This is a genomic window from Pseudomonas sp. HN8-3 (assembly GCF_020790195.1).
Lineage (GTDB): Bacteria > Pseudomonadota > Gammaproteobacteria > Pseudomonadales > Pseudomonadaceae > Aquipseudomonas > Aquipseudomonas synxantha_A.
Window position 1 is genome coordinate 3,538,327 of the sequence record NZ_CP086206.1, and the last position, 57,302, is coordinate 3,595,628.

General features: G+C 59.9%; 52 protein-coding genes (1 of these 52 running past the window's edge). 41 read left to right on the forward strand and 11 right to left on the reverse strand.

The genetic code is table 11. The features are described 5' to 3' along the window. Positions 1-144 precede the first annotated feature (144 nt). From aat to infA, 3 genes are all read left to right on the forward strand, one after another. The gene (gene aat, locus LJX92_RS15580) at positions 145-825 is read left to right on the forward strand and encodes a leucyl/phenylalanyl-tRNA--protein transferase (RefSeq protein WP_005789086.1); all 681 of its coding nucleotides are present in this window, start codon (positions 145-147) and stop codon (positions 823-825) included. Positions 826-881: 56 nt separating this feature from the next. Beyond that, complete coding sequence (locus LJX92_RS15585) at positions 882-1,589, forward strand: arginyltransferase (protein ID WP_005789087.1); 708 nt, start codon at positions 882-884, stop codon at positions 1,587-1,589. A gap of 100 nt (positions 1,590-1,689) precedes the next feature. Continuing rightward, on the forward strand, positions 1,690-1,908 hold the full coding sequence (gene infA, locus LJX92_RS15590) for a translation initiation factor IF-1 (RefSeq protein ID WP_002553999.1): 219 nt from the start codon (positions 1,690-1,692) through the stop codon (positions 1,906-1,908). Between the two features lie 247 nt (positions 1,909-2,155). On the opposite strand, the gene clpA is transcribed toward infA, so the two are convergent. Both clpA and clpS read right to left on the reverse strand, forming a co-directional pair. Next, on the reverse strand, positions 2,156-4,426 hold the full coding sequence (gene clpA, locus LJX92_RS15595; protein ID WP_032880624.1) for an ATP-dependent Clp protease ATP-binding subunit ClpA: 2,271 nt from the start codon (positions 4,424-4,426) through the stop codon (positions 2,156-2,158). 29 nt (positions 4,427-4,455) lie between these two features. Next, positions 4,456-4,824, reverse strand: coding sequence for an ATP-dependent Clp protease adapter ClpS (clpS, locus tag LJX92_RS15600; protein ID WP_005789091.1), 369 nt, complete (start codon positions 4,822-4,824; stop codon positions 4,456-4,458). A 224-nt stretch (positions 4,825-5,048) separates the two neighbouring features. Between clpS and LJX92_RS15605 the strand changes: the two genes are divergently transcribed. Next, positions 5,049-5,324 carry a cold shock domain-containing protein gene (locus tag LJX92_RS15605; RefSeq protein ID WP_416309120.1) on the forward strand — a complete coding sequence of 92 codons (276 nt, stop codon included), beginning with the start codon at positions 5,049-5,051 and terminating at the stop codon, positions 5,322-5,324. Between the two features lie 74 nt (positions 5,325-5,398). Here the strand turns inward: LJX92_RS15605 and icd are convergent, their stop codons facing one another. After that, a complete protein-coding gene (gene icd, locus LJX92_RS15610) occupies positions 5,399-6,655 on the reverse strand; it encodes an NADP-dependent isocitrate dehydrogenase (protein ID WP_005789095.1) in 1,257 nt (418 codons plus the stop codon). 493 nt (positions 6,656-7,148) lie between these two features. Here icd and LJX92_RS15615 point away from each other — a divergent pair, with 493 nt between their 5' ends. From LJX92_RS15615 to LJX92_RS15730, 25 genes are all read left to right on the forward strand, one after another. Beyond that, positions 7,149-9,374, forward strand: a complete 2,226-nt coding sequence (locus LJX92_RS15615; protein WP_005789097.1) for an NADP-dependent isocitrate dehydrogenase — start codon at positions 7,149-7,151, stop codon at positions 9,372-9,374. A 204-nt stretch (positions 9,375-9,578) separates the two neighbouring features. Next, complete coding sequence (locus tag LJX92_RS15620) at positions 9,579-10,025, forward strand: NUDIX hydrolase (protein ID WP_032880622.1); 447 nt, start codon at positions 9,579-9,581, stop codon at positions 10,023-10,025. A 59-nt stretch (positions 10,026-10,084) separates the two neighbouring features. Further along, the gene (gene mnmA / locus LJX92_RS15625) at positions 10,085-11,209 is read left to right on the forward strand and encodes a tRNA 2-thiouridine(34) synthase MnmA (protein WP_103734500.1); all 1,125 of its coding nucleotides are present in this window, start codon (positions 10,085-10,087) and stop codon (positions 11,207-11,209) included. Next, positions 11,206-11,829 (forward strand): high frequency lysogenization protein HflD, encoded by a 624-nt coding sequence (gene hflD / locus LJX92_RS15630; protein ID WP_078821666.1) that lies wholly within the window; start codon positions 11,206-11,208, stop codon positions 11,827-11,829. The genes mnmA and hflD overlap by 4 nt, the downstream gene beginning before the upstream one ends. 125 nt (positions 11,830-11,954) lie before the next feature. After that, positions 11,955-13,325, forward strand: a complete 1,371-nt coding sequence (gene purB, locus LJX92_RS15635; protein ID WP_005789106.1) for an adenylosuccinate lyase — start codon at positions 11,955-11,957, stop codon at positions 13,323-13,325. A gap of 83 nt (positions 13,326-13,408) precedes the next feature. Further along, on the forward strand, positions 13,409-14,575 hold the full coding sequence (locus LJX92_RS15640) for a cupin domain-containing protein (RefSeq protein ID WP_005789108.1): 1,167 nt from the start codon (positions 13,409-13,411) through the stop codon (positions 14,573-14,575). Further along, complete coding sequence (locus LJX92_RS15645; protein WP_032880619.1) at positions 14,568-14,990, forward strand: GNAT family N-acetyltransferase; 423 nt, start codon at positions 14,568-14,570, stop codon at positions 14,988-14,990. Before LJX92_RS15640 ends, LJX92_RS15645 begins: the two co-directional genes overlap by 8 nt. Positions 14,991-15,220: 230 nt before the next feature. After that, entirely contained in the window at positions 15,221-15,958 is a 738-nt protein-coding gene (locus LJX92_RS15650; RefSeq protein WP_223018498.1) for a secretin N-terminal domain-containing protein, read from the forward strand. Between the two features lie 494 nt (positions 15,959-16,452). Continuing rightward, positions 16,453-17,778: an isocitrate lyase gene (aceA, locus tag LJX92_RS15655; protein ID WP_003174717.1), complete on the forward strand. Its 1,326-nt coding sequence runs from the start codon at positions 16,453-16,455 to the stop codon at positions 17,776-17,778. Between the two features lie 636 nt (positions 17,779-18,414). Then, positions 18,415-18,828: an NADH-quinone oxidoreductase subunit A gene (locus tag LJX92_RS15660; protein ID WP_228308580.1), complete on the forward strand. Its 414-nt coding sequence runs from the start codon at positions 18,415-18,417 to the stop codon at positions 18,826-18,828. Positions 18,829-18,838: 10 nt separating this feature from the next. Beyond that, on the forward strand, positions 18,839-19,513 hold the full coding sequence (locus LJX92_RS15665; RefSeq protein WP_003174719.1) for a NuoB/complex I 20 kDa subunit family protein: 675 nt from the start codon (positions 18,839-18,841) through the stop codon (positions 19,511-19,513). 72 nt (positions 19,514-19,585) lie between these two features. Further along, positions 19,586-21,370, forward strand: a complete 1,785-nt coding sequence (gene nuoC / locus LJX92_RS15670) for an NADH-quinone oxidoreductase subunit C/D (protein ID WP_228308581.1) — start codon at positions 19,586-19,588, stop codon at positions 21,368-21,370. 2 nt (positions 21,371-21,372) lie between these two features. Continuing rightward, positions 21,373-21,870: an NADH-quinone oxidoreductase subunit NuoE gene (nuoE, locus tag LJX92_RS15675; RefSeq protein WP_003232080.1), complete on the forward strand. Its 498-nt coding sequence runs from the start codon at positions 21,373-21,375 to the stop codon at positions 21,868-21,870. Continuing rightward, on the forward strand, positions 21,867-23,222 hold the full coding sequence (nuoF, locus tag LJX92_RS15680; RefSeq protein ID WP_005789119.1) for an NADH-quinone oxidoreductase subunit NuoF: 1,356 nt from the start codon (positions 21,867-21,869) through the stop codon (positions 23,220-23,222). Before nuoE ends, nuoF begins: the two co-directional genes overlap by 4 nt. 135 nt (positions 23,223-23,357) lie before the next feature. Further along, positions 23,358-26,072 (forward strand): NADH-quinone oxidoreductase subunit NuoG, encoded by a 2,715-nt coding sequence (gene nuoG, locus LJX92_RS15685; protein ID WP_032880616.1) that lies wholly within the window; start codon positions 23,358-23,360, stop codon positions 26,070-26,072. Next, the gene (gene nuoH, locus LJX92_RS15690) at positions 26,069-27,076 is read left to right on the forward strand and encodes an NADH-quinone oxidoreductase subunit NuoH (protein ID WP_003192116.1); all 1,008 of its coding nucleotides are present in this window, start codon (positions 26,069-26,071) and stop codon (positions 27,074-27,076) included. The genes nuoG and nuoH overlap by 4 nt, the downstream gene beginning before the upstream one ends. An 11-nt stretch (positions 27,077-27,087) precedes the next feature. After that, positions 27,088-27,636: an NADH-quinone oxidoreductase subunit NuoI gene (gene nuoI / locus LJX92_RS15695; RefSeq protein WP_003174725.1), complete on the forward strand. Its 549-nt coding sequence runs from the start codon at positions 27,088-27,090 to the stop codon at positions 27,634-27,636. Between the two features lie 9 nt (positions 27,637-27,645). Beyond that, positions 27,646-28,149 (forward strand): NADH-quinone oxidoreductase subunit J, encoded by a 504-nt coding sequence (gene nuoJ / locus LJX92_RS15700; protein WP_003174726.1) that lies wholly within the window; start codon positions 27,646-27,648, stop codon positions 28,147-28,149. Positions 28,150-28,151: 2 nt separating this feature from the next. After that, entirely contained in the window at positions 28,152-28,460 is a 309-nt protein-coding gene (gene nuoK / locus LJX92_RS15705; RefSeq protein WP_003174727.1) for an NADH-quinone oxidoreductase subunit NuoK, read from the forward strand. Then, complete coding sequence (gene nuoL / locus LJX92_RS15710; protein ID WP_046068643.1) at positions 28,457-30,310, forward strand: NADH-quinone oxidoreductase subunit L; 1,854 nt, start codon at positions 28,457-28,459, stop codon at positions 30,308-30,310. Before nuoK ends, nuoL begins: the two co-directional genes overlap by 4 nt. A gap of 55 nt (positions 30,311-30,365) precedes the next feature. Beyond that, positions 30,366-31,898, forward strand: a complete 1,533-nt coding sequence (gene nuoM / locus LJX92_RS15715) for an NADH-quinone oxidoreductase subunit M (RefSeq protein ID WP_103734497.1) — start codon at positions 30,366-30,368, stop codon at positions 31,896-31,898. 7 nt (positions 31,899-31,905) lie between these two features. Next, positions 31,906-33,369, forward strand: a complete 1,464-nt coding sequence (gene nuoN, locus LJX92_RS15720) for an NADH-quinone oxidoreductase subunit NuoN (protein WP_032880614.1) — start codon at positions 31,906-31,908, stop codon at positions 33,367-33,369. A gap of 295 nt (positions 33,370-33,664) precedes the next feature. Beyond that, positions 33,665-33,979 (forward strand): helix-turn-helix domain-containing protein, encoded by a 315-nt coding sequence (locus tag LJX92_RS15725; protein ID WP_032880613.1) that lies wholly within the window; start codon positions 33,665-33,667, stop codon positions 33,977-33,979. 585 nt (positions 33,980-34,564) lie between these two features. Continuing rightward, on the forward strand, positions 34,565-34,969 hold the full coding sequence (locus LJX92_RS27130) for a carbamoyltransferase C-terminal domain-containing protein (protein WP_416309121.1): 405 nt from the start codon (positions 34,565-34,567) through the stop codon (positions 34,967-34,969). Beyond that, on the forward strand, positions 34,917-36,170 hold the full coding sequence (locus LJX92_RS15730; RefSeq protein ID WP_228308582.1) for an MFS transporter: 1,254 nt from the start codon (positions 34,917-34,919) through the stop codon (positions 36,168-36,170). The genes LJX92_RS27130 and LJX92_RS15730 overlap by 53 nt, the downstream gene beginning before the upstream one ends. 151 nt (positions 36,171-36,321) lie before the next feature. Here the strand turns inward: LJX92_RS15730 and LJX92_RS15735 are convergent, their stop codons facing one another. Beyond that, a complete protein-coding gene (locus LJX92_RS15735; RefSeq protein ID WP_228308583.1) occupies positions 36,322-37,074 on the reverse strand; it encodes an outer membrane beta-barrel protein in 753 nt (250 codons plus the stop codon). 125 nt (positions 37,075-37,199) lie between these two features. Then, positions 37,200-38,033 (reverse strand): arylamine N-acetyltransferase family protein, encoded by an 834-nt coding sequence (locus LJX92_RS15740; protein WP_228308584.1) that lies wholly within the window; start codon positions 38,031-38,033, stop codon positions 37,200-37,202. Between the two features lie 120 nt (positions 38,034-38,153). On the opposite strand from LJX92_RS15740, the gene LJX92_RS15745 reads away from it, so the two are divergent. Further along, complete coding sequence (locus LJX92_RS15745; protein ID WP_005789137.1) at positions 38,154-38,390, forward strand: DUF6555 family protein; 237 nt, start codon at positions 38,154-38,156, stop codon at positions 38,388-38,390. 30 nt (positions 38,391-38,420) lie between these two features. Here LJX92_RS15745 and LJX92_RS15750 read toward each other — a convergent pair whose 3' ends face one another. Together LJX92_RS15750 and LJX92_RS15755 are read right to left on the reverse strand one after the other, a co-directional pair. Continuing rightward, positions 38,421-38,615 (reverse strand): DUF6021 family protein, encoded by a 195-nt coding sequence (locus tag LJX92_RS15750; protein ID WP_005789138.1) that lies wholly within the window; start codon positions 38,613-38,615, stop codon positions 38,421-38,423. Between the two features lie 12 nt (positions 38,616-38,627). Continuing rightward, positions 38,628-38,807, reverse strand: coding sequence for a hypothetical protein (locus LJX92_RS15755; protein WP_103734494.1), 180 nt, complete (start codon positions 38,805-38,807; stop codon positions 38,628-38,630). A gap of 115 nt (positions 38,808-38,922) precedes the next feature. Between LJX92_RS15755 and LJX92_RS15760 the strand changes: the two genes are divergently transcribed. Next, positions 38,923-39,444, forward strand: coding sequence for a DUF3087 family protein (locus tag LJX92_RS15760; RefSeq protein ID WP_032880610.1), 522 nt, complete (start codon positions 38,923-38,925; stop codon positions 39,442-39,444). A gap of 29 nt (positions 39,445-39,473) precedes the next feature. Here the strand turns inward: LJX92_RS15760 and LJX92_RS15765 are convergent, their stop codons facing one another. Further along, on the reverse strand, positions 39,474-40,334 hold the full coding sequence (locus tag LJX92_RS15765; protein WP_032880609.1) for a Dyp-type peroxidase: 861 nt from the start codon (positions 40,332-40,334) through the stop codon (positions 39,474-39,476). A 138-nt stretch (positions 40,335-40,472) separates the two neighbouring features. Here LJX92_RS15765 and LJX92_RS15770 point away from each other — a divergent pair, with 138 nt between their 5' ends. After that, entirely contained in the window at positions 40,473-42,089 is a 1,617-nt protein-coding gene (locus LJX92_RS15770; RefSeq protein WP_103734491.1) for an NADP-dependent glyceraldehyde-3-phosphate dehydrogenase, read from the forward strand. 163 nt (positions 42,090-42,252) lie between these two features. Then, positions 42,253-43,314 (forward strand): FUSC family protein, encoded by a 1,062-nt coding sequence (locus LJX92_RS15775; protein ID WP_032880607.1) that lies wholly within the window; start codon positions 42,253-42,255, stop codon positions 43,312-43,314. 227 nt (positions 43,315-43,541) lie between these two features. On the opposite strand, the gene LJX92_RS15780 is transcribed toward LJX92_RS15775, so the two are convergent. Beyond that, positions 43,542-44,273, reverse strand: coding sequence for a TetR/AcrR family transcriptional regulator (locus LJX92_RS15780; RefSeq protein WP_032880606.1), 732 nt, complete (start codon positions 44,271-44,273; stop codon positions 43,542-43,544). Between the two features lie 356 nt (positions 44,274-44,629). Between LJX92_RS15780 and LJX92_RS15785 the strand changes: the two genes are divergently transcribed. The 4 genes from LJX92_RS15785 to LJX92_RS15800 are packed head-to-tail and all read left to right on the forward strand — an operon-like array spanning position 44,630 to position 49,247. Beyond that, complete coding sequence (locus LJX92_RS15785) at positions 44,630-45,337, forward strand: ABC transporter ATP-binding protein (protein WP_148853516.1); 708 nt, start codon at positions 44,630-44,632, stop codon at positions 45,335-45,337. Continuing rightward, positions 45,334-46,533, forward strand: a complete 1,200-nt coding sequence (locus LJX92_RS15790) for an ABC transporter permease (RefSeq protein ID WP_032880604.1) — start codon at positions 45,334-45,336, stop codon at positions 46,531-46,533. The genes LJX92_RS15785 and LJX92_RS15790 overlap by 4 nt, the downstream gene beginning before the upstream one ends. Next, positions 46,526-48,004, forward strand: coding sequence for a TolC family protein (locus tag LJX92_RS15795; protein ID WP_032880603.1), 1,479 nt, complete (start codon positions 46,526-46,528; stop codon positions 48,002-48,004). The genes LJX92_RS15790 and LJX92_RS15795 overlap by 8 nt, the downstream gene beginning before the upstream one ends. Further along, positions 47,994-49,247 (forward strand): efflux RND transporter periplasmic adaptor subunit, encoded by a 1,254-nt coding sequence (locus LJX92_RS15800; protein ID WP_228308585.1) that lies wholly within the window; start codon positions 47,994-47,996, stop codon positions 49,245-49,247. Before LJX92_RS15795 ends, LJX92_RS15800 begins: the two co-directional genes overlap by 11 nt. 168 nt (positions 49,248-49,415) lie before the next feature. Here the strand turns inward: LJX92_RS15800 and LJX92_RS15805 are convergent, their stop codons facing one another. Beyond that, entirely contained in the window at positions 49,416-50,810 is a 1,395-nt protein-coding gene (locus LJX92_RS15805; RefSeq protein ID WP_228308586.1) for an FAD/NAD(P)-binding protein, read from the reverse strand. A 22-nt stretch (positions 50,811-50,832) separates the two neighbouring features. Then, complete coding sequence (locus tag LJX92_RS15810; RefSeq protein WP_032880600.1) at positions 50,833-51,396, reverse strand: helix-turn-helix domain-containing protein; 564 nt, start codon at positions 51,394-51,396, stop codon at positions 50,833-50,835. Between the two features lie 92 nt (positions 51,397-51,488). On the opposite strand from LJX92_RS15810, the gene LJX92_RS15815 reads away from it, so the two are divergent. The 4 genes from LJX92_RS15815 to LJX92_RS15830 all read left to right on the forward strand — a co-directional run. Beyond that, on the forward strand, positions 51,489-52,418 hold the full coding sequence (locus tag LJX92_RS15815; protein WP_228308587.1) for a DMT family transporter: 930 nt from the start codon (positions 51,489-51,491) through the stop codon (positions 52,416-52,418). Between the two features lie 204 nt (positions 52,419-52,622). After that, complete coding sequence (locus LJX92_RS15820) at positions 52,623-55,544, forward strand: monovalent cation/H+ antiporter subunit A (protein ID WP_032880597.1); 2,922 nt, start codon at positions 52,623-52,625, stop codon at positions 55,542-55,544. After that, entirely contained in the window at positions 55,544-55,888 is a 345-nt protein-coding gene (locus LJX92_RS15825) for a Na+/H+ antiporter subunit C (RefSeq protein WP_005789164.1), read from the forward strand. The genes LJX92_RS15820 and LJX92_RS15825 overlap by 1 nt, the downstream gene beginning before the upstream one ends. Further along, on the forward strand, positions 55,885-57,302 hold the 5' portion of the coding sequence (locus LJX92_RS15830; RefSeq protein WP_032880595.1) for a monovalent cation/H+ antiporter subunit D. It continues 265 nt past the right edge of the window; 1,418 of the gene's 1,683 nt are visible here — the first part of the coding sequence; its start codon is at positions 55,885-55,887; its stop codon lies beyond the right edge, outside the window. Before LJX92_RS15825 ends, LJX92_RS15830 begins: the two co-directional genes overlap by 4 nt.

The following is a 57,302-nucleotide window of genomic DNA, read 5'->3' on the forward strand; positions in this document are numbered from 1 at the left end:
AGAGTTGCAGAAACACCCGCTCATGCTAATCCGGCCTCACGGCTTAATCGGGCTGGCCCCTTGGCGCCGGGTCGACAATAATCAACGCTTGTGCGGCAGACGCCTTGCCTGCCACTCCCCTCCCCTTCCATAAGCCTGGATGCCATGCTGACCTGGTTACAACGCGACAACCTGACTTTCCCGCCCCTGGCCAAGGCCATGCGCGAACCCAATGGCCTGCTCGCCGCCGGTGGCGACCTGTCGGCCGAACGCCTGATCCAGGCCTATCGCCATGGCTGCTTTCCGTGGTTCTCCGAAGGCCAGCCTATCCTCTGGTGGTCACCCGACCCACGCACGGTGATCTTCCCCGACGAACTGCATGTGTCCCGCAGCCTCGGCAAACTACTGCGCCAACAGCGTTATACCGTGACGTTCGACCAGGATTTCGCCGCCGTCATCCAGGCCTGCGCTGCACCGCGCGCCTACGCGGACGGCACCTGGATCACCGAGGGCATCCAGAACGCCTACCTGGCGCTGCACAAGCGCGGCTACGCCCACTCCGTGGAAGTGTGGGACCAGGGCGAACTGGTAGGTGGCCTGTATGGCCTGGCGATGGGCCAGCTGTTTTTTGGCGAATCCATGTTCAGCCGCGCCGACAACGCCTCGAAATTCGGTTTCGCCACATTGACCCGTCAATTGCAGGCGTGGGGCTTCGTGCTGATCGACTGCCAGATGCCCAATGACCACCTGCACAGCCTGGGCGCCCGCGCCATACCGCGCAGCGACTTCGCTGACTTGCTGCGCAAGCATTTGGACCAACCCAGCTCTGGACCGTGGGTTTCGTAGGCGACTTTCGCCTACCTGGCTTACACTTATTCCAAAGCTTATCCCGAGGGTTGATCATGACCGAGCTGGCGCGCTTGAAGTTCTATGCCACTCAAGCCCACTCTTGCAGCTATCTGCCCGATGAGCAGGCCACCACGCTGTTCCTCGATCCCAGCCAGCCGATGGACGTGCATGTGTACGCCGACCTCTCGGAGATGGGGTTTCGGCGCAGCGGCGATCATCTGTACCGACCTCACTGCCAGAATTGCAACGCGTGTGTGCCGGCGCGCATCCCTGCCGCGCAATTTTTGCCCGATCGCAATCAGAAACGCATCCTCAAACGCAACGCCGACCTGACGGTAAACGCGGTCAAGCCGCAGTACAGCGAAGAGTATTTCGATCTTTATCAGCGCTACATTGAGCAACGCCATGCCGATGGCGACATGTTCCCGCCCAGCCGTGATCAGTTTTCCACCTTCCTGGTACGTGACCTGCCGTTCTCGCGCTTCTACGAGTTCCGCCTCGATGGACGGCTGCTGGCGGTGGCGGTGACCGACCTGCTGCCCAACGGCCTGTCGGCGGTGTACACCTTCTATGAACCCGAAGAGGAACGCCGCAGCCTCGGGCGCTTTGCGATCCTCTGGCAAATAGGTGAAGCGCTGCGCCTGGAACTGGAAGCGGTGTACCTCGGATACTGGATCAAGAACTGCAAAAAGATGAACTACAAGACCCAATATCGGCCCATTGAGCTGCTGATTAATCAAAGATGGGTCACACTTAACTAGAACCCCTTGGCTTGAACCCTCTTTTTCGGGCACAATGCACGCCGCTTTTGCCTGGCGCAGTTGCACCGGGCCATTCACTGGATACCGAGGGCTTTACTGCATGTCGAAAGAAGACAGCTTCGAAATGGAAGGCACTGTCGTCGACACCCTGCCCAACACCATGTTTCGTGTGGAGTTGGAAAATGGGCACGTCGTAACCGCGCATATCTCCGGCAAGATGCGCAAGAACTACATTCGTATTCTTACCGGTGACAAAGTGCGCGTCGAGCTGACGCCCTATGACTTGAGCAAAGGGCGCATCACTTACCGCGCTCGCTAAGCAAGTCAATACAAAACGCCCGGTTATGCCGGGCGTTTTTGTGTGTGCGCCATTTGCCCCAACAACACAAATCCCTGTGGGAGGGGGCTTGCTCCCGATAGCAGTGGGCCAAGCAACTAATCTGTTGCTGAACCACTGCTATCGGGAGCAAGCCCCCTCCCACATTGGATCTCGATTGTTCTGAGAATTGCATTTCAAGTCAGCAAAAAGGCGCCTTTCGGCGCCTTTTTGTGTTGCTGCAGAACGATCAGGCCATTTCTGCCGTGGTCTCGAACTCGAAGGTCAGCTCGCCGTCCTTCAGGTCGATATGCACCACGCCGCCATGGTCGGAGAGTTCGCCGAACAGGATCTCTTCGGCCAGCGGCCGCTTGATCTTGTCCTGGATCAGACGCGCCATTGGGCGAGCGCCCATTGCCGCATCGTAGCCGCCCTCTGCGATCCAACTGCGAGCCGCTTCCGTCACATCCAGCTGCACGCGCTTGTCTTCCAACTGCGCCTGAAGCTCGGTGAGGAACTTGTCCACCACGCTCTTGATAACCTCATGGCTGAGGCGACCAAATTGGATAATGGTGTCCAGACGGTTGCGGAACTCCGGCGTGAAGCTCTTCTTGATCACTTCCATTGCATCGGAAGAGTGATCCTGATGCGTGAAGCCGATAGACGCTCGCGCAGCAGTTTCAGCACCGGCGTTGGTGGTCATGATCACGATCACATTACGGAAGTCCGCCTTGCGCCCGTTGTTATCGGTCAGCGTCCCGTGATCCATGACCTGCAACAGCAGGTTGAAGACTTCCGGGTGAGCCTTTTCGATTTCATCGAGCAGCAGTACGCAATGCGGCTGCTTGGTGATCGCTTCGGTCAACAAGCCGCCCTGATCGAAACCGACATAGCCCGGCGGCGCACCGATCAGGCGCGACACGGTGTGACGCTCCATGTACTCGGACATGTCGAAACGGACCAGCTCGATACCCATGGCCTTGGCCAACTGCCGCGCCGCCTCGGTCTTGCCGACGCCGGTAGGCCCTGCGAACAGGAACGAACCGACCGGTTTGTCCGGCGACTTGAGGCCCGCACGGGACAACTTGATCGCAGTGGACAGCGAGTCGATCGCCGCATCCTGACCGAACACAGTGAGCTTGAGATCGCGCTCCAGGTTACGCAGCAGCTCCTTGTCGGAACTGGTGACGTGTTTTGGCGGAATCCGCGCGATTTTCGCCACGATGTCCTCGACCTGAGGCACATCGATACGCTTCACACGCTTCTCGACCGGCTGCAGCCGCTGGTAGGCGCCCGCCTCGTCGATCACGTCGATGGCCTTGTCCGGCATGTGCCGGTCATTGATGTAGCGCGACGCCAGCTCAGCCGCCGCACGCAGGGCCTCATCGGTGTACTCGATGCCGTGGTGCGCTTCAAAACGCCCCTTGAGCCCACGCAGGATGCCAATAGTGTCTTCAACCGAAGGCTCGGACACGTCGACTTTCTGGAAGCGTCGCGCCAAGGCACGGTCTTTTTCGAAAATGCCGCGAAACTCCTGGAAGGTGGTGGAGCCGATGCAGCGGATATCACCCGAAGACAGCAATGGCTTGAGCAGGTTGGAGGCGTCCATCACCCCACCGGAGGCCGCACCGGCACCAATGATGGTGTGGATCTCGTCGATGAACAGGATCGCCTGCGGGCGTTTTTTCAGCTCGCCGAGCAGCGCCTTGAAGCGCTTCTCGAAATCGCCACGGTACTTGGTCCCGGCGAGCAATGCGCCCAGGTCAAGGGAGTAGACGACGCTGTTGGCCAGCAGGTCCGGCACCTGGTTGTCGACAATGCGCTTGGCCAGGCCTTCGGCAATCGCGGTTTTACCCACGCCTGCCTCACCCACCAACAACGGGTTGTTCTTGCGACGCCGCGCGAGAATCTGCGCTACACGCTCGACCTCGCTCTCACGCCCGACCAGCGGATCGATCCGCCCCTGTCGCGCCATCTCATTGAGATTGCTGGCATAGGCATCCAGCGGGTTGCTTGAAGAAGAAGACTCACCGCCCTCGTCGTCCTGCATATCCTGCTCACCCTCGGAATGATCGCCGTGCCCGGGCACCTTGGAGATACCGTGGGCGATGTAATTGACGACATCAATACGGGCAACGCTCTGCTGCTTGAGCAGAAACACGGCCTGGCTTTCCTGTTCGCTGAAAATTGCCACCAGCACGTTTGCGCCTGTGACCTCACGCTTACCGGAGCTCTGTACGTGGAAGACAGCACGCTGCAATACCCGCTGGAAGCCCAGGGTTGGCTGGGTCTCGCGGTCCTCGTCATGCACGGGGATCAGTGGCGTGGTGGAGTCGATAAACTCCTGCAGATCATGCTTGAGTTTGTCGAGGTTGGCGCCGCACGCACGCAGAACGGTGGCGGCAGCTTCATTATCCAAAAGTGCCAGCAAAAGGTGCTCGACGGTCATGAACTCATGACGCTTCGAACGAGCCTCCTTGAAGGCAAGATTGAGGGTGACTTCGAGCTCGCGGTTTAACATAGCTTCACCTCATACCCAAGTGGTCGGCGTTAACCGTCCTTCTCGATTTCACAGAGTAGCGGATGCTGGCTTTCCCTGGCGTACTGGTTGACCTGCATGGCCTTTGTCTCGGCGATGTCGCGGGTAAACACTCCACATACTGCCCGTCCTTCTGTGTGAACGGCCAGCATTACCTTGGTCGCCAACTCGCGGTTCAGGTTAAAAAACACCTCGAGCACTTCGACGACGAAATCCATCGGTGTGTAGTCATCATTGAACAAAACCACCTTGTACATCGGCGGTGCCTGTAAAGCAGGCTTGGCCTCCTGAACAGCAATGCCTGCAGAACCGTCGTCGTCATGTTCCTGATCCGGGCGATCCTGATTGAATGTTAGTCGAATCTGGCTATTTGCATGCATGGAAAGAAAGGTTCGTCAGTGGTTCAATTACAGTGGTGGGGGCGAGCTGTCAGAATTTCAACTCTGACCGACTGGTCGCCTTGACTATCGGCAAATCGGTGTTACAACCAATAGAGCCCACAGTGGGTAAAAAAGGTCCGCGCAGTCAACCTTATTTATTCGGGTTAGGACTCCATCACTGGATGATACTCCAGTGATGGAGTCTGGTGCAGAGGGATATGGGAATGGCTAGTGGTAAGGTCAAGTGGTTCAACAATGCCAAGGGGTACGGCTTCATCAATGAAGACGGCAAGACTGAAGACCTTTTTGCGCATTATTCGGCGATTCAAGTGGAAGGCTACAAAACGGTGAAAGCGAATCAGCCTTTCACCTTTGATATCGTTCAAGGCCCAAAGGGTATGCAGGCCACGAATATCGTTCTCGTTGATACGCCTGCCACTACGAACGTCGAAAAGAAAAGCAGAAACACCGACTTACATTCAAAAAAGCAACACGCCTGATCAATTATTGAACAAAGCATTGAAAGCAAACCGGCCACCCCGAATCATCAGGGCGGCCGGTTCTCTCTGCCTGCTTACATATGCTTGATCAGCGCATCACCAAAGCCCGACGACGACACCAACGTAGCGCCATCCATCAGGCGCTCAAAGTCATAGGTCACGGTCTTGGCAGAAATCGCACCATTGGTGCCCTTGATGATCAAGTCAGCCGCCTCGACCCAGCCCATATGACGCAGCATCATTTCTGCCGACAGAATCAATGAACCCGGGTTGACCTGGTCCTTGCCCGCATACTTGGGCGCAGTACCGTGAGTGGCTTCGAACATCGCCACGGTGTCCGACAGGTTGGCTCCCGGCGCGATACCAATACCACCAACCTCCGCCGCCAAGGCATCGGACAAGTAGTCGCCATTGAGGTTGAGCGTGGCAATCACGTCATACTCAGCCGGACGCAGCAGGATCTGCTGGAGCATGGCATCGGCAATCGCATCCTTGACCACCACATTCTTGCCGGTCTTGGGGTTCTTGAACTGCATCCACGGGCCGCCGTCGAGCAGCGTCGCGCCGAATTCTTCAGCCGCCACTTCGTAGGCCCACTCCTTGAAGGCGCCTTCGGTGAACTTCATGATGTTGCCTTTGTGCACGATGGTCAGCGAGTCGCGGTCGTTATCGACTACATACTGCAGGGCCTTGCGCGCCAGGCGCTTGGTACCCTCTTTCGACACCGGCTTGACGCCAATCCCGCAATCCTGGTCGAAACGGATCTTGGTAACGCCCATTTCCTCCTTGAGGAACTTGATCACCTTGATCGCCTCAGGCGAACCGGCTTTCCACTCGATACCCGCGTAAATATCCTCGGAGTTCTCACGGAAGATGGTCATGTCCACATCGCCTGGCTTCTTGACCGGGCTGGGCACGCCTTCAAACCAGCGCACCGGGCGCAGACACACATACAGGTCGAGCTGCTGACGCAGAGCCACGTTCAGCGAGCGAATACCACCACCGACCGGCGTGGTCAGCGGGCCCTTGATGGACACCACGTAATCCTTGACCGCGTCCAGGGTTTCCTGGGGCAACCAGGTGTCCTGGTCGTAGACCTGGGTCGCCTTTTCGCCGGCATACACCTCCATCCACGAGATTTTGCGCTTGCCGCCGTAAGCCTTTTCAACAGCTGCGTCGACTACCTTGATCATCACCGGGCTGATGTCGACGCCAATACCGTCACCTTCGATATAGGGGATGATCGGTTGGTCAGGAACATTGAGAGAATGGTCTGCATTGACGGTGATTTTGTCGCCGACTGCCGGAACCTGAATCTTCTTGTATCCCATGCTGAACTCCATCTATGGATTGAACATCTGGCTGCGTTCGAGCCTACTCCAGATAAATGGCGACCGAAACCTCGCGCCATGCTCATTTGCATCGAAAACAGCATAAATTGTCGCCTACAAGCCTGAAAGCAAAGGGAAAAGTGCCAATCTTGAGCACATCATTCAACTTTCGGCGTAACCCCACCCCTGCGACCTTTAGACCAATGGACGACACACCTTTTGTATGAAGGCTCTGCGTAAGCATAGCGACCTATGTATAATGCCGCCGCTGACCAAAGAGTCACGACGGTTGACCGCTCTAGACAGTAGCCTTCAGCCAGAAAGCAGGACTATTACAATAGTCCAAACGCTTGACGCTCGACTGATGCAACCCAACATCACCGCGAAGAAACCTCGACATTTCGCTCATGGATGACTTTGAACGAACGCGCTCCACCCGGCGCATCTCGAGTTTCTGCGCACGCTTTCAGCAAAGAAGAGAGTTAATCCGAATATGCCCACCCGCTCGAAGATCATCTACACCTTCACCGACGAAGCTCCAGCCCTCGCCACCTATTCACTGTTGCCTATCGTAGAGGCCTTCACGGCTTCCGCTGATATTGCCGTTGAAACCCGCGACATCTCCCTCGCAGGGCGCATCCTCGCAAGCTTCCCCGAGCAACTGGGCACCAAGGCTATCCCGGACCACCTCGCCGAACTGGGCGACCTGGCCGTAACCCCTGAAGCCAACATCATCAAGCTGCCTAACATCAGTGCCTCGACCCCGCAGCTGCAAGCCGCGATCAAGGAACTGCAGGCCCAGGGCTACGCCCTGCCGGACTACCCGGAAACCGTAACCACCGACGCGGAAAAAGAAACCCGTGCACGTTACGACAAGGTCAAGGGCAGCGCCGTGAACCCGGTACTGCGCGAAGGCAACTCCGACCGCCGCGCGCCGCTGTCGGTCAAGAACTACGCACGCAAGCACCCGCACAAGATGGGCGCCTGGGCTGCCGACTCCAAGTCGCACATTGCCCACATGAGCAATGGTGACTTCTACGGCAGCGAAAAAGCCGTACAGATCGAAGCCGCCGATGCTGTCAAAATTGCGCTGGTTGCTCAGGACGGCACCACCACCGTCCTGAAAGAAAAGACCAGCGTCCAGGCCGGCGAGATCATCGACACCGCCGTGCTGAGCAAGAAAGCGCTGCGCAGCTTCATCGCCGCTGAAATCGAAGACGCCAAGAAGCAAGGCGTGCTGCTGTCGGTTCACCTCAAAGCCACCATGATGAAGGTCTCCGACCCGATCATGTTCGGCCAGATCGTTGCCGAGTTCTATAAAGATGCCCTGGCCAAGCACGCTACCGTGCTTGAGCAGATCGGCTTCAACCTGAACAACGGCATCGGCGACCTGTATGCCCGCATCAAGGCCCTGCCGGCCGACCAGCAAGCGCAGATCGAAGCCGACATCCAGGCCGTCTACGCCGCTCGTCCTGCCCTGGCGATGGTCAACTCCGACAAAGGCATCACCAACCTGCACGTGCCGAGCGACGTGATCGTCGACGCCTCGATGCCAGCCATGATCCGTGACTCCGGCAAGATGTGGGGCACCGACGGCCAGTTGCACGACACCAAGGCTGTGATCCCGGATCGCTGCTACGCCACCATCTACCAGGCGGTCATCGAAGACTGCAAGGCCAATGGCGCCTTCGACCCGACCACCATGGGCAGCGTGCCAAACGTTGGCCTGATGGCCAAGAAAGCCGAAGAGTACGGCTCCCACGACAAGACCTTCCAGATCAAGGCTGACGGCGTTGTTCGCGTCACCGACAGCCAGGGCAACCTGCTGATGGAACAGAAAGTCGAGGCCGGCGACATCTTCCGCATGTGCCAGACCAAAGACGCGCCGATCCAGGACTGGGTCAAGCTCGCCGTCAACCGTGCCCGCGCCAGCAACACCCCGGCCATTTTCTGGCTGGACCCCAAGCGCGCTCACGATGGCGTAGTGGTCGAGAAAGTTCAGGCGTACCTGAAAGACCACAACACCGAAGGCCTGGACATCCGCATCATGGCCCCGGTCGATGCGATGAAGTTCACCCTGGAGCGCACCCGCAAGGGCCTGGACACCATTTCGGTGACCGGCAACGTGCTGCGCGACTACCTGACCGACCTGTTCCCGATCATGGAACTGGGCACCAGCGCCAAGATGCTGTCGATCGTGCCGCTGATGAACGGCGGCGGCCTGTTCGAAACCGGCGCTGGCGGTTCGGCTCCCAAGCACGTTCAGCAGCTGCTGGAAGAAAACTTCCTGCGTTGGGACTCCCTGGGCGAGTTCCTGGCCCTTGCCGCTTCCCTTGAACACCTGGGTGTGACCTACAACAACCCCAAAGCCTTGGTACTGTCCAAGACCCTGGACCAGGCTACCGGCCAGTTCCTGGACAACAACAAGTCGCCATCGCGCAAAGTCGGCAACATCGACAACCGCGGCAGCCACTTCTACCTGGCGCTGTACTGGGCCCAAGCCCTGGCCGCCCAGACCGAAGACGCTGCACTGCAAGCGCAGTTCGGCGAACTGGCAAAAACCCTGGCTGAGAACGAAGCAACCATCGTTGCCGAGCTCAACGCGGTACAGGGCAAGCCTGTGGACATCGGCGGCTACTACGCGCCGAACCCCGAGCTGACCAGCAAGGCCATGCGCCCAAGCAACACCCTCAATGCGGCAATTGCCAAGTTGAAGTAAGGTTGTAAGGATGCAAAGAAGCCCCGGCCCAGTGCCGGGGTTTCTGTTTGTAGGGACTTCATTGAAGAAACCCAATCAAATGTGGGAGCTGGCTTGCCTGCGATTACAGTCTGTCAGTTCATACAGGTGCAGCTGACCCACCGCCATCACAGGCAAGCCAGCTCCCACATTGACCGAGTCACCTTCCCGATACCGAGGTTTGCAATGACCTGGCTCCCCCACATCACCGTCGCCACCATCGTCGAAGACAACGGCCGCTTCCTGATGGTTGAAGAACTCAAGGGCGGCCGCGCCGTGCTCAACCAGCCCGCCGGCCACCTGGACCCGAACGAAACCCTCACCGAGGCCGCGGTGCGTGAAACCCTCGAAGAAACCGGCTGGGATGTCGAGCCCACTGGCATCGTCGGCATTTACCTGTACACCGCGCCGAGCAATGGCGTGACCTATCAGCGCGTATGCTTTATCGCCAAGGCGCTGAAACATCACCCGGACTATCAACTCGACGAAGGCATCCTGCGCGCCCGCTGGCTGACCCGTGACGAGCTGATGACCGTGCGCGATGACTGGCGCAGCGAGCTGATCATCCGCTGTATCGATGATTATCTGGCCGGCCACCGGCACAGTCTCGAATTGATCCGCCCTTCTCTTTAGCCTTAGCGGCTCGGGCCTGATAGAATCGCGTCCTTTTTCAAGACACCCGTTGAAACCCTATGCGTGATCCAGCCCCTTCTGACACACAAAAGAAGCGCGTCATCGTCGGTATGTCCGGCGGCGTGGATTCTTCCGTTTCCGCCGTTCTGCTCATGGAGCAGGGTTATGAGGTGGAAGGCCTGTTCATGAAGAACTGGGAAGAAGACGATGGAACCGAATACTGCACCGCCATGGACGACCTGGCGGACGCCCAGGCCGTGTGCGACAGGATCGGCATCAAGCTGCACACTGCCAACTTCGCCGCCGAGTACTGGGACAACGTGTTCGAGCACTTCCTGGCCGAATACAAGGCCGGCCGCACGCCGAACCCGGACATCCTGTGCAACCGCGAAATCAAGTTCAAGGCGTTCCTCGATTACGCCATGATGCTTGGCGCCGACCTGATTGCCACGGGCCACTACGTGCGCCGTCGCGATATCGATGGCCGCACCGAATTGCTCAAGGGCCTGGACCCGAACAAGGACCAGAGCTACTTCCTGCACGCCGTCGGCGGTGAACAGATTGCCAAGACCCTGTTCCCGGTCGGCGAACTGGAAAAGCCCGAAGTGCGCAAGATCGCCGAGAAACACGGCCTGGCCACCGCCAAGAAGAAAGACTCCACCGGGATCTGCTTTATCGGCGAGCGCCGCTTCAGCGATTTCCTCAAGCAGTACCTGCCGGCGCAGCCGGGCGAGATCAAGACCACTGACGGCGAAGTGATCGGCCGTCACCATGGCCTGATGTACCACACCATTGGCCAGCGCCAGGGCCTGGGCATCGGCGGCCTGAAAGACGCAGGTGAAGAGCCTTGGTACGTGCTGGTCAAGGATCTGGAAAACAACGTGCTGGTGGTCGGCCAGGGCAACGAACATCCGTTGCTGTTCTCCGGCGCCCTGCTCGCTTCCGAGATCTACTGGGTCAACCCGATCGACCTGAGCACGCCACGCCGCCTGACCGCCAAAGTGCGCTATCGCCAGAGCGACCAGCCGTGCACCCTGGAAAAAACCGCCACAGGTTACCGCGCGACCTTCGACGACCCGCAACGTGCGGTCACCCCAGGCCAATCCGTGGTGTTCTACGACGGCGAAATCTGCCTGGGCGGCGGCGTGATTGAAGTTGCGCAAGCCTGGAGCCATCCGGCATGAGCCCGACCCAGGAGCAATTGACGGCGCTTGGCGGGGTATTCCTGGCCGCCGTACTGGTGGACAAGATCGCCAAGACCGGCCAGGTCACCGAGGCAGGCCTGACCTGTATGCTCGGCAGCCTGCTGATCCGCGACCCCAAGGACACTCTGGAAGTCTACGGTGGCGACGACCTGGCCCTGCGTGAAGGTTACCGCGCACTGATCGGCGCCCTGGAGCGCGACCCCAGCACCCTGCAGCGCGAACCGCTGCGCTATGCCCTGTCGATGCTTGGCCTTGAACGCCAGTTGGCCAAGCGCGACGACATGCTGGAGGTCATAGGCAAACGCCTGCCGCAAATCCAATCCCAAGTTGAGCACTTCGGCCCGGCCCACGAGAACGTGGTCGCCGCCTGTGGTGCGTTGTATCAAGACACCTTGAGCACCTTGCGCCAGCGCATCCAGGTGCACGGCGACATGCGCAACCTGCAGCAACCCAATAACGCCTCGAAGATCCGCGCGCTGCTCCTGGCCGGCATTCGTTCGGCGCGGTTGTGGCGGCAGTTGGGCGGACATCGCTGGCAACTGGTGATCAGCCGACGCAAATTGCTTAAAGAGCTTTACCCGTTGATGCGCAACGAATAAGTCGCATCAGCAGGCCATTTTCAAGCCGTTACGCGTAATACGCCGGTCAGTTGGCAACGGACCGGCGGATTTTTTCATGTATGATACGCGCCCCATTTCGTTGCCCGACTGTCCGAGAACACCCCATGCAGCTCTCTTCGCTCACTGCGGTTTCCCCTGTTGACGGCCGCTACGCCGGCAAAACCCAGGCCCTGCGCCCTATTTTCAGCGAATACGGTTTGATCCGTGCGCGTGTACTGGTTGAAGTGCGCTGGCTCCAGCGCCTGGCCGCTCACCCTGCCATTGGCGAAGTGCCGGCGTTTTCCGCCGAGGCCAACGCTGTATTGAACACCCTGGCGGAAAACTTCTCCCTGGAGCACGCCGAGCGTGTGAAAGAGATCGAGCGCACCACCAACCACGACGTCAAAGCCATCGAGTACCTGCTAAAAGAGCAAGCGGCCAAGCTGCCGGAACTGGCCCAGGTCAGCGAATTCATCCATTTTGCCTGCACCAGCGAGGACATCAACAACCTGTCCCACGCCCTGATGCTGCGCGAAGGCCGTGATGACGTGATGCTGCCGCTGATGCGCCAGACCGCCAACGCTATCCGTGAACTGGCGATCCGTTTCGCTGATGTGCCGATGCTCTCGCGCACCCACGGCCAGCCGGCTTCGCCGACCACCCTGGGCAAAGAGTTGGCCAACGTGGTGTACCGCCTGGAGCGCCAGATCGCTCAAGTGGCCGCCGTGCCATTGCTGGGCAAGATCAACGGCGCCGTGGGCAACTACAACGCCCACCTGTCGGCCTACCCCGAGATCGACTGGGAAGCCAACGCCCGCGCCTTCATCGAAGACGAACTGGGCCTGGGTTTCAACCCTTACACCACGCAGATCGAACCCCACGACTACATTGCCGAGCTGTTCGACGCGATTGCGCGCTTCAACACCATCCTGATCGACTTCGATCGCGATATCTGGGGCTACATCTCCCTGGGCTACTTCAAGCAGCGCACCATTGCCGGTGAAATCGGCTCGTCGACCATGCCGCACAAGGTCAACCCGATCGACTTCGAGAACTCCGAAGGCAACCTCGGCATCGCCAACGCGCTGTTCCAGCACCTGGCCAGCAAGTTGCCGATCTCTCGCTGGCAGCGCGACCTGACCGACTCCACCGTACTGCGCAACCTCGGTGTAGGCTTTGCCCACAGCGTGATCGCGTACGAAGCCAGCCTCAAAGGCATCAGCAAGCTTGAGCTCAACGAGCAGAAAATCGCCGCTGACCTGGATGCATGCTGGGAAGTCCTGGCCGAGCCGATCCAGACCGTGATGCGTCGCTACAACATCGAAAACCCGTACGAAAAACTCAAAGAACTGACACGCGGCAAGGGGATCACCTCTGAAGCGCTGCAGACTTTCATCGACGGCTTGGACATGCCAGCTGCCGCCAAGGCCGAGCTGAAACTGCTGACCCCGGCCAACTACATCGGTAACGCTGTAGAGCAAGCCAAGCGCATCTGATTACCGCAAGACCCTTGAGACGCCCGGCCGCGCCGGGCGTTTTTATTCCAGTCTTAAAAGTGCTTTTTTTCAATAGGTTACACATGAATCCTGATATCCCTCTTCAACTTCTGGGCGGCATCACGGCACGGGAATTCCTGCGCGACTACTGGCAGAAGAAACCCCTGCTGATCCGTCAGGCCATCCCTGACTTCGAAAGCCCGATCGACGCCGACGAACTGGCAGGCCTGGCCCTGGAAGAAGAAGTCGAATCGCGCCTGGTGATCGAACACGGCGAGCGCCCGTGGGAACTGCGTCGCGGCCCATTCGCCGAAGATGCCTTCAGCGCCCTGCCAGAGCGTGAGTGGACCCTGCTGGTGCAGGCGGTCGACCAGTTCGTGCCGGAAGTCGCCGAACTGCTGGAGCACTTCCGTTTCCTGCCAAGCTGGCGTATCGACGATGTGATGATCAGCTTCGCCGCGCCCGGCGGCAGCGTCGGTCCGCACTTCGATAACTACGATGTGTTCCTGCTGCAAGCCCAGGGCAAGCGCAACTGGAAGATCGGCCAGATGTGCAGCTCCGAAAGCCCGCTGCTGCAACACGCTGACCTGCGCATCCTCGCCGAATTCGAAGAAAGCGCCGAATGGGTGCTGGAGCCAGGCGACATGCTCTACCTGCCACCGCGCCTGGCGCACTTCGGCATTGCCGAAGACGATTGCATGACCTACTCGGTGGGTTTCCGCGCCCCGAGCGCCGCCGAAGTGCTGACCCACTTCACCGACTTCCTCAGCCAGTACCTGACTGACGAAGAGCGCTACACCGACGCCGACGCCCAGCCGGTCAGCGACCCACACCAGATTCAGGTCGACGCCCTGGATCGCCTCAAGGGTCTGCTGGCTGAGCACATGAGCGACGAGCGCATGTTGCTGACCTGGTTCGGCCAGTTCATGACCGAGCCGCGCTACCCGGAACTGGTCGCTGGTGAAGAGCTGGGCGAAGAAGACTTCATCAACAGCCTGCAAGATGGCGCGATTCTGGTACGCAACCCAAGCGCGCGCCTGGCCTGGTCTGAAGTCGACGACGATGTATTGCTGTTCGCCAGTGGCCAGAGCCGTTACCTGCCCGGCAAGCTGCGTGAACTGCTGAAGCTGGTGTGCTCGGCCGACGCACTGCACAGCGAAAACCTCAGCGTATGGCTGGCCGACGAAGACGGCCGCGACCTACTGTGCGAACTGGTCAAGCAAGGCAGCCTGGGGTTCGCGGATGAATAAGATTCACGTAAGTGTCGCGGACTGGCGAAAGGATATCGACGAGATTCGGCGCATTCGTGAAGCGGTATTTATCGCCGAGCAATCGGTTCCAGCCGAGCTCGAGTGGGATGCGGACGACGCTGGCGCCATGCATTTCCTCGCATTCGAAGGCGACTTTCCGATTGGTACCGCACGCCTGCTGCCCAGCGGCGAGATTGGTCGCGTGTCGGTGCTCAAGGACTGGCGCGGGCTGAAGGTGGGCGACAAGCTGATGGAAGCGGTGATTGGAGTGGCTGAAAAGCGCGGCCAGACCCGGCAGTTCCTCAGTGCGCAGGTGTATGCGGCGCCGTTTTATGAGCGGTTGGGTTTCAAGATCGTCAGCGATGAGTTTCTTGAAGTCGGGATTCCGCATGTGGATATGGTGCGCGGGGGCTGACTCAAGACCGAGTCGCCTATATCGGGAGCAAGCCCCCTCCCACATTTGACTGAGTCCATCCGTTGAAATGCGGTCAAAATGTGGGAGGGGGCTTGCTCCCGATAGCCATATCAGCAACACCTCAAAATGCCCTGCCTGCCAGGGCATTTTGCCGTCTACGATTCAACTTGCGCCCCGCCAGGCCGACAAACTGGCACTATCAAGCCAAATGACTCGCAGAGATAACGGACATGTCCCTACGCACCTTGCTCACCGCCCTGCTCCTGACCGCCAGTGTTTCGGCCCTGGCTGCCACCGAGGTCGTCAACCTGAGCAACCGCACCAGCGCCGACCTACTGCCCGTGGCGCAGAACTTCATCGGCAAGGACGGCACCGTCAGCGCCTACGGCAACCAGCTTATTGTTAACGCCGACCCTGCGAAGATCGAGGGCTTGCGTACCCTGCTCTCCCAACTGGACACGCCGGCCAAGCGCCTGCTGATCACCGTCGACACCAACGAAACCAACCAGCAGAACAGCGGCGACAGCCAGACCCGCATCATCAGCTATGGCACCGTCAGCCGCGATGGCGGCATCCAGCAGATCCAGGCCAGCGAAGGCGTGCCGGCGCTTATTCAGATCGGCCAGAGCGTACCGCTGACCACCACGCACCAGGATGGCTATGGCCGCCTGCAGAACCAGACCCAGTATCGCAACGTCACCCAGGGCTTTTACGTCACCGCCAGCGTCACCGGCGAGACCGTACACCTGGCTATCAGTACCAACCGTGACCGTATGAGCCAGGAGCGTCCTGATGTAGTGAACGTGCAGAGCACCGACACAACCGTCAGCGGACGCTTGGGCGAATGGATTACCCTGGCAGGCATCAATGGCGAAACCCAGGCCGACAAATCTTCTACAACCCGCAGCTACTCTACTCAGGGCCGCGATGACCTGACGGTGCGGGTCAAGGTCGACACCCTGAACTGAAGCACCAAAAACTGACTGGCGAGTCGTATTAGACCAAAGATGTAGTGCCTTGAAAAAAGCACTACAAAACATTTGACGATCCAAAAAAGCATGGGCATGATGGCCTCGCTCCCGCTAATCAGGGGCCCTGGCAAGGGCCTTCGGATCGCCGCTCCAAGTTACCCACCTGAGCCGATTCGTGTCTGTACCGCCCACAAGGCACGTTGGACGAGGTTGCGACTGGAACGAAGTTGTCCCGAGGGACGGAAGCTAACCAGGTAACCCGGCTACGCACTGATGAATCGTACAAAGGCCCACGACGCCCGAAGACCGTTTGCAGTTTGCCCTTACCTGCTCAACTCCGCCTTGAGCCAATCGTTCATCCCGTCGCCTACCCCGCCGAACTTGACTTGAACACCCAAGCTTCTGGTCAGCGAGCAGCCATCACCACGCACTTTCTACGTGGCTGGCAAATGGAATTTTCCACCTAGACCTATGCGACGAGGTTTTTCCCCATGGCACTGACACGCGAACAGCAAATTGCAGCCCTTGAAAAAGATTGGGCTGAAAACCCACGCTGGAAAGGCGTGACCCGCGCTTATTCCGCTGCTGACGTCGTCCGCCTGCGTGGCTCGGTCCAACCTGAGCACACCTTTGCAAAACTCGGCGCCGAGAAGCTGTGGAACCTGGTCACCCAAGGTGCCAAGCCGTCCTTCCGTCCCGACAAAGATTTCGTCAACTGCATGGGCGCCCTCACTGGCGGCCAGGCAGTCCAACAGGTAAAAGCCGGTATCCAGGCGATCTACCTGTCCGGCTGGCAAGTGGCAGCGGACAACAACTCCGCTGAATCCATGTACCCCGACCAGTCGCTGTACCCGGTGGACTCGGTTCCAACCGTGGTCAAGCGCATCAACAACTCGTTCCGTCGTGCCGACCAGATCCAGTGGAAAGCCGGCAAGAACCCGGGTGACGAAGGCTACATCGACTACTTCGCGCCAATCGTGGCTGATGCCGAAGCCGGTTTCGGCGGCGTACTCAACGCCTACGAACTGATGAAGAGCATGATCGAGGCTGGCGCTGCCGGCGTGCACTTCGAAGACCAGCTTGCGTCAGTGAAGAAATGCGGCCACATGGGCGGCAAGGTACTGGTACCGACCCAGGAAGCCGTACAGAAGCTGACCGCTGCGCGTTTGGCCGCTGACGTTGCCGGTACACCGACCATCATCCTGGCCCGTACCGATGCCAACGCTGCTGACTTGCTGACCTCGGACTGCGACCCGTACGACCAGCCGTTCGTGACTGGCGAGCGTACTCAGGAAGGTTTCTATAAAGTCCGCGCCGGCCTCGACCAGGCCATTGCCCGCGGCCTGGCCTACGCGCCGTACGCCGACCTGATCTGGTGCGAAACCGCCAAGCCGGACCTGGACGAAGCCCGTCGCTTCGCCGAAGCGATCAAGAAGGAATACCCGGACCAACTGCTGTCCTACAACTGCTCGCCTTCCTTCAACTGGAAGAAGAACCTGGACGACGCGACCATCGCCAAGTTCCAGCGCGAGCTGTCGGCCATGGGCTACAAGCACCAGTTCATCACCCTGGCCGGCATTCACAACATGTGGCACAGCATGTTCAACCTGGCGCATGACTACGCCCGCAACGACATGACTGCCTATGTGAAGCTGCAGGAGCAGGAATTCGCTGACGCCGCCAAAGGCTACACCTTCGTGGCGCACCAGCAGGAAGTGGGTACCGGCTACTTCGACGACATGACCACCGTGATCCAGGGCGGCACCTCGTCCGTGACCGCGCTGACCGGTTCGACCGAAGAAGAGCAGTTCCACTAAGTAACGCGTACACGGCCACTGCGGCCCCAGGGAAGACCTAACCGCAGTGCCGCACAACAATCACGCCCCGACTGGTTCGGGGCGTTTTTTTGCCTGCACAAAACCTACCGATGCACTGCGGACCAAATGTGGGAGGGGGCTTGCTCCCGATAGCGGTGGATCAGCAACAGTTGGGTTGGCTGATACTCAGCTATCGGGAGCAAGCCCCCTCCCACAAGGAATTTTGCGCAAAACATTGATCCAGAGCGGTATTCGCACACATCCAATCGGTTAAAAGAACCGTTGCGACAACTAAGCGACACTCAAGCAAGTAACGGCAACTTCCCCCGCCACATGAGAAACAATCGCTTAAACCCCACGCAAACAATATTCATTATCATTTGGCGCCTGAAAACTTCGTTACAGCTTAAACAAAACATAATTGATGAAAAGCCCGCTAATGCCCACGGCACAAGGGCTACAGCCCCAAGAAGGTGCACTATGTGCTTATTCCACCGAATAATTTCGCCCTGGGAATTTTACTTGCCCGGTGTTTAGCCATAAAATCACCGCGATTGATTGCAGTGCGACATATCGTCACTGCATCGTTACTTTTTCGAGCTCAGAGACCTTTGCTCTCTGTTAAGGATTTCCAGCATGACCGACGCGACAGGACTCATGGCCCACAACTGGGGCTTTGCCATTTTCCTCTTCGGTGTTGTGGGCCTTTGCGCCTTCATGCTTGGCGTCTCCAGCCTACTCGGGTCAAAAGCCTGGGGCCGCAGCAAAAACGAACCGTTCGAGTCCGGCATGCTACCTACAGGTGGCGCCCGCTTGCGGCTCTCAGCCAAATTCTATCTGGTCGCGATGCTCTTCGTGATCTTCGATATCGAAGCCCTCTTTCTCTTTGCATGGTCTGTGTCCGTCCGCGAAAGCGGCTGGACCGGATTCGTCGAAGCTCTCGTTTTCATAGCAATTCTGTTGGCAGGTCTTGTCTACCTGTTCCGAGTGGGCGCCCTTGACTGGGCTCCGGAAGCTCGTCGCAAGCGGCAGGCGAAGCTGAAACAATGAGGCTTTGGCAATGCAATACAATCTCACCAGGATCGACCCGGATGCTCCTAACGAGCAGTACCCCATCGGCGAACGGGAAACCGTTTCCGACCCGTTAGAAGACCAAGTCCACAAAAACATCTACATGGGCAAGCTGGAAGACGTGCTGAGTGGCGCGGTCAACTGGGGGCGTAAAAACTCCCTGTGGCCGTACAACTTCGGCCTTTCGTGCTGCTACGTAGAAATGACCACCGCCTTCACGGCACCCCATGACATCGCCCGCTTTGGCGCCGAAGTTATCCGGGCATCACCGCGCCAGGCGGATTTCATGGTTATCGCCGGTACCTGCTTCATCAAGATGGCGCCGATCATCCAGCGTCTCTATGAGCAAATGCTCGAACCGAAGTGGGTCATCTCCATGGGTTCGTGCGCCAACTCCGGTGGCATGTACGACATCTACTCGGTCGTTCAAGGGGTGGACAAGTTCCTGCCCGTGGACGTCTACGTGCCTGGCTGCCCGCCCCGCCCCGAAGCATTCCTGCAAGGCTTGATGCTGTTGCAGGAATCGATTGGCAAGGAGCGTCGCCCGCTGTCCTGGGTCGTCGGTGATCAAGGCGTGTACCGCGCCGAGATGCCGTCCCAAAAGGAACAGCGCCGCGAACAGCGAATCGCAGTCACCAACCTGCGCAGCCCCGACGAAGTCTGATCCAGCCCGCTTCTTTATATAGAACGAAAACCTGGCTTCATTCTTTACGTTGACCGAAAGCGATAAAAAACCATGACTACAGGCAGTGCTCTGTATATCCCGCCTTACAAGGCAGACGACCAGGATGTGGTTGTCGAACTCAATAACCGTTTTGGCCCTGACGCCTTCACCGCCCAGGCCACACGCACCGGTATGCCGGTGCTGTGGGTGGCGCGCGCCAGGCTCGTCGAAGTCCTGACCTTCCTGCGCAACCTGCCCAAGCCGTACGTCATGCTCTATGACCTGCATGGCGTGGACGAGCGACTGCGCACCAAGCGCCAGGGGCTGCCGAGCGGCGCCGATTTCACCGTCTTCTACCATTTGATGTCGCTGGAACGTAACAGTGACGTGATGATCAAGGTCGCCCTGAGCGAGAGCGACCTGAGCATCCCGACCGTCACCGGTATCTGGCCGAACGCCAGCTGGTACGAGCGTGAAGTCTGGGACATGTTCGGCGTCGACTTCCCCGGCCACCCGCACCTGACGCGCATCATGATGCCGCCGACCTGGGAAGGTCACCCGCTGCGCAAGGACTTCCCTGCCCGCGCCACCGAATTCGACCCGTACAGCCTCAACCTCGCCAAGCAGCAGCTTGAAGAAGAAGCGGCGCGCTTCCGTCCGGAAGACTGGGGCATGAAACGCTCCGGCACCAACGAGGATTACATGTTCCTCAACCTGGGCCCGAACCACCCTTCGGCTCACGGTGCCTTCCGTATCATCCTGCAACTGGACGGCGAAGAAATCGTCGACTGCGTCCCGGACATCGGCTACCACCACCGTGGCGCCGAGAAGATGGCCGAGCGTCAGTCCTGGCACAGCTTCATCCCGTACACCGACCGTATCGACTACCTCGGCGGCGTGATGAACAACCTGCCGTACGTGCTCTCGGTCGAGAAGCTCGCCGGCATTAAAGTGCCAGACCGCGTCGACACCATCCGCATCATGATGGCCGAGTTCTTCCGCATCACCAGCCACCTGCTGTTCCTGGGTACCTATATCCAGGACGTCGGCGCCATGACTCCGGTGTTCTTCACTTTCACCGACCGTCAGCGCGCCTACAAGGTCATCGAAGCCATCACCGGTTTCCGCCTGCACCCGGCCTGGTACCGCATCGGCGGCGTGGCCCACGACCTGCCGAACGGCTGGGAGCGCCTGGTCAAGGAGTTCATCGACTGGATGCCCAAGCGTCTGGACGAGTACCAGAAAGCCGCGCTGGACAACAGCATCCTCAAGGGTCGTACCATCGGCGTCGCCCAGTACAACACCAAAGAGGCCCTGGAATGGGGCGTCACCGGTGCCGGCCTGCGTTCCACCGGTTGCGACTTCGACCTGCGCAAGGCGCGCCCATACTCCGGCTACGAGAACTTCGAGTTCGAAGTACCGCTGGCGGCCAATGGCGATGCCTACGACCGTTGCATCGTGCGCGTCGAAGAAATGCGCCAGAGCCTGAAGATCATCGAGCAGTGCATGCGCAACATGCCGGCCGGCCCGTACAAGGCGGATCACCCGCTGACCACGCCGCCGCACAAAGAGCGCACGCTGCAACACATCGAAACCCTGATCACGCACTTCCTGCAAGTTTCGTGGGGCCCGGTCATGCCGGCCAACGAATCCTTCCAGATGATCGAAGCGACCAAGGGTATCAACAGTTATTACCTGACGAGCGATGGCGGCACCATGAGCTACCGCACCCGGATTCGTACCCCAAGTTTTGCCCACTTGCAGCAGATCCCTTCGGTGATCAAAGGCGAGATGGTCGCGGACTTGATTGCGTACCTGGGTAGTATCGATTTCGTTATGGCCGACGTGGACCGCTAAGCATGAACAGCACGCTTATCCAGACAGACCGTTTCACCTTGAGTGAAACCGAGCGCTCGGCCATCGAGCACGAGCTGCATCACTACGAAGATCCGCGCGCGGCGTCGATCGAAGCCCTGAAGATCGTTCAGAAGGAACGTGGCTGGGTGCCCGACGGCGCCCTCTACGCCATCGGCGAGATCCTCGGCATCCCTGCCAGCGACGTTGAAGGGGTGGCCACGTTCTACAGCCAGATCTTCCGTCAGCCAGTCGGCCGTCACATCATTCGCGTGTGCGACAGCATGGTCTGCTACATCGGCGGCCATGAGTCCGTGGTCAGCGAAATCCAGGCCAAGCTGGGTATCGGCCTCGGCCAGACCACCGCCGACGGCCGCTTCACGCTGCTGCCGGTGTGCTGCCTGGGCAACTGCGACAAGGCGCCGGCGTTGATGATCGACGACGACACATTCGGTGACGTACAGCCTGCTGGCGTGACCCAATTGCTCGAGGGCTACCCATGACCCTGACTTCCTTCGGCCCGGCCAACCTGATCAAGCGTTCGGCCGAGACCCACCCGCTGACCTGGCGCCTGCGTGACGACGGCGAGCCGGTATGGCTTGACGAATACCAGGCCAAGAACGGTTACGCCGCAGCGCGCAAAGCCTTCGCCGATATGGCCCAGGACGATATCGTCCAGACCGTGAAGGACGCCGGCCTCAAGGGCCGCGGCGGCGCAGGCTTCCCCACGGGTGTGAAGTGGGGCCTGATGCCCAAAGACGAATCCATCAACATCCGCTACCTGCTGTGCAACGCGGATGAGATGGAGCCCAACACCTGGAAAGACCGCATGCTGATGGAGCAACTGCCCCATCTGCTGATCGAAGGCATGTTGATCAGCGCCCGTGCGCTCAAGACCTACCGTGGCTACATCTTCCTGCGTGGCGAGTACACCACCGCCGCCAAGCACCTCAACCGTGCAGTGGCAGAAGCCAAGGCCGCGGGCCTGCTGGGCAAGAACATCCTCGGTTCCGGCTTCGACTTCGAACTGTTCGTGCACACCGGCGCCGGGCGTTATATCTGCGGTGAAGAAACCGCACTGATCAACTCCCTCGAAGGTCGCCGCGCCAACCCGCGCTCCAAGCCGCCCTTCCCCGCCGCCGTAGGCGTGTGGGGCAAGCCGACCTGCGTGAACAACGTCGAGACCCTGTGCAACGTGCCGGCGATCATCGCCGACGGCGTGGACTGGTACAAATCCCTGGCCCGTGAAGGCAGCGAAGACATGGGCACCAAGCTCATGGGTTTCTCCGGCAAGGTCAAAAACCCTGGCCTGTGGGAGCTGCCGTTCGGCGTGACCGCCCGCGAGCTGTTCGAGGACTACGCCGGCGGTATGCGCGACGGCTACACCTTGAAAGCCTGGCAGCCAGGCGGCGCCGGCACCGGTTTCCTGCTTCCTGAGCACCTGGACGCACAAATGTATGCCGGCGGCATCGGCAAGGTGGGCACCCGGATGGGTACCGGCCTGGCAATGGCGGTCGACAACACCGTGAACATGGTCTCGCTGCTGCGCAACATGGAGCAGTTCTTTGCCCGTGAATCCTGCGGCTTCTGCACCCCATGCCGCGACGGCCTGCCGTGGAGCGTCAAGCTGCTGATGGCCCTGGAAAACGGCGAAGGCCGCGAGGGTGATATCGAAACCCTGCTGGGCCTGGTCGGCTTCCTCGGCCCAGGCAAGACCTTCTGTGCTCACGCACCGGGCGCCGTAGAGCCATTGGGCAGCGCAATCAAATACTTCCGCTCGGAGTTCGAAGCCGGCATCGCGCCCACCAGCGCCGCCGTCCCGCCTCTGGCGAAGCCGATCGTAGTCGGCGCGTAACGCTTAAACAGGCGAAGGGTCCGTGCCCTTCGCCTGCTCATGTGCTGACGCCGTAAAGGCTGTGTAGATGCACATGAATAACAAGATTCCATTAGCCACGCCCGCTGACAACGGGCCAACGAAGAACTTTGAACCATGGCCACTATCCACGTAGACGGCAAAGCGCTCGAAGTCGATGGGGCGGACAACCTGTTACAGGCGTGTCTGTCACTCGGCCTCGATATTCCGTATTTCTGCTGGCACCCCGCGCTCGGTAGCGTCGGTGCCTGTCGCCAGTGTGCGGTCAAGCAATACACCGACGAGAACGACACCCGTGGTCGTATCGTCATGTCCTGCATGACCCCAGCCACCGACAACACCTGGATCTCCATCGACGATGAAGAGTCCAAGGCGTTCCGCGCCAGCGTTGTCGAATGGCTGATGACCAACCACCCCCACGACTGCCCGGTCTGTGAGGAAGGCGGTCACTGCCACCTGCAAGACATGACGGTGATGACCGGCCACAACGAGCGCCGTTATCGCTTCACCAAGCGTACCCACCAGAACCAGGACCTCGGCCCGTTCATTTCCCACGAAATGAACCGCTGCATCGCCTGCTACCGCTGCGTGCGTTTCTATAAAGACTACGCCGGCGGCACCGACCTGGGCGTGTTCGGCGCCCACGACAACGTGTACTTCGGTCGCGTTGAAGACGGCGTGCTCGAAAGCGAGTTTTCCGGCAACCTCACCGAGGTCTGCCCGACCGGTGTGTTCACCGACAAGACCCACTCCGAGCGCTACAACCGTAAGTGGGACATGCAGTTCGCGCCAAGCATCTGCCATGGCTGCTCCAGCGGTTGCAACATCTCCCCGGGCGAGCGCTACGGCGAACTGCGTCGTATCGAAAACCGCTTCAACGGTTCGGTCAACCAGTACTTCCTGTGCGACCGTGGCCGTTTCGGCTATGGCTACGTCAACCGCGAAGACCGCCCACGCCAGCCGCTGCTGGCCGATGGCGCCAAGCTGAGCCTGGACGCCGCGCTGGATAAAGCCGCCGACCTGCTGCGCGGGCGCAATATCGTCGGTATCGGTTCGCCGCGTGCCAGCCTCGAAAGCAACTTCGCGTTGCGCGAGCTGGTCGGTGCCGAGCACTTCTACTGCGGTATCGAAGCCGGCGAGCTGGAGCGCATCCGCCTGGTCCTGCAAGTGCTGAATGACAGCCCGCTGCCGGTTCCGAACATGCGCGACATCGAAGACCACGATGCGATCTTCGTGCTCGGTGAAGACCTGACCCAGACCGCTGCGCGCATTGCCCTGTCGCTGCGCCAGTCGGTCAAAGGCAAGGCCGAAGAAATGGCCGACGCCATGCGCGTACAGCCGTGGCTCGACGCCGCGGTGAAAAACATCGGTCAGCACGCGCTGAACCCGCTGTTTATCGCCTCGCTGGCTGAAACCAAGCTCGACGACATCGCCGAAGAATGCGTGCACGCCGCACCGGACGACCTGGCCCGCCTCGGTTTCGCCGTGGCCCACGCCCTCGACGCCAGCGCGCCTGCCGTCGATGGCCTGGACACCGAAGCGGTCGAACTGGCCCAGCGCATTGCCGACGCACTGCTGGCGGCCAAGCGCCCATTGATCATCGCCGGCACCTCCCTGGGTTCCAAGGCGCTGATCGAAGCCGCTGCCAACATCGCCAAGGCCCTGAAGCTGCGCGACAAGAACGGCTCCATCAGCCTGGTGGTGCCGGAAGCCAACAGCCTGGGCCTGGCCATGCTCGGTGGCGAGTCCCTGGACGCCGCCCTGCAAGCAGTGACCGACGGCAACGCCGACGCCATTGTGGTATTGGAAAACGACCTGTACACCCGCACCGCTGCCGCTAAGGTTGACGCTGCGCTGGACGCTGCCAAAGTCCTGATCGTGGCCGACCACCAGAAGACCGCCACCAGCGAGCGTGCCGACCTGGTGCTGCCAGCCGCCACCTTCGCCGAAGGCGACGGTACCCTGGTCAGCCAGGAAGGCCGCGCCCAGCGCTTCTTCCAGGTGTTCGATCCGAAGTACATGGACGCCAGCATCCTGGTGCACGAAGGCTGGCGCTGGCTGCATGCCCTGCGTGCGACCCTGCTGAACCAGCCGATCGACTGGACCCAGCTCGACCACGTGACCGCTGCCACCGCCGCCAGCGCGCCGCAACTGGCTCGTATTGTCGATGCCGCGCCGTCTGCCGCGTTCCGTATCAAGGGCCTGAAACTGGCCCGTGAACCGCTGCGCTACTCCGGTCGTACCGCCATGCGCGCCGACATCAGCGTGCACGAACCGCGTACCCCGCAAGACATCGACACTGCGTTCGCCTTCTCCATGGAAGGTTACTCGGGCTCGGCCGAGCCGCGTCAGCAGGTGCCGTTTGCCTGGTCGCCGGGCTGGAACTCGCCGCAGGCCTGGAACAAGTTCCAGGATGAAGTCGGTGGTCACATCCGTGCTGGCGACCCGGGCACCCGCCTGATCGAAAGCACCGGTGACGCGCTGAACTGGTTCACTGCGGTACCGCGTCCGTTCAACCCGGCTCCGGGTACCTGGCAGGTCGTGCCGTTCTTCCACCTGTTCGGCAGCGAAGAAACCTCTTCCAAGGCCGCGCCGGTTCAAGAGCGCATTCCTGCCGCTTACGTGTCCGTGGCCAAGTCCGAAGCCGACCGCCTGGGCGTCAACGACGGTGCGCTGCTCAGCCTCAACGTGGCCGGCCAGACCCTACGTCTGCCGCTGCGTATCAATGACGAGCTGGGTGCCGGCCTGGTTGCACTGCCTAAAGGCATCGCCGGTATTCCGCCTGCCATTTTCGGCAAAACCGTTGACGGTCTGCAGGAGGCAGCGCAATGACTTGGTTCACGCCGGAAGTAATTGACGTGATCATCTCGGTGGTCAAGGCCATCGTGATCCTGTTGGCCGTGGTCGTCGCGGGCGCGCTGCTCAGCTTCGTCGAACGTCGCCTGCTGGGCTGGTGGCAGGACCGTTACGGTCCGAACCGCGTTGGCCCATTCGGCATGTTCCAGATCGCGGCCGACATGCTGAAAATGTTCTTCAAGGAAGACTGGACCCCGCCGTTCGCCGACAAGGTGATCTTCACCCTGGCACCGGTGGTAGCCATGAGCGCCTTGCTGATCGCCTTCGCGATCATCCCGATCACCCCGACCTGGGGCGTGGCGGACCTGAACATCGGCTTGCTGTTCTTCTTCGCCATGGCCGGTCTGTCGGTGTATGCGGTGCTGTTCGCCGGTTGGGCCAGTAACAACAAGTTCGCCCTGCTGGGCAGCTTGCGGGCCTCGGCCCAGACCGTGTCCTACGAAGTGTTCATGGGCCTGGCCCTGATGGGCATCGTGGTGCAGGTCGGCTCGTTCAACATGCGCGATATCGTCGAGTACCAGGCACAGAACCTGTGGTTCATCATTCCGCAGTTCTTTGGCTTCTGCACCTTCTTCATCGCTGGCGTGGCCGTGACTCACCGTCACCCGTTCGACCAGCCGGAAGCGGAGCAGGAACTGGCCGACGGTTACCACATTGAATATGCCGGCATGAAGTGGGGCATGTTCTTCGTCGGTGAGTACATCGGCATCATCTTGATCTCGGCCCTGCTGGTCACGCTGTTCTTCGGCGGCTGGCACGGTCCGTTCGGCATCCTGCCGCAGTTGGCCTTCTTCTGGTTCTTCTTGAAGACCGCGTTCTTCATCATGCTGTTCATCCTGCTGCGCGCCTCGATTCCGCGCCCACGCTATGACCAGGTGATGGATTTCAGCTGGAGATTCTGCCTGCCGCTGACCCTGATCAATTTGCTGGTGACGGCTGCCGTCGTGTTGTTGAACACGCCAGCTGCCGCGGTTCAGTGAGGATTTGACCCATGTTCAAATATATTGGCGACATCGTTAAGGGTACCGGTACCCAGTTGCGAAGCCTGGTGATGGTGTTCGGTCACGGCTTTCGCAAACGCGACACCCTGCAATACCCCGAAGAAGCGGTGTACCTGCCGCCGCGCTATCGCGGCCGCATCGTACTGACCCGCGACCCCGACGGCGAAGAGCGTTGCGTAGCCTGCAACCTGTGCGCCGTGGCGTGCCCGGTGGGTTGCATCTCCCTGCAGAAAGCTGAAACCGAAGACGGTCGCTGGTACCCGGACTTCTTCCGTATCAACTTCTCGCGCTGCATTTTCTGCGGCCTCTGCGAGGAAGCTTGCCCGACCACCGCAATCCAGCTCACACCGGATTTCGAGATGGCCGAGTTCAAACGTCAGGACCTGGTGTACGAGAAAGAAGATCTGCTGATCTCTGGTCCCGGTAAAAACCCTGATTACAACTTCTATCGTGTTGCAGGTATGGCCGTTGCCGGTAAGCCGAAGGGCGCCGCACAAAACGAAGCCGAGCCGATCAACGTGAAGAGCTTGCTGCCTTAAGGAAGAAAGATGGAATTCGCTTTCTATTTCGCATCGGGTATTGCAGTGGTGTCCACGCTTCGCGTGATCACCAACACCAACCCCGTGCACGCCCTGCTCTACCTGATCATTTCGTTGATCGCCGTGGCCATGACCTTTTTCAGCCTCGGCGCACCGTTCGCCGGTGTACTGGAAGTGATCGCCTACGCCGGCGCCATCATGGTGCTGTTCGTGTTTGTGGTGATGATGCTCAACCTGGGGCCGGCTTCGGTCGCCCAGGAGCGCGTCTGGCTCAAGCCCGGCATCTGGCTCGGCCCGGTTGTCCTCGCAGCATTGCTGCTGGGTGAACTGCTGTATGTACTGTTCGCTCACCAGAGCGGCCAGGCCATCGGCCACACCACCGTAGACGCCAAAGCCGTGGGCATCAGCCTGTTCGGCCCGTACCTGCTGGTGGTCGAACTGGCTTCGATGCTGCTGCTCGCCGCAGCCATCACCGCCTTCCACTTGGGCCGCAACGAAGCCAAGGAGCAATGACGATGCCTGCTATCCCTTTGGAGCATGGTCTGGCGGTCGCCGGCATCCTGTTCTGCCTTGGCCTGGTCGGCCTGATGGTGCGCCGTAACATTCTGTTCGTGTTGATGAGCCTGGAAATCATGATGAACGCCGCGGCACTGGCGTTCATCGTGGCGGGCGCGCGTTGGGGCCAGCCGGATGGACAAGTCATGTTCATCCTGGTGATCAGCCTTGCAGCCGCCGAAGCCAGTATTGGCCTGGCGATCCTGCTGCAGCTGTATCGTCGCTTCCACACGCTTGATATCGACGCTGCCAGTGAGATGCGCGGATGAACATGATCTTTCTGACTTTCGTATTCCCCCTGATCGGTTTCCTGCTGCTGTCGTTCTCTCGCGGGCGCTGGTCGGAAAACCTCTCGGCCTTGATCGGCGTGGGTTCCATCGGCCTGTCGGCCATCGTGGCCGCCTACGTCATCTGGCAATTCAACGTGGCGCCGCCAGAAGGCGGTCACTACACCCTGGTGCTGTGGCAGTGGATGTCGGTGGAAGGCTTCAAGCCCAACTTCGCCCTCTACGTCGACGGCCTGTCGATCACCATGCTCGGCGTGGTGGTCGGTGTAGGCTTTTTGATCCACCTGTTCGCGTCTTGGTACATGCGCGGTGAAGCAGGCTACTCGCGCTTCTTCTCGTACACCAACCTGTTTATCGCCAGCATGTTGTTCCTGGTGCTCGGCGATAACCTGTTGTTCCTGTACTTCGGCTGGGAAGGCGTGGGCCTGTGCTCGTACCTGTTGATCGGTTTCTACTACAGCAACCGCAACAACGGCAATGCGGCACTCAAGGCATTTATCGTCACCCGTATCGGCGACGTGTTCATGGCCATTGGCCTGTTCATCCTGTTCCAACAGGTGGGCACGCTGAACATCCAGGAACTGCTGGTGCTGGCACCGCAGAAATTCCAGGTCGGCGACTTCTGGATCACCTTGGCGACCCTGATGCTGCTGGGCGGCGCCGTGGGTAAATCCGCGCAACTGCCGCTGCAAACCTGGCTGGCGGATGCGATGGCTGGCCCTACACCGGTTTCGGCACTGATCCACGCCGCAACCATGGTGACCGCCGGTGTCTACCTGATCGCCCGTACCCACGGCCTGTTCACCCTGGCACCGGACATCCTGCACCTTGTAGGCATCGTCGGTGGCGTGACCCTGGTACTGGCCGGCTTCGCCGCGCTGGTGCAAACCGACATCAAGCGTATCCTCGCCTACTCGACCATGAGCCAGATCGGCTACATGTTCCTGGCCTTGGGCGTTGGCGCCTGGGACGCGGCGATCTTCCACCTGATGACCCACGCGTTCTTCAAGGCCCTGCTGTTCCTCGCCTCCGGTGCGGTGATCGTCGCCTGCCACCACGAGCAGAACATCTTCAAGATGGGCGGCCTGTGGAAGAAACTGCCACTGGCCTACGCCAGCTTCATCGTCGGTGGTGCCGCACTCGCAGCCCTGCCGTTGGTGACCGCCGGTTTCTACTCCAAGGACGAAATCCTCTGGGAAGCCTTTGCCAGCGGTAACCAGAACCTGCTCTACGCAGGCTTGGTGGGTGCGTTCATGACCTCGCTGTACACCTTCCGTCTGATCTTCATCACCTTCCACGGTGAAGCCAAGACCGAAGCACACGCAGGCCATGGCATCTCCCACTGGCTGCCACTGTCGGTGCTGATCATCCTGTCGACCTTCATCGGCGCCATGATCACTCCACCACTGGCCGGCGTATTGCCAGAAAGCGTCGGCCATGCCGGCGGCGCAGACAAGCACAGCCTGGAAATCGCCTCGGGCGCCATTGCCATCGCCGGTATCCTGCTGGCCGCCCTGCTGTTCCTCGGCAAGCGTCGCTTCGTGACCGCCGTGGCCAACAGTGGCATCGGGCGCTTCCTGTCGGCCTGGTGGTTCGCTGCCTGGGGCTTCGATTGGCTCTACGACAAACTGTTCGTCAAGCCATACCTCGCCATCAGCCATGTACTGCGCAAAGACCCACTCGACCAGACCATCGGTTTGATCCCGCGCGCCGCCAAGGCCGGTCACACCGCCCTGAGCCGCAGCGAGACTGGCCAACTGCGTTGGTATGCAGCGTCCATGGCGGCCGGTGCCGTGCTGGTGATCGGCGCCATCGTCGTGGTAGCGGTCTGACTATGTTTAAGTGCACTGCGTACTTTGCACACTTGCGAAAGGAAACGAGCCCGTCATGATTCTGCCCTGGCTAATCCTGATCCCCTTTATCGGCGGCCTGCTCTGCTGGATGGGTGAACGCTTCGGCGCCACCCTCCCCCGCTGGATTGCGTTGCTGACCATGTCCCTGGAACTCGCACTCGGCCTCTGGCTGTGGGCCCATGGTGACTATTCATTCGCTCCGGCACCGGGTGTCGATCCGACCTTCGCGCTTGAATTCAAGCACGTGTGGATCCAGCGCTTCGGCATCAATGTGCACCTGGCCCTCGACGGCCTGTCGCTGTTGATGATCCTGCTGACCGGCCTGCTGGGTATCCTCTCGGTACTCTGCTCCTGGAAAGAGATCCAGCGTCACGTGGGCTTCTTCCACCTGAACCTGATGTGGATCCTGGGCGGCGTGGTCGGCGTGTTCCTGGCGCTGGACCTGTTCATGTTCTTCTTCTTCTGGGAAATGATGCTGGTGCCGATGTACTTCCTCATCGCGCTCTGGGGTCACAGTTCTTCGGACGGCAAGAAAACCCGGATCTACGCGGCGACCAAGTTCTTCATCTTCACCCAGGCTTCCGGCCTGATCATGTTGGTGGCGATCCTGGGCCTGGTTCTGGTCAACTTCAACAGCACCGGCGTTATTACGTTCAACTACGCCGACCTGTTGAAAACCAAGATGTCGCTGACCACCGAGTACATCCTGATGCTCGGCTTCTTCATCGCCTTCGCGGTGAAGCTGCCAGTGGTGCCGTTTCACTCCTGGTTGCCTGACGCTCACGCCCAGGCGCCGACTGCCGGTTCCGTGGACCTGGCCGGTATCCTGTTGAAGACGGCGGCCTACGGCCTGCTGCGTTTCGCCCTGCCGCTGTTCCCGAATGCCTCGGCCGAGTTCGCGCCGATCGCCATGACCCTGGGTCTGATCGGGATCTTCTACGGTGCGTTCCTGGCCTTCGCGCAAACCGACATCAAGCGCCTGATTGCCTTCTCGTCCGTTTCCCACATGGGTTTCGTACTGATCGGCATCTACTCCGGCAGCCAGCTGGCGCTGCAAGGCGCAGTGATCCAGATGTTGGCCCACGGTGTTTCGGCCGCTGCCCTGTTTATCCTCAGTGGTCAGTTGTACGAGCGCCTGCACACCCGTGACATGCGTGAAATGGGTGGCGTGTGGTCGCGCATTGCTTATCTGCCGGCGATCAGCCTGTTCTTCGCCGCTGCATCCCTGGGCTTGCCGGGGACCGGTAACTTCATCGGCGAATTCCTGATCCTGATGGGTGCCTTTGTACAGACGCCGTGGATCAGCGCCATTGCTACCTCCGGCCTGGTGTTCGGTTCGGTGTACTCGCTGATCATGATCCACCGCGCCTACTTCGGCCCGGCCAAGTCCGACACCGTCCTGCAAGGGATGGATGCGCGCGAACTGATCATGGTGCTCGGCCTTGCGGTGTTGCTGATCTTCATCGGCGTGTACCCGCAACCGTTCCTGGACACTTCTGCCGCAACGATGCATGGCGTGCAGCAGTGGTTCGGCACCGCCTTCTCTCAACTCGCTTCGGCCCGGTAAGAGCGCTATGGAATTCACGATCCAACACTTTATCGCGCTTGCGCCGCTGCTGATTACCAGCCTCACCATCGTGGTGGTGATGCTGGCAATCGCCTGGCGCCGCAATCACTCGCAAACGTTCCTGCTGTCCTGCGCCGGGTTGAACCTGGCCCTGCTGTCGATCATCCCGGCCCTCAAGGTCGCGCCACTGGCGGTCACGCCATTGATGATGGTCGATGACTTCGCGTTGCTGTACATCGCCCTGATCCTGGTGGCGACCCTGGCCTGCGTCACCCTCGCCCACGCCTACCTCGGCGAAGGCGGCACCGGCTACCCGGGTAACAAGGAAGAGCTGTACCTGCTGATCCTGCTGGCTGCGGCCGGCGGTATCGTGCTGGTCAGCGCGCAGCACCTGGCCGGCTTGTTCATCGGCCTGGAACTGCTGTCGATCCCGACCTACGGCCTGGTGGCCTACGCCTTCTTCAACAAGCGCTCCCTGGAAGCCGGCATCAAGTACATGGTGCTGTCGGCGGCCGGTTCCGCGTTCCTGTTGTTCGGTATGGCCCTGCTCTACGCAGAAGCCGGCAGCCTGAGCTTCACCGGTATCGGCCACGCCCTGGCCGCCACCAACAGCCCGGCGCCAATCGCCCAACTTGGCCTGGCGATGATGCTGATCGGCCTGGCGTTCAAGCTGTCGCTGGTACCCTTCCACCTGTGGACCCCGGACGTGTACGAAGGCGCCCCGGCGCCGGTGGCGGCGTTCCTGGCCACCGCGTCGAAGGTTGCAGTGTTTGCGGTGATGGTGCGTCTGTTCCAGATCTCCCCTGCTGCCAACACCGGTGTGCTGAGCACCGTGCTGACCGTGATCGCCATCGCGTCGATCCTGTTCGGTAACCTGCTGGCCCTGACCCAGAACAACCTCAAGCGTCTGCTGGGTTACTCGTCCATCGCTCACTTCGGCTACCTGCTGATCGCCCTGGTGGCGAGCAAAGGCCTGGCCGTGGAAGCCATGGGCGTGTACCTGGTTACCTACGTGATCACCAGCCTGGGTGCGTTCGGCGTGATCACGCTGATGTCCTCGCCGTTCAAAGGCCGTGATGCCGACGCCCTGTACGAATATCGCGGCCTGTTCTGGCGCCGTCCGTACCTGACTGCCGTGCTGACCGTAATGATGCTGTCCCTGGCCGGCATTCCGCTGACCGCGGGCTTTATCGGCAAGTTCTACATTGTCGCAACCGGTGTTGAAGCCCACGAGTGGTGGTTGGTAGCGTCCCTGGTACTGGGCAGCGCCATCGGCGTGTTCTACTACCTGCGCGTGATGGTCACCCTGTACCTGATCGAGCCAAACCTGCGCCGTGTGGATGCCGAGCTGCATTGGGAACAGAAAGCCGGTGGCGTGATGCTGCTGGCCATCGCCCTGCTCGCGTTCTTCCTGGGCGTGTACCCGCAACCGTTGCTCACCCTGGTGCAGCATGCGGTGTTGGGGGTTTGATCGCTTAGATTGATGCAGTCAACAGAACGGCGCCTTTGGGCGCCGTTTTGCGTTTTCAGGGCAAGGGTAGGTGCTCTAGTCACCAAATGTATTGACTGCCCCGCCGCCTTCGCGAGCAAGCCCGCTCCCACATTTGGATCGAGGAGCGTCAGTTGGATGCTCATGGGCTCAACGCGGTCCCATGCCACGCTAGCATCGCGAATGGTCTGACCCGATATACAGCGACAGCTGACATCGCGCTCCGTCCTGCTTTCGTAAAGTGATCAATTCATACGCAACCTACGTAGTGATCAGCATGAAACGCACTATTGCTTCAGAGTTAATCGAAGGCTTCGACGCCCTGGCCGACGAACGCCAGGGCAAAATCACCCTGCGCGCCCACAAAGTCCACCTCAACAAACTGGCACCGCTTACCGCAAACGAGGTGATCGCCGTGCGCCAGCAACTCAACCTCTCCCGGTCGGTATTCGCCATGTACTTGCGTACGAACATCCGGACCCTGGAAAACTGGGAACAAGGCCGGGCCAAACCCAACGCCCAGGCGGTCACCCTGATCCGCCTGGTCGCGCGCTTTCCGGAAACCGTGGCACAACTTGCTGCACTGGGCTGACCTGCGAAAGCATCGAGTAGTAGGCTGCTTCCATTGACGCCACAGCACACAGCGGAGTTTGTGTCGTACCCTTGCCGGGTGTGTAGAGGACTTTCACCTCCAAGTCATTCGACTCACCACCATAGTGAGTCGAACAGCACCAGGCATGGCGGTTTCGGCCGCAAGCGTAAACGCCAGATGCAGATCAATATCAACGTAGGCATTCCATACGCCGCATTTGGTGTCCTCGACTAAACGCTTCTAGCGTTGAGCACCCGCGAAGAAAAATATGTGAACCACAACGACAACGGAACGTCGGCTTATATGCAACTGGATATTACAGTCTTGTATATGAACCAATACTTTTAGAAATCAACGATGGAGCGAAATGTAGGAAATGCCAATCAGACCGATCCGATAAATACCTGGAAAAACACAGGAAGCCTCAACTGAAAAATAATACAGCTCAAGAAATAATATTGACAATCACAATAGACACTCATACGGTTTAAGTGCATCGCAAATCTGCGAAGGCAATAATCCTGAGGAACTATATATGAGACGAGTAATTTTGCGGCGCCCTACCCTAGAGAAAACCTCATTAGATTGAATAAAATCAAGAAGCGCGAGGGGTTTCGACCCATTGCGCCTATATGCTTAGAAGAATGTATGGCTGAATACTTTCGCCCGTCCAACCCCTCCCCTTTCATGCTGGAATTTCGAAAAGTTATTTCATCTAAAATTCCAGCCGTGACGCACGTTGATAACTCAGCGCGCCCTCAATCAGTCAATAAATCGCAGAATCTTCGTATGCATCAGTTACTGAGCGCCTATCGTGATATATCAGGAGTCGGCGTACTTTGTAACACGTCCCTAAACTTTAACGGCCGCGGTTTTATAAATAGGTTGAGCGACCTGTATCGATTCGCCAGTGAACATGGACTCGACGGCTTCGTGTTTGAAGACAAGCTTTTTCTCAATTCAGATCGGCATGATGAAAACGTCAACTAAGCTTATTTACGTGCAAGCGCTATCCAGCCTATCACTATGGCTTGATATTTTTTTGATCTTCACGGTTCCCGTCTATCTATGGCATGCATCTCCTTCATCGATAGCGTTCCTGGCTTTTTGCCTGGGTGCCCCAATGTTGTTTCTTGGCCCTATCGTTGGAACGCTGATAGATCGACATGACGCAAGGAAGACACTATTATTTGGTGCCATACTGCGCACACTATCTACTGTAGCACTCGCAGTGTCTCCAGACCTTCAGAGCTTTTTGTTTTTGGTTTTATTCAAAGGCGTGTCAAACCTATTTTACATCCCTTCGATAACCATCATGGTTCGACAACTGATACTTGCCGAAGAGCGCAAATCATTTTTCAGTCACGTCAGTGTATTTGATCAATCCTCCAAAATTCTTGCACCATTACTTGCAGGTGTGTTAACGGCAGTATTATCACCTAAGGATTTATTCTTTTTGTCGGCTGCCGCCACTTCATTAACCTTTCCACTCCTAAGGTCTATTTGCCTGGCATTCCGAACGCAAATTAATGACTCCTCTACGAAAACCCTTCCACTCTATCGCGACATAACAAGAGGACTTTCTATTTTCAAAGCCTTGCCCTTTCAACTACGCATAGGCTTTTTATACTCCCTACTGACATCGCTGGCTTTAGGAATTTACGACCCGCATTTGGCGTCCTTTCTAGCCTACGAAGGCTTACCTCCAGTTAATTTTTCAGTGATCGTTTCCGCAACCGCCGGAGGCGCGATATGTGCCGCACTGTTGATGAAGTTCAAATTGAGCAATATCGATGAGATCCTACTTCGATCACATGCATTATTTATTTTTTCTGCAGCATTAATCCTGACCGCCATTTTAGTATTTTTCCAAGTACCTGGAAGAGCCTATGTCTATCCGCTGATTTGGTTTGTGAATGGTTTAAGTTATGAGTTATTAATCATATCGTCCAATATAATACTTCAACAATTATGCCCTTCTGATAATATCGGAAGAGTATCCATGTCTTTCAGAAGCATCCAAATGCTATGCATTATAATTGGACCTTCTTTAGGGACAGTGCTAATAATTGCAGGCGGTCGCCCAGCCCCTTTTGTTGTGGCTGCATGCGTGGCTTTTTTAACTGCATCAGTATCAATTGCGCTCTATCTATATTTGTATAAAAAACAAGCACATACACCTGTCAGTTAGTACCGAATCAAACGATCACCCAGTGAATCCCCTATTACTTTAAGTTACCTAATCAAGTCCAAGATCGAGTAGGCTTGCGCGCAACGCGCCATGCCTGGCCCACCCAAAAAACGCCCCGAGAATTCGGGGCGTTTTTTGCAGTACAACAGCGTCAGAATGCAATACCGACCTTGAAGCCGTATTCGTCACGCTTGAGCTTGGTGTTGTCGGCCACATAGGAGTCGTCGTCGAGCTTGTACTCGGTGCGGGTGTAGTACAGGCCCGCCATCACTGGCAGGTCGCCCTTCTGGTTCATCAGTAGGCTGACTTCAGCATAGGGGTTGGTGCGGTCCTTGAGGTCCACGCTGTCGCTGCCAACGCCGTCTACCTTGAGTTTGGCACGGCCATCGATGGTGTGACGGGCGCCGGCTTCAACGCGCAGCGTCATGTCATCGAACTGGTGGTTGTAGCCCAGCGCAGCCTTGGCGAACGGCGACTTGTTGGTCAGCTTCATATCGTAGCCATTGGTGTCCGGCTCATAGCGGGTCCAGGTGTAGCCACCGCCTACGATCACGTCGACGAAGTTGCGCGCATCCAGCGCGGCACGCCAGCCGAGGTTAAGGTCGGCCTGGCCTTCCTTGAGCTTGTTGTCGCTTTTTTCGCCGTACTTGGCTTCGATACCGGCCTGGTAGATGAAGCCGGACTCGGCGGTGAGCTTGTTGCCGAAGTTATAGAACAGGCCCGCTTCAGGCATGTGGTCCTTGTCGCTTTCGCTACCGCCTTCCAGCTTGAAGTCGTTGTAGCTGCCCAGGATCCCGAACGTGGAGATCGGGTCGGTGGAAGGTGCAGCGAACACCACGCCAGGCGCAGCGACCAGGGCCAGCAACGAGGTGTTCTTGAAAAATTTTCCGAATAGTTTGGACATCGTTTTACATCTCCATTTTAAGGTGGGCAAAGTATTCAGGAATCGGTTCGAACCTTGGCGTTTGCAAAAAGTTCGAACGGATTTGCACCAAAATGGAGAAAAAACGGTTCAGCGAAGGCTCTATCTCAATATTCTTCAGGATTCGTGCGGATAAGGCTTTCAACGGCTTCGCGAAGTTGAGGCTGATCCGGCAGCTGAATCCCGAACGTGTCGTGCAATAGCGCCAGCAACTCGTCGGCGCTTTGAAGCGTGCGCTTTTCACTGGGCCGATCCAGGTAATGAAGCGCATAGTGGGCGTTGGCCAAGGTATGACGTTTACCGGGGGCAAGCAGCGCAGCCTTCAACTGCCCAACGAACGGCGACCCCGGGTGCGTGGAGACGTACCAGTTGCCGATTTCGTAGTCGATATCTGCCTGCACTTGCAGATCGAACACGTACAAGCCGCGCCACTCTTCACCGACCTGGGCCCACAATGTGTAGCTGCCCTGATTGCATGTCAGGCGAAAAGGCTCATGGGCAGTGGCTTGGGGCGCTTCGTTGTCCAGTTGCAACGGGCTGCTGGGGACCATGCCACCGAAGCCGACATCGGTGATATAGCGCACGCCGTCGAGGGTCACCAGGCTCAGACGATGAGTACGGCCGGTGTGGGCGTCCGGTGGCCCGCCAATCACCACACGACCGGTAATGCCGCGAGCCTCATAGCCCAGCTCCTGCAACAAGGCCAGGAACAGCTGGTTCAACTCATAGCAATAGCCGCCGCGTCCTTGGTGCAACACCTTCTGTGTGACGCTTTTCAGGTCAATCGGCACCGGCGCGTGCATCAGGGTCGACAGGCTTTCAAAGGCAAAGGTGCAGACATGGCGCAGCTGCAAGTCCCGCAGGGTCTGCAAGGTGGGTGCCGGTGGCGAGGCATAGCCCAGGCGTTGCAGGTACAGGCGGCTATCCGTGGGTGTGAGCATGGCGCGATCCTCGGGCGCAGGGCAAGAGCGTCACTATGCCGCGCCACTGCGTACGTTGTCATTTTGAATGAACCTTTTAGAACGCTGGCCTATCCATCTATAACAAGACAGGGAGGCAACATGAGTACCGCAAAAATCTACACCATCCACTATCAGCTACACGGTAAACCCAAGTCTTTCGTGGTGCGCGCCGAGGTGATGAATAACGCCGAAGCCTGGCACTGGGCTGCCGTTGATGCCGACATTGCCCATGTCAGCCGCATCGGCCGCGTCGGTCACGAGCAAGTGAAAAAAACCACCCGGCCCTGGGCGGAAAAATACGGCATCACCGACGTCAGTTGGACCCCACCCAAATAAACAAAGCCCCGCACGACGGCGGGGCTCGATTCACTTCTTCAAGTCGCCCAACGGATCGTAGGGCGGCTTTTTCTCAGATGACTTTTTCTCATCCAGCGGCGCAATAGCCGGACCTACCGGGTCGACCTGAGGGTCGGCCACATCTGGCGAGTCCGGGTCGAAACCCAGCTCATCCTTGCCACTGGCGTGCTCGTTGGAGTGGGGACCATCGGTACGTTTGTTCATCACAGACTCCTGCTAAAGCGGGCGCGCTTTGTCGTGGAGGTTTTCCAGGTCTTGTTCGACGTGCTCGACATCGTTGTCGGGGCCACGCTCTTTGGGATCGTTGGGGCGCAAAGCATTGTTGTCGCGCTCCTCCTCACCCGGCGTGCGGTTCGGATCCGGTGTACCTGGCGGTGGCTGCTTGTGTTCAGACATGATGGCTTACCTCATGAGGGGCTTCACAGGTTTAGAGAAACCGTGCGCAGTCATCGTTCAACTTCATTGCTGCAAGCATGAGAAGATGACCGCCCTTTCTGGAGACCTGACCCGGATGTTCGAGCTCAAACCCTGCGACCCTGTCACCTACCGTCAACAGACCCGCCGCAGCACGCTGATAGTGGCCGTGCTGTTCCTGGCCCTGGCCATGCTGCTGTCGAGCCTCGCGGTGATGCTGTTCGGTGAGCCTGGGGGGGACAACTTTCGCTTCAATGTCGGCGGTGTATTTGCCGGGGTGTTGATCACCGTCGCACTGGTGCGTGGCCCGTTCTGGTCCCAGCCCTGGCTGGCGCCGGCGGTGTATGGCTGGCAACTCAAGCGCAGCCTGATGAGCGTGACCAACGTAATGCACAAGGTCACCGAGCGGGTACAAGCCAACGACCCGGCCGCCATCAAACTGTTGCGTTTCTATCACATGGGGCTGACGCAAATGCATGAGCTGGATGCCAACTCCAGCGCCCAGGCGCAACTGGTCGGCGAGATCGACGCACACAAGACCAAGATGCACGCACTGGGGATCGATACCGAACAAACCCGGCTTGACCCCGCGTGGCTGGAAACGCTCAAAAGCGCTTGAGGCGTACGTCAGGGAGCAGGCAAAGGTCGTTAAAAAACCAAACTCAGGTCCAGACGCCCTTCCCTGACCGGGGGACACCAGTAATAGCCACCAGTCAATGGCTTACTGATGCGATACAAACCATCGACAATCCCATCCTCCAACCCGCTCATACGCCGAAGCTGCGCCTCAAACGCATCGAAGGAATGGCCAAACGCGAGGAACATCAATCCTGCCTGGCCATTCTCGGCCCAAGGCATCGAGCGTCGCACCACGAAGGCTTCCGGGGTGAAGCTTTCCTGGGCTGTGCGCTTGGTGTGGGCCGATTCCGGAGCGTCGTCGAGTTCTTCGTTGTCGCCATGGCGGCGGCCGATGATGTGGTCACGCTCCTGGGCCGGCAACGCGGCGAAGCCGTCCAGGTCGTGCTGCCATTGCTGGATAGCGGCAAAGCTGGCACCGCTGTCGGTCAAGGCGGCCTCCACGGCGGCATCGTCGTGAGGGTTTTCGGTGCCGTCTTCGTAGTCGGTCAGGTCAAATCCGGTCTTGTAGCGGAAGCCTTCAGTCGATTGCACCAGGCGAAACGCCGGGGCCAGGGCTTTCTCGATGGCACGACTACGCAGCAGCAACTCGCCACGATCCACCCCATGCAGCCATACCCACAGGGCCTGTTGAGTCGAGGGGTTGTCAGCGCCAGGGCCGCTGACGGCGGGGAATGCACGCAGCCCTTCAATTTCGGCGCCCAGCGCCTTTACCAGCGGTTCACCGAAACCGACCACGGCCGCCGCATCCGTCAACTGCACCAGCGCGTCCAGCGCCGCGGGCACGGCTTGCAGGGAATCGAGGGCGAAAAACAGATGGCGGGCCTGCAAAGGCACCGGTGCGGCAAGAATGCCCGGCTGGTACTGACTCATGTGAACTCCTTCTGAAAAGCCGCGCAGTTTACCCGGCGCGCACCGCGCTGCGAACAACAATGCGCGTAAGCCTTGCCTTAGAGCCGCTAGTTGGGTGACTCTCTAGTCATGTTTTGCAACTATTCCAGGGGTAGCGACATGACCACCAGCAACCTGCTCGCCCAGCTGTTTCCCACTTCCGTCACCCAGATTCCCGAGCAATTTCGCCTGGCGGCGCCCATTGAGCAGCGTGATTACCTGGTCGATGGCCAGCTGCGGGTGTGGAACGGCCCGCTCGCTCGCGTGCAAAGCCCGGTGCAACTGGGCGATGAGCGCGTGCATATCGGCAGCACGCCATTGCTGGATGCCGACACCGCCCTCACCGCCCTGGATGCCGCCGTGCGTGCCTATGACCGTGGCCAGGGTGAGTGGCCGACAATGCGCGTTGTCGAACGTATCCAGCACGTCGAGGCATTTTTGCGGCGTATGCGCGAACAGCGCGATGCGGTGGTGAAGCTGCTGATGTGGGAAATCGGCAAGAACCTCAAGGACTCGCAGAAAGAATTCGACCGCACCTGCGACTACATCACCGACACCATCAACGCCCTCAAGGAACTCGACCGCCGCAGCAGCCGCTTCGAGCTGGAGCAGGACACCCTCGGGCAAATCCGCCGCGTACCGCTGGGCGTGGCGCTGTGCATGGGGCCTTATAACTACCCGTTGAACGAGACCTTCACCACACTGATCCCGGCGTTGATCATGGGCAATACCGTGGTGTTCAAACCGGCCAAGCTCGGTGTGCTGTTGATCCGCCCCTTGCTGGAGGCGTTCCGCGACAGCTTCCCGGCCGGGGTGATCAACGTGATCTACGGCAGCGGCCGCGAAACCGTGAGCGCGCTGATGGCCAGTGGCAAGATCGATATCTTCGCGTTTATCGGCACCAACAAGGCTGCCAGCGACTTGAAAAAACTGCACCCCAAGCCACACCGCTTGCGTGCTGCGCTGGGGCTGGATGCGAAGAACCCCGGGATCGTGCTGCCCGAGGTGGATCTGGATAACGCGGTGAGTGAAGCGGTCACCGGTTCGCTGTCATTTAACGGCCAGCGTTGCACTGCATTGAAGATCCTGTTCGTGCATGAAGATGTCGTCGATAGCTTTATCGAGAAATTCAACACCAAACTCGCGACGCTCAAGCCCGGTATGCCCTGGGAAGACGGCGTGGCGCTGACGCCACTGCCGGAAGTGGGCAAGGTGGATTACCTCAACGAACTGGTGGCCGATGCCGCCCGACACGGCGCCCAGGTGGTCAATAGCGAGGGCGGCAGCAGCCGTGGTTCGTTCTTCTACCCGGCGGTGCTGTACCCGGTGAACCCGCAGATGCGCGTCTACCATGAAGAGCAATTCGGCCCGGTGGTGCCGATCGTGCCCTACCGTGACCTGGAGACCGTGATCGACTACGTGCTGGACTCGGACTTCGGCCAGCAGTTGAGCATTTTCGGTACCAACCCCGTCGAGGTCGGGCGCCTGGTAGACACCTTCGCCAACCAGGTCGGCCGTATCAATATCAACGCCCAGTGCCAGCGCGGGCCGGACACCTTTCCGTTCAACGGCCGCAAGAACTCGGCCGAAGGCACGCTGTCGGTGCATGACGCCTTGCGCGTGTTTTCGATCCGCACCCTGGTGGCGACCAAGTTCCAGGAGAGTAACAAGGCGTTGGTCAGCGATATCCTGCGCAACCGTGACTCGAGCTTCCTGACGACCGATTACATTTTCTGAAGCCAACCCCGTTCCAATATGCAGACAGGTCAGTGTAGTAGCTGGCTTGCCTGCGATGCGGGCACCTCGGTCTTTCAGTCAGGTCGCGGTGATGCTATCGCAGGCAAGCCAGCTCCCACATTGAGTCGAGCACATTCATACATTTGAGGCCACTTCAATACCGATGAACCTGCCCATTTTTGCCCGGCGCCTGCTGCGCCCCCTGCTCGACCCGTACCGGCGCTTTCGCCACGCCAAGCTGATCCACGCCGCGCGCGTATCCGTCGGTTTGCTGGCGACCATCCTGCTCACCAGCGGCCTGAACCTGCCCCACGGCGAATGGGCATCGGTGACCATGCTGATCGTGATCGGCGGCTTGCAGCACCATGGCAATATCGGCAAAAAAGCCGTGGAGCGCGCTTACGGCACCTTGATCGGCGCCAGCGTCGGTTTACTGCTGGTGGTGCAACAGGCTTACTTCGGCCTGCCGCTGTTGACCTATCTGTTGATGTCGGTGGTGTGCGGGTTCTTTTCCTACCATGCCATCGGTAAGGGCGGTTACATCGCGCTGCTGTCGGCGATCACGGTGTTTATCGTTGCCGGCCACGGGGACAATCCGATCTCTGATGGCTTGTGGCGCACCGTCGATATCCTGATCGGCATCGTACTGGCCCTGGCCTTCTCCTTCGCCCTGCCACTGTATGCGGTGTACTCATGGCGCTACAACCTAGCCAGTGCATTGCGTGATTGCGCGCAGATCTACAGCCGCATCATCGGTGGCCAATCGGTGACCGATGATGAACACCTCAAGCTGCTCAACCGCCTGAATGCAGCAATGTTGCAACTGCGCTCGTTGATGCCATCGGTGTCCAAGGAAGTGCGGATCTCCATGACCGAACTGGACGCGATCCAGCGTCACCTGCGCATGTGCATCAGTACCCTGGAGATTCTCGGCAATACCCGGCCAGACCCGCGCGACAAGCAGGCCACGGCGCGGATGCAGGTGATGCTCAAGGCCGAGCACCGGCAGATTCGAGTGCAGTTGGTGGGAATGGCGCGGGCGTTGAAGTCGGGGGTGACGGAGCGGTTGGAGCGTAGCAGTTACGCCACAGGCAGTGAGCCTGCGCTGGATGCGCCGGTTTACAGTGCGTTGGATGGGTATCGACTATTGACCTTGCAACTGGCGGCGAACGTGGATCAGATGCGTCAACGGCTTGCCAAAGGTGCCGCACGCTGGAAGATTTAGCGACAGCTGGACGGGAGCTTTACGCACATCGACACATTCACACTTTCTCTTACATATTTTTCACGATTTGTTCACATCCCAGAACGTAGGGTAAAGCCTCATCCGTTACAAACGTTGCATATCAAGCCCGCCGCCCCAGCGGGCTTTTTTTTGCCTGGGTTTTGCCTAGGCCACCCGAGTCGGTAGGAGCGAGCTTGCTCGCTCCTGCAAGGGGTCGGGGATTGGCTTCAGCGTGTGGCCTGTTCGCGAATGGCGCGCTGAGTCTCCAGCACCTTGGCCAGCGCCGTCTCAGCCTCGGCACTCTGCTGTGGCACTCGAATCGCCGCCGACACCAAGGTAATCAACTTCGCCATCACCTCCGCATCCGTCGCCGGGCGGCCCAGGCTCATGGAGTTCATCAGCAGGCGCAGTTCGGTGCCGGCCATGACCCCGGAAATCGCCTTGAGGGCAAATTGCAGGCGTACGCCCAGCTCATTGCGCGGCAGGTCTGGCAGTGCCAGGGCGAAGGCTTCGAAGAAGCGCTGGAACACCGGCTGGTAATGCACCTTGAGGTATTCCTGGATAAACGGCGAGGTGTCGCTGTAAACCCGGCCAAGGAAGCGAATGAACGAGCGCCCTTCCCCGCTGGCCGGGTCGCTGCGTTCCAGGCCCATGGCCGGGGCAAACAGCACGCCCAGCAGCGTGTCGCAATCCAGCGGGCCATCGGATTCGGCTTCGCAGCGGGCGAGCAATTCCAGGCGCTGCTCGTTGAGCGGCTCCAGGCGTTGCATCAGCAGAGTTTTCATCAGGGAGTCCTTGTCCCCGAAGTGGTAGTTCACCGCCGCCAGGTTGACCTGGGCGCGTTCGGTTATCTGGCGTAGCAACACGGCGTCGTAGCCGTACTTGATGAAGAGGGCCTCTGTCGCATCCAGCAATCGAGTCTTGGTAACGTTTGGAGCGCTGAGTTTCTTCGCGACCATAAGGGTTCCACGGCGGAAATATTGTTTTAAAAAATAATTTGATTTTTTATACCGGGGCGGCCCGGCGAAAGCAAGTAGTGACACTCCGCCATATCACTAAAAGCCTGTATAACCGGGCTATCGAGACCGATTGAAAGCATTTCTACTGATCCGAAACCTGCATTCGGCAAATCGTTTCAAAGGGTAAAACCGCTCTACATCCATGGCTGGCGAAGCAGATTGAACGCAGGTATTATTCAAACAATATTTTAAAAACAAGAAATAAAACCAGTCCGTGACGCGTACAGGCAGCTCCCGAACTTGTTACAAGGATTTTCCGGGGGCATGGCAGTACCGTCGTGACTGCAGGCGTAGTCATGATGACAGACACCCCCACGCAACCAGGCTTGATCTCCCTGCAAGGCATCGGCAAGCGCTATCAGCTCGCCGGGCAGGAACTGAGCATTCTCAATGACGTGTGCCTGTCCATCGCTCGCGGTGACAGCTGCGGCATCCTCGGTGCCTCCGGTTCCGGCAAGAGCACCCTGCTCAACATTCTTGGCCTGCTGGACCTGCCCAACTGCGGCCAGTACCACTTTGCCGGTCACGATATTTTCAACGCCACGCCCGACGAACTGGCCGCGATCCGCAACCAGCAGATCGGTTTTGTGTTCCAGAGCTTCAACCTGCTGCCACGCCTGAGCGCCCTGGACAACGTCGCGCTGCCCTTGAGTTATCGCGGCGTATCGCGACATGAATCGGTGGAACAGGCCCAGCGTATGCTTGATCAAGTCGGCCTGGCCGAGCGCGCCCACCATCGCCCGGCCGACCTCTCCGGCGGGCAGCGTCAGCGCGTCGCCATTGCCCGCGCACTGGTCGGCAAACCCTCGGTGATCCTCGCCGACGAACCCACCGGCAACCTCGACAGCGCCACCGCACAGGAAATCATGGACCTGCTGCTGGCCCTCAACCGCGAGCAACAGGTCACGCTGATCATCGTCACCCACGACGCCCACATTGCCGAGCGCCTGGAGCGCAAGATCCTGGTGCGCAACGGTGTAGTACACGAGGCCGGGCGCCTATGAGCCTGCGGGTCGAGCAGAGCCTCAGCCAACTGCTGCATGAAGCCTTGATCAGCCTGCGCACCCTGGGCAAACGTTCGATCCTGGCGCTGCTGGGCATTGTGATCGGCAGCTCCTCGGTAGTGGCGCTGATCAATATCGGCCATAACGCGGCAGTGGATGCCGCGATGATCTTCAAGGACATGGGCACCGATACCCTCATCGCCCAGTTTCCGCCCAAGGGCAGCAGCAATGTGCCGATGCGTACCCAACTCGACCTCGACGCCGTACGCCTGGCCGTACCGGGCATTGCCCATATCGGCGCGCTCAGCCTGTTCAGCGGGCCCATCGTGTTTCATGGGCGCACCACCAATGCCAACCTGGTCGGCAGCACGCCGGGTATACAGGCCGCCATGCGCCTGGCCGTGCGCGAGGGGCGCTTCCTGTCGGCCTTCGACGCCAGCGAAACTTTCGCTGTGATTGGTGACCCACTTGCCCAGGCCCTCAGTGCGCCGGGCGACCCACTGCAACTGGGCGACCGCGTGCGCATCAACGACTACCTGTTTCTGATCGTGGGCATCCTGCACGACCAGCCCCGGGCCATGCTGATGCCAGTGCAGGCCAACGAGTCGTTGTTTATTCCGGCCGAAGGTATGCGCCGCATCTATGCCACCCCGCAGATCAGCAATGTGATCATCCGTGCGGCGCCAGGGCAGGACATGGAGCGTATCGCGAGGGACGCCACCGCTGCGCTGCAACCCCAACTCAGCGACCACGACGTCAATATCACGGTGCCCCAGCAGATGATCGATGGCATGACGCGCCAAAGTCGCACCTTCGCCTACCTGCTGCTGGCCCTTGGCGCGATTTCCCTGGTGGGCGGCGGTGTCGGGGTGATGAACGTGATGCTGATGAATGTGTCCGAGCGCCGTCGCGAGATCGGCATCCGCATGGCCCTGGGCGCACGTCAGCGCGATATCCGTAACCTGTTCCTGCTCGAAGCCGTCACGCTCACCGCCGTGGGTGCGCTGTGCGGTGCGGTGCTGGGCATGACCGCCGCCTGGCTGTATGCGTGGCTGTCGGGCTGGGCATTTGCCCTGGCGGTGGCCGCCCTGCCCCTGGGGGTGGGCAGTACGTTACTGGTAGGTTTGTTCTTTGGCATCTACCCGGCGGTCTCGGCCTCGCGGTTACAGCCGGTGGAGGCCCTGCGCGATGAATAAGTGCGGGCTGCTCCTTCTGCTGATCAGCCTGCCGGGCATGACTGCCGAGATGGTTATCAACCCTTCGGCGGCCAGCAGTACCCGCAGCGGCTACGAGCGCGGCGTGTCGCTGAATGCCCAGGCCACCACCATGACCCTGGGTGACGCGGTGTACCTGGGCCTGCGCAACAACCCGGCGATACGTAGCGCCTACCTGCAACGGGTGGCGCAGAAGTTTGACCTGCGTGTCGCCGAGGACGTGTTCAACCCCAAGCTGACCCTCAACAGTAACTACCGTACCTCCCGTGGCTCCCAGGACAACGTGCGCAACGCCAATCTGGCACCGACCAGCAGCCTGCTCGGCGAATACGGCACGCGCTTGAGCATGGCCTGGACCCAGCAGTTGAACAACGCCAACCGCGCCGGCCGTTACCGCAGCGACGGGCTCGACCTGGCGATCATCCAACCGCTGATGCGCGGCGCCGGCTGGGACGCCACCACCGCGCCGCTGCGCCTGTCGCGCCTGGCCGAGCAGGCCAACCGCCTGAACCTCAAGGCCACTGTGGCGCAAACCATCAGCCAAATCATCGCCACCTATCGCGAACTGCTGCGTGCCCAGGAACAACTGGTGATCGTACAGGACGCGCTCAAGCGCTCCAACACCTTGCTGGACGTGAACAAGGCACTGATCAGCGCCGGGCGCATGGCCGAGTTCGAGATCGTGCAAACCGAAGCCGACATCGCCACCCAGCAGTTGGGCGTGGAAGAAGCTCGCAATCAACTGGACACCAGCCGCCTGGCCTTGCTGCGCCTGCTGGCGCTGGACCTGTCGACACCAGTGCGCGCCACCGAAGCCCTGGAGGCCAACCCCATGGAAATTGACCAACGCCAAGCCTTCAACCTGGCGCAAAACCAGCAACCGGAATACCTCGCCGCCCTGCTCGGTAGCCAACAGGCCGACCTCAACCTGGTGATCGCCAAGGACTCCGGGCGCTGGCAAGTGGACCTGGTCGCCGGCGCCAACCAGGTGCGCGCCGCCACCGACAACAACAACGGCCATGACAATAACCGTACCTGGGACAGCTACGCCGGGGTGCAGGTGCAGATCCCCATTGGCGACATCAGCACGCGCCAGGCCGAAGTACGTGCGCGAGTGAACGTCGAGGACCAGGAAATCCGCATTACCGATGCGCGCCAGGAGCTGGAGCGCAACGTCAACAACGTGGTGCGTGACCTCGGCACCCGCTGGCGCCAATATGAAATTTCCAAGCGTGCCGTGGAGTTGTCACGGCGCAAGATCGAAATCGAACGGGAAAAACTCAGTGCCGGGCGCTCCACCAACTTCCAGGTGTTGAGCTTCGAAACCGACCTGCGCAACGCCGAAAATGCCCAGCTCAACGCGCTGATCGCTTATTTGAACGCCCAGACTCAACTCGACCTGACCCTGGGCATGACGCTGGAAAGTTGGGAAATCGCCCTCAATGACTACTAATCAAAAACGCTTGCTCGCCGTTGCCCTAATCGTGTTGTTAGCCGGCGCGGCCATCGGTCTGCTCAGCCAGCGCAGCGGTGCCGAGCAGGCCAGCACCGCCGAGCAATGGCTGGAGGTAAAACCCGACCCGCTGGTGCACCAGATCGGCCTGGTGGGCAAGATCGAGCCCGACACTACCGTCACCCTCACGGCGCCGTTCGACGGCAACGTGTTGGCCAACCTGGTCGAACAAGGCCAGCGCGTCGAGGCCGGCCAGGTGCTGTTGCGCATGGACCCGGCGACTCTTGAAGTGCAGTTGCGCGACGCCCTCTCCGCCCAGCTCAAGGCCCGGCGCACTGTGCAGGAAATGCAGGACTGGGACAGCAGCCCCGCCGTCAGCCGCGCCCGCCGCAGCTTGCGCACCGCTGAAATGACCGCTGGCAACACCCAACGCAAGCTCACCGAAAGCGAAAACCTGTTCAAACGCGGCATCATTCCGCGCAACGAACTGGACGATCTCAAGCAGCAAACCCAACAGCAGCAACTCGACCTGGCAGCGGCGCGCGGCGAACTGCAACAGGCCCAGGACCAAGGCAGAGGCGAATACCGACAGATTGCCGAAATGGAGCTGACCAATGCCACGGTGAAATACGAAGCCTTGCAAAAACTCCTTGAAGGCAAGGAGGTCAAGGCACCGTTCTCCGGCATCGTAGTGCCCGCGCCCGGCAGCAGCAACAACGCCCAAGGGGGTGGCAACAACAACGCGCCGGTGCAGGCCGGCAGCAAGGTCAGCCAGGGCCAAGTGCTGTTTGGCCTGGCCAATATCGAGCGGCTGAAAATCGTCGCCAAGGTCTCCGAGCTGGACATCAACCAGTTGCACCAGGGCCAGGCGGTGGAAGTAATGGGCGATGGCTTCGACGGCGAACGGCTGACCGGCTCGGTCAGCGTGGTCAGTGGCTTGGCCATCGCCAGCGACAACCAGGGCAGCGCACAATTTCCGGTGACCCTGTCGATCCCCGCGCTGACGCCGCAGCAGTTGCAACGGGTGCGTCTGGGCATGAGTGCGCGGTTGACGATTGTCACTTATAACAATGACCAGGCGATCGTGATTCCCAGCCAGGCGATCCAGGCGGACATGACGGTGGAGTATCGGGCGGCGATGGATAAACCGGTGCAGCGGGTGAAAGTGACCACTGGGCAATCGACGCCCCAGGGCGTTGAGGTATTCGGACTCAAACCAGGCTTCGTGAAAACCTCAAGATAAGCGCAGATCAACATGTGGGAGGGGGCTTGCTCCCGATAGCGGTGCATCAGCCACAAATGTATTTACTGACACGCCCTCATCGGGAGCAAGCCCCCTCCCACATTTGATTTTCGTTGCTTTGAGCATTGACGTTCACTTCGCGGATCAGGGCTTGCTCACCTCCCCCATTTAGATCTGTGTGAGCTTGGTTGCCAGTGCCTTGGCCTGGAGCGCCACATCCGTCACCGCCGTACTCTCCCACCACATGCCCCGCAACGGCGGCCCCATGGCAAACAGTCGCTGGCTGGCATGGCCCTGGGCATCCAGCACCGCGCCGGCTGCATCCGCCGCAATCCCCAACGCCAAAGGCCCAGGCCGGATCAACCCACGCTTGAGCAGTTGTTGCGGCAATGGCCGGGCGACACGACGCCAGTCGTACTCGATGCCGCTGGAGTTGATCAGCGCCGCTCCCGAAACCTGTGTGACCTCCTGCCCGCCACGATAGCGCACCGCAATGGCAACGCCCTCATCCGACGGCACCAAACCCTTGAACGACGCTGCGCGAATCCGCAGCCGCTCTTCTGCCTGCAAGCGCGTCACCAACTGCGCACTCAACGGTGGCGAGCGGTGGTGATGGCTTTCCCACCATGGCCGCACATGTCGCACGAACTGGCGCTTCTGAGGCTCACTGGCCTGACTCCACAAGCGTGCGATGTGCCCGCGCACGGTGTCCAACGGCGCCTGCCAGTCGATGCCTTGCGCCAGCGCGAACTGACATTGGCGTCGCACCTCACGCAGCAATTGCCGAGGGCTGCGCAGGTTGTAATCGGCGGCCAGGAAGTCATCCCAACTTGGCGGCTGTTTGCGCACATGGGGCAACAGGCCGTGGCGCGAAAAGATCTCGATGGGACCGCGATGCCCGGCCTGTTCCAGCGACACCACGGCATCGACCATGGTCAACCCGGAGCCGATGATCAGTACCGTTGATTGCGGGTCGAGTTGGGTCATCGCTTGCACGTCCCATGGGTCCATGGCTGCGGCGTTCAAACCGCTGGACTCGGTTAGGGGCGTGCGCGCTGCCGGGAACATGCCGGTGGCCAATACCGCAAAAGTGCCACGCAGCTGCTCCCCATTATCGAGGGTCAACAGCGTGGAGGCTGCGTCGACTTGCAGGTCCACCCCTTCGGCGCGGATATGCTCGACGGTCGACGTAGACAACGCCTTGGCCTCGGCCAAGCGCTGTTGCGCGTACAGTCCAAAAATCCCGCGTGGCGGGAACAGTTCGCTGATGGGCACATGCTGCTGATCCGACTCCGGCCAACCACCTCCAGCGATGTAGTCAGTGAGCCATTGGGTCAGGTCGTCGGGGTTGTCCGGATCGACGCTCATGCGCGCCGCGTTGCCGTTCAAGGTATGACCCAGCTCAACCGCGCTATAGGCCTCGCCCCGCCCCAGCTCAGCACGCGGCTCAATCACCAGGATGCGCCGCGTGCCCGGCAGGCGCAGCAGCTGCACGGCCAGCATCGTACCGCTCAGGCCGCCGCCGATGATCAGTACATCGGCAACGCGGGTGGATTCACTCATGCCAGTTCGCCCTTATTGTTGCTCAAATCACCACATTTCGAACAAACCGTACCGCCGCGTTCCCATCATTGCGATAAGCATGGGGCTGGTGGCTGGCGAACATAAAGAACTCTCCAGCCTCGATGACATTTTCCTGATCACCTATCACCAGCGTCAGGCTGCCCTCGAACACAAACAGTTGTTCGCTCCACCCTTCCAAATCAGGGTCCGGGCAATAACGATCACCGGGTTCAAGCCGCCACTCCCACAATTCGACTTCACGCCGTGCCGTGGCCTTGGCCAGCAGCACCGCCTTACTGCCGACAATCTCGCCCGCCCAGGCCAGCTCGTTGATACGGCTGTGGTCCCGCACATCCGGCGCCTGAATCAGATCACTGAACGCCACGTCCAACGCTTCAGCCACACGATCCAAAGTGGACAAGCTGACGTTCTTCTCCCCCGCTTCAATCGCCACCAGCATGCGCCGGCTGACCCCGGACTTTTCCGAGAGCGCGGTCTGGCTCAGGTCGGCGGCATGGCGCAGGCGACGGACGTTCTGGCTGACGTGCTGCAGGACCGAGGCCCGTTGCGGATTTTCTTTGTGCACTATATTGCTCAATAGGTGGGTGTGCGCAGTATACTGCCCAGCGTGCGGCGCATTGTGCGGTCCGTGCCTTTCCCTTGCAAGACCGAGCCGCCATGACAGCCCCGACCTCCCCTTCGCGATTCAACCGCTTCAGCAAAGCCGAATGCATCCTGGTGGTGATCACCATGATCTGGGGCGGCACCTTCTTGCTGGTGCAACATGCCATGACCGTCAGCGGGCCGATGTTTTTTGTGGGGCTGCGCTTCGCGGCGGCGACAATTGTGGTGGGGTTCTTTTCCTTGCGCACCCTGCGCGACCTGACCCTGTTCGAATTGAAGGCCGGGGTGTTTATCGGGGTGGCGATCATGTTTGGCTACGGTTTTCAGACGATTGGCTTGCAGACCATCCTGAGCAGCCAGTCGGCGTTTATCACCGCGTTGTATGTACCGTTCGTGCCGCTGTTGCAGTGGCTGGTGCTGGGCCGTCGCCCCGGGTTGATGCCCAGCATCGGCATCATGCTGGCGTTTGCCGGGTTGATGCTGTTGACTGGCCCGGCGGGGGCTTCACTGAACTTCAGCCCAGGTGAAATCGCTACGCTGATCGGTGCCGTGGCAATAGCGGCCGAGATCATCTTGATCAGCGCATTTGCCGGCCAGGTGGATATTCGCCGGGTGACCGTGGTGCAACTGGCCACCGCTTCGGTGCTGTCGTTCATGATGGTGGTGCCCATGGGCGAGGCGTTGCCGGGCTTTTCTTGGCTGTTGCTGTTCAGCGCCGTGGGCCTGGGCTTGACCAGTGCGGTGATCCAGGTCGCGATGAATTGGGCGCAGCAGAGTGTGTCGCCAACCCGGGCTACCTTGATCTATGCCGGCGAGCCGGTGTGGGCAGGCGTGGTCGGGCGAATTGCCGGAGAGCGCTTCCCGCCGATTGCAATGGTCGGGGCGGTGTTGATTGTGGTAGCGGTGATTGTGAGTGAGATGAAGACGAAGGGGCAGAAGGCAATTGAACTCGCAGATGCCTTGGAACAGGAGCGTCAGGGATAACCTGCAAACCCTGTGGTGCCCGCTCTATCGTCATCGCGGGCAAGCCCGGCTCCCACAGGGGTCGGCGTTTCAATTCAAGGGTTTTGAACCAGTGCTGAATGAGAGGTTTCGGCCTACCTTGTAGGATCCTGCCACATCTTGCCGTTTGGTGATCGTGAAAGCGGCACGTATGATGCATCCCAAACTCCCGCAGATTAGAAGCCTATGTCCCTGATAGTTCTACTGCTTCTGCCATTCATTGGCAGCTGTCTGGCGGCCTTGCTGCCGCACAACGCACGTAATACCGAATCCCTGCTGGCCGGCCTGGTGGCATTGGTCGGCACTATTCAAGTCGCACTGCTCTACCCCCAGATCGCCCATGGTGGCGTGATACGCGAAGAATTCATGTGGTTGCCCAGTCTTGGGCTTAACTTCGTGTTGCGCATGGACGGCTTTGCCTGGCTGTTCTCGATGCTGGTGCTCGGCATCGGCACGCTGGTGTCGTTGTATGCGCGTTATTACATGTCGCCGGACGATCCGGTGCCGCGCTTCTTTGCGTTCTTCCTCGCGTTCATGGGCGCCATGCTTGGCCTGGTGATTTCCGGCAACCTGATTCAGATCGTGTTCTTCTGGGAACTGACCAGCCTGTTCTCGTTCCTGCTGATCGGCTATTGGCACCACCGCGCCGATGCGCGGCGTGGTGCCTATATGGCCCTGATGGTCACCGGCGCAGGCGGGCTGTGCCTGCTGGCCGGGGTGATGTTGCTGGGGCATATCGTCGGCAGCTATGACCTGGACCAGGTGCTGGCGGCGGGCGACCAGATTCGCGCGCACTCGCTGTACCCGGTCATGCTGGCGCTGGTACTGATCGGCGCCCTGAGCAAAAGCGCGCAGTTCCCCTTCCACTTCTGGCTGCCCCACGCCATGGCGGCGCCCACTCCGGTTTCGGCTTATCTGCACTCGGCAACGATGGTGAAGGCCGGCGTGTTCCTGCTGGCCCGCCTGTGGCCGTCGCTGTCCGGCAGCGAAGAATGGTTCTGGATCGTCGGCGGTGCCGGCGCCCTCACCCTCCTCCTCGGCGCTTACTGCGCCATGTTCCAAAACGATCTCAAGGGCCTGCTGGCCTACTCCACCATCAGCCACCTCGGGCTGATCACCCTGCTGCTGGGCCTCAACAGCCCGCTGGCCGCCGTCGCCGCAGTGTTCCATATCCTCAACCACGCCACTTTCAAGGCGTCGCTGTTCATGGCGGCGGGCATCATCGACCACGAAAGCGGCACGCGGGATATCCGCAAGCTCAGTGGCCTGGTGCGGTTGATCCCGTTTACCGCGACCCTGGCCATGGTAGCCAGTGCCTCCATGGCCGGTGTGCCGTTGCTCAATGGCTTCCTGTCCAAAGAGATGTTCTTTGCCGAAACCGTATTCATCTCGTCGACGCAATGGGTGGAAATCGCCCTGCCGGTGATTGCGACCATCGCCGGCACCTTCAGCGTGGCCTACGCCCTGCGCTTTACCGTGGATGTGTTCTTCGGCCCGCCGGCTACCGACTTGCCGCACACGCCTCACGAGCCACCGCGCTGGATGCGTGCGCCGGTGGAATTGCTGGTGTTCACCTGCCTGCTGGTGGGGATTTTCCCGGCCCAGGTGGTCGGCTCGATCCTTGCCGCTGCGGCGTTGCCCGTGGTCGGTGGTGTGCTGCCCGAGTACAGCCTGGCGATCTGGCACGGCTGGAACGCGCCAATGATCATGAGCCTGGTGGCAATGACCGGCGGCGTGGTGCTGTACCTGATGCTGCGCAAGCAACTCAAGCGTGGCCGCTTCGAATACCCGCCGCTGATCGGCTATTTCAACGGCAAGCGTGGCTTCGAGCGCTGCCTGGTGGTGATGATGCGCGGTGTGCGCAGGATCGAAAAACGCATCAGCACCAAGCGCCTGCAAACCCAATTGTTCCTGCTGGTGATCGTCGCGGTGATCGGGGCCATGATCCCCATGATCAACAGTGGCCTCACCTGGGGCGACCGGCCGAAGATTGCGGGCTCCATCGTGTTCGTCACCCTGTGGTTGCTGGCGATTGCCTGCGCGCTGGGCGCCGCCTGGCAAGCCAAGTATCACCGGTTGGCGGCCCTGACCATGGTCAGCGTGTGCGGCCTGATGACGTGCGTGACCTTCGTGTGGTTCTCGGCGCCGGACCTGGCCCTGACCCAATTGGTGGTGGAAGTGGTGACCACCGTGCTGATCCTGCTCGGCCTGCGCTGGCTGCCACGGCGTATCGAGGAGGTTTGGCCATTGCCCAACACCTTGCGCAAGGCGCGCATTCGCCGGGTGCGCGACTTGTTGCTGTCCACTGTAGTGGGGGGCGGCATGGCGCTGTTGTCCTACGCGATGCTGACCCGCCAGACACCCAACGATATCTCCTCGTTCTACTTGAGCCGCGCCCTGCCCGAAGGCGGCGGCAGCAATGTGGTGAACGTGATGCTCGTGGACTTCCGGGGCTTCGATACGCTGGGCGAAATCACCGTGCTGGGTGCCGTGGCCTTGACCGTATATGCCTTGCTGCGACGCTTCCGCCCGTCCAAGGAAAGCATGGAGTTGCCGGCGCAACAGCGCCAATTGGCACCGGACGTGGCCACCGACCTGGTCAACCCGCGCCAGGCCAGTGACACCGCGCTGGGCTTTATGATGGTGCCGGCGGTGCTGGTGCGCCTGCTGTTGCCGATTGCGCTGGTGGTGTCGTTCTACCTGTTCCTGCGCGGTCACAACCAACCAGGCGGCGGGTTTGTCGCCGGGCTGGTGATGTCGGTAGCGTTTATCCTGCAATACATGGTGGCGGGCACCCAATGGGTCGAAGCGCAGATGAGCCTGCGGCCCATGCGCTGGATGGGCTTCGGCCTGCTGTCGGCGACCTTGACCGGCCTTGGCGCGCTGTTCGCCGGATACCCGTTCCTGACCACCCATACCTGGCATTTCCACGTGCCACTGCTCGGCGATATCCATATCGCCAGTGCGTTGTTCTTCGACATTGGCGTGTACGCCATGGTCGTGGGCTCGACGCTGCTGATGCTGACCGCCCTCGGCCACCAATCTGTGCGAGCACATAAACCGAGCAACCAGCCCAAAGTCGTTGCTGCAACCGAAGGAGCCGCCTGATGGAAGAAGTCATCGCAATTGCCATTGGGGTCCTGGCGGCCTCCGGCGTCTGGCTGGTGCTGCGGCCACGGACATTCCAGGTGGTGATGGGCCTGTGCCTGTTGTCGTACGGGGTCAATCTGTTCATTTTCAGCATGGGCAGCCTGTTTATCGGCAAGGAACCGATCATCAAGGACGGCGTGCCGCAAGACCTGCTCAACTACACCGACCCCCTGCCCCAGGCCCTGGTACTTACAGCCATCGTGATCAGCTTCGCCATGACCGCGTTGTTCCTGGTGGTGCTGCTGGCATCCCGGGGCCTGACCGGCACTGACCATGTGGATGGCCGGGAGCCGAAGGAATGAATTGGGTCAATCAACTGATCGTTGCGCCGATTCTGCTGCCGTTGTTCACGGCGGCGCTGATGCTGATGCTCGGCGAGAAACGCCGGCCGCTGAAGGCCAAAATCAATCTGGTCTCCAGCTTGATCGGCCTGGGCGTGGCCGTCCTGTTGCTGTACTGGACACAAAAAGGCGGGCCCGGCTCGATCGGCGTGTACCTGCCGGGTAACTGGCAAGTACCGTTCGGCATCGTGTTGGTGGTGGACCAGCTCTCGGCGCTGATGCTGGTGCTCACCGGGGTTATCGGCGTAAGCGCATTGCTCTTCGCCATGGCCCGCTGGGACCGTGCGGGCACTAGCTTCCATGCGCTGTTCCAGATCCAGCTGATGGGTCTGTACGGCGCATTTCTCACCGCGGATTTGTTCAACTTGTTCGTGTTCTTCGAGGTGCTGCTGGCGGCGTCCTACGGCCTGATGCTGCATGGTTCGGGTCGTGCTCGGGTGTCGTCCGGCCTGCATTACATTGCGATCAACCTGCTGGCGTCGTCGCTGTTCCTGATTGGCGCGGCGATGATCTACGGCGTCACCGGCACGCTGAATTTCGCTGACCTGGCGCTGAAAATCCCGCTGGTGCCGGAGGCTGATCGCGGCCTGCTGCACGCTGGCGCAGCGATCCTGGCGACCGCGTTTCTGGCCAAGGCCGGCATGTGGCCGCTGAACTTCTGGCTGGCGCCCGCCTACTCCTCGGCCAGTGCGCCGGTGGCGGCGATGTTTGCGATCATGACCAAGGTTGGCGTGTACACCGTGCTGCGCCTGTGGACCCTGCTGTTTTCCGGCCAGGCCGGCGCTTCGGCGCTGTTTGGCGGCGACTGGCTGGTGTATGGCGGCATGGCGACCATCGTGTGCGCGGCGCTGGCGATGGTGGCGGCGCAACGCCTGGAGCGCATGGCGAGCCTGAGCATTCTGGTCTCGGCCGGGATCCTGCTGTCGGCGGTAGGGTTTGCCCAGCCAAGCCTGACCGCTGGGGCATTGTTCTATCTGGTCAGCTCCACCCTGGCATTGAGTGCGCTGTTCCTGCTGGCTGAATTGATCGAGCGTTCGCGCTCGGCCAACGACCTGCCGCTTGATGAAGAGATTGATGCGCTGCCCAAGGCCATGGAGTCGCTGCATCCGCGTCCGGGTGTGAACCTGGACGATGAGCAGAAAGCCGTGGTCGGCCAGGTCATCCCCTGGACCATGGCCTTTCTCGGCTTGAGCTTTATCGCCTGCGCGCTGCTGATTATCGGCATGCCGCCATTGTCGGGGTTCATCGGCAAGCTCAGCCTGTTGAGTGCGCTGATCAACCCACTGGGCCTGGGCAACGCCGTGGACGAATCGATCCGTCCTGCAGCCTGGGGCCTGGTGGCGCTGCTGATTCTGTCCGGCCTGGCGTCGCTGAT

Coding starts and splice junctions, on each gene's coding strand:
- LJX92_RS15585 (WP_005789087.1), top strand. CDS start 882: ATGACCGAGCTGGCGCGCTTGAAGTTCTATGCCACTCAAGCCCACTCT.
- aat (WP_005789086.1), top strand. CDS start 145: ATGCTGACCTGGTTACAACGCGACAACCTGACTTTCCCGCCCCTGGCC.
- LJX92_RS15745 (WP_005789137.1), top strand. CDS start 38,154: ATGAGTACCGCAAAAATCTACACCATCCACTATCAGCTACACGGTAAA.
- LJX92_RS15640 (WP_005789108.1), top strand. CDS start 13,409: ATGAATCCTGATATCCCTCTTCAACTTCTGGGCGGCATCACGGCACGG.
- mnmA (WP_103734500.1), top strand. CDS start 10,085: ATGCGTGATCCAGCCCCTTCTGACACACAAAAGAAGCGCGTCATCGTC.
- purB (WP_005789106.1), top strand. CDS start 11,955: ATGCAGCTCTCTTCGCTCACTGCGGTTTCCCCTGTTGACGGCCGCTAC.
- LJX92_RS15755 (WP_103734494.1), bottom strand. CDS start 38,807: ATGTCTGAACACAAGCAGCCACCGCCAGGTACACCGGATCCGAACCGC.
- LJX92_RS15660 (WP_228308580.1), top strand. CDS start 18,415: ATGACCGACGCGACAGGACTCATGGCCCACAACTGGGGCTTTGCCATT.
- nuoN (WP_032880614.1), top strand. CDS start 31,906: ATGGAATTCACGATCCAACACTTTATCGCGCTTGCGCCGCTGCTGATT.
- LJX92_RS15785 (WP_148853516.1), top strand. CDS start 44,630: ATGATGACAGACACCCCCACGCAACCAGGCTTGATCTCCCTGCAAGGC.
- LJX92_RS15620 (WP_032880622.1), top strand. CDS start 9,579: ATGACCTGGCTCCCCCACATCACCGTCGCCACCATCGTCGAAGACAAC.
- nuoL (WP_046068643.1), top strand. CDS start 28,457: ATGAACATGATCTTTCTGACTTTCGTATTCCCCCTGATCGGTTTCCTG.
- nuoG (WP_032880616.1), top strand. CDS start 23,358: ATGGCCACTATCCACGTAGACGGCAAAGCGCTCGAAGTCGATGGGGCG.
- LJX92_RS15825 (WP_005789164.1), top strand. CDS start 55,544: ATGGAAGAAGTCATCGCAATTGCCATTGGGGTCCTGGCGGCCTCCGGC.
- LJX92_RS15765 (WP_032880609.1), bottom strand. CDS start 40,334: ATGAGTCAGTACCAGCCGGGCATTCTTGCCGCACCGGTGCCTTTGCAG.
- LJX92_RS15815 (WP_228308587.1), top strand. CDS start 51,489: ATGACAGCCCCGACCTCCCCTTCGCGATTCAACCGCTTCAGCAAAGCC.
- LJX92_RS15790 (WP_032880604.1), top strand. CDS start 45,334: ATGAGCCTGCGGGTCGAGCAGAGCCTCAGCCAACTGCTGCATGAAGCC.
- aceA (WP_003174717.1), top strand. CDS start 16,453: ATGGCACTGACACGCGAACAGCAAATTGCAGCCCTTGAAAAAGATTGG.
- LJX92_RS15820 (WP_032880597.1), top strand. CDS start 52,623: ATGTCCCTGATAGTTCTACTGCTTCTGCCATTCATTGGCAGCTGTCTG.
- LJX92_RS15775 (WP_032880607.1), top strand. CDS start 42,253: ATGAACCTGCCCATTTTTGCCCGGCGCCTGCTGCGCCCCCTGCTCGAC.
- LJX92_RS15725 (WP_032880613.1), top strand. CDS start 33,665: ATGAAACGCACTATTGCTTCAGAGTTAATCGAAGGCTTCGACGCCCTG.
- nuoC (WP_228308581.1), top strand. CDS start 19,586: ATGACTACAGGCAGTGCTCTGTATATCCCGCCTTACAAGGCAGACGAC.
- LJX92_RS15800 (WP_228308585.1), top strand. CDS start 47,994: ATGACTACTAATCAAAAACGCTTGCTCGCCGTTGCCCTAATCGTGTTG.
- clpS (WP_005789091.1), bottom strand. CDS start 4,824: ATGCATGCAAATAGCCAGATTCGACTAACATTCAATCAGGATCGCCCG.
- LJX92_RS15780 (WP_032880606.1), bottom strand. CDS start 44,273: ATGGTCGCGAAGAAACTCAGCGCTCCAAACGTTACCAAGACTCGATTG.
- LJX92_RS15740 (WP_228308584.1), bottom strand. CDS start 38,033: ATGCTCACACCCACGGATAGCCGCCTGTACCTGCAACGCCTGGGCTAT.
- clpA (WP_032880624.1), bottom strand. CDS start 4,426: ATGTTAAACCGCGAGCTCGAAGTCACCCTCAATCTTGCCTTCAAGGAG.
- nuoH (WP_003192116.1), top strand. CDS start 26,069: ATGACTTGGTTCACGCCGGAAGTAATTGACGTGATCATCTCGGTGGTC.
- LJX92_RS15760 (WP_032880610.1), top strand. CDS start 38,923: ATGTTCGAGCTCAAACCCTGCGACCCTGTCACCTACCGTCAACAGACC.
- LJX92_RS15735 (WP_228308583.1), bottom strand. CDS start 37,074: ATGTCCAAACTATTCGGAAAATTTTTCAAGAACACCTCGTTGCTGGCC.
- LJX92_RS15770 (WP_103734491.1), top strand. CDS start 40,473: ATGACCACCAGCAACCTGCTCGCCCAGCTGTTTCCCACTTCCGTCACC.
- nuoK (WP_003174727.1), top strand. CDS start 28,152: ATGCCTGCTATCCCTTTGGAGCATGGTCTGGCGGTCGCCGGCATCCTG.
- LJX92_RS15645 (WP_032880619.1), top strand. CDS start 14,568: ATGAATAAGATTCACGTAAGTGTCGCGGACTGGCGAAAGGATATCGAC.
- nuoM (WP_103734497.1), top strand. CDS start 30,366: ATGATTCTGCCCTGGCTAATCCTGATCCCCTTTATCGGCGGCCTGCTC.
- LJX92_RS15615 (WP_005789097.1), top strand. CDS start 7,149: ATGCCCACCCGCTCGAAGATCATCTACACCTTCACCGACGAAGCTCCA.
- nuoF (WP_005789119.1), top strand. CDS start 21,867: ATGACCCTGACTTCCTTCGGCCCGGCCAACCTGATCAAGCGTTCGGCC.
- nuoE (WP_003232080.1), top strand. CDS start 21,373: ATGAACAGCACGCTTATCCAGACAGACCGTTTCACCTTGAGTGAAACC.
- LJX92_RS15750 (WP_005789138.1), bottom strand. CDS start 38,615: ATGAACAAACGTACCGATGGTCCCCACTCCAACGAGCACGCCAGTGGC.
- icd (WP_005789095.1), bottom strand. CDS start 6,655: ATGGGATACAAGAAGATTCAGGTTCCGGCAGTCGGCGACAAAATCACC.
- LJX92_RS15805 (WP_228308586.1), bottom strand. CDS start 50,810: ATGAGTGAATCCACCCGCGTTGCCGATGTACTGATCATCGGCGGCGGC.
- LJX92_RS15665 (WP_003174719.1), top strand. CDS start 18,839: ATGCAATACAATCTCACCAGGATCGACCCGGATGCTCCTAACGAGCAG.
- hflD (WP_078821666.1), top strand. CDS start 11,206: ATGAGCCCGACCCAGGAGCAATTGACGGCGCTTGGCGGGGTATTCCTG.
- infA (WP_002553999.1), top strand. CDS start 1,690: ATGTCGAAAGAAGACAGCTTCGAAATGGAAGGCACTGTCGTCGACACC.
- LJX92_RS15605 (WP_416309120.1), top strand. CDS start 5,049: ATGGCTAGTGGTAAGGTCAAGTGGTTCAACAATGCCAAGGGGTACGGC.
- nuoJ (WP_003174726.1), top strand. CDS start 27,646: ATGGAATTCGCTTTCTATTTCGCATCGGGTATTGCAGTGGTGTCCACG.
- LJX92_RS15650 (WP_223018498.1), top strand. CDS start 15,221: ATGTCCCTACGCACCTTGCTCACCGCCCTGCTCCTGACCGCCAGTGTT.
- nuoI (WP_003174725.1), top strand. CDS start 27,088: ATGTTCAAATATATTGGCGACATCGTTAAGGGTACCGGTACCCAGTTG.
- LJX92_RS15795 (WP_032880603.1), top strand. CDS start 46,526: ATGAATAAGTGCGGGCTGCTCCTTCTGCTGATCAGCCTGCCGGGCATG.